The following is a 57316-nucleotide window of genomic DNA, read 5'->3' on the forward strand; positions in this document are numbered from 1 at the left end:
CGAAGTGCAGGCGCAGTCGGATAACGTCGAGATCACCGCGCAAAAGACGCTGAAGCTGTTGTCCGCGAACGATCAGATTGAAGCTTCCGCGAAACAGGAAGTGTTGTTGACCTCGGGCGGTGCGTACATTCGCATCCGCGAGGGCAACATCGAAATTCACGCGCCCGGCAATATCGATATCAAGGGTGCGCAGCATACCTTCAATGGCCCGACGAGCCTGAACCGTACGTACAACATGGAAGGCAAGAAGGCGGACATGCGCCTGCGTTATGTCGACGCGGACGGCAACGTGCCGCAAGGCGAACCGATCAAGCTGATGTCCGAAGACGGCACGTTGCATCACGTCGTGCTCGATGGCGAAGGCAAGGGCGAGCTGAACGGCATCGATTTCGGAAAGTTCGTCGCGGACCAGCTCAAACGCAGCGGAGAATGACAATGGGCAACCGTCCCATGATTCAACATACGGCCTGCATCGACTTGCCGGGCGAACCTGTCGAATGCTGGGCCGAAACGGATATCACCGTACTGTTGCGCAAGCATCGCGATGTGATCTTCGACATTCACGTCAACAAGGGCGCGACGTATACGGTCGAAGCGACTGAAGACTGGCTCTATGACGTAGCCAAAAAGAAGCGCGTGCAGCAGGGGCAGTTCACGGACGGTGAGCGCTATCACATCTGGATCAGCCGCGCGTTCAAGGGGGAACTGCTGCTCAAGCAGAACGGCAAGGTACTGCAGCGCTATTCGATGCTGCAGTTCGGTTTGACGGGCAGCAATCCTGATCCGAAGGCGAAGCCCGATCCGATCATCATTGCGCTGGGTATCAATCAGGCGAGCAAACCGCCATTCGCATCTGCGCCCACCAGCCAGCCGCAAGTGCCGTCGCTTCTGTCGTATCCACAGCCGGCGCTTCCCGATTATCTGCGCGCGCCGAAGCCGTTCGATCCGTTGGCGGCGCAGCAGCAATGGATGTGTCCCGTGCCGATCAAACTGGCAGCAGGCACGGAGCAGCAGCCGACGCAGGAAGCCCATGTCGCGGAGGTCGACAAGCGTTCGTTTCCTCAGGAAGTGCTCGATGCGGTCGCCGCGGGCGGCGGCGACGAGACCGCGCTCGACACGAACAAGATCGCAACACGCAACTGGCTCATCGGTCAACTCGCAGGCGCAACAGCTTTTCTCAGCGACAACAAGGAATGGATCAAGGAACTGTTCCTGGAGAGATTCAGGCTGATGAAGATAGTTCACAAGAACGTGGGCGAGCGCTGGTATGTCGTGTTCACCGGCAATCCGCGCGTGCGCAAGCTGGTGACGGCGGCGCGCTATGGCGTGAAGCATGAGAAGGTGCTGACCATCGCGGGGGGCGCGGGCACGGTGGAATCGGGCGCAGCTGCTGCGTGGGAAAGCTCGAAGGGTGCATTCAGGAAGGCCGGGTTGATCGCGCTGATCTTTACCGTTTCGCTCGATGTCGCGGAATGGCTGCATGATTACGAGCAGATTGGGCCAGACGGCAAACGGAAGAAAGACTTCGCTGATCTGCTTGCCAAGATCGGAATGGATCTTGCGAAGGCGGGTTTGAGTGCGGCAATCGCATCGGCTCTCGTAGGCACGCTGGTGGCGGCGGCCGCGGGAGCCACACTCCCCGTTGCGTTTATCGTGGTCGGCACGATCGGTGCGGCTATCGCCATCGGCTACGGCCTCGACGCGATCGACAAGCGTGTCCATGCGACCGAGCATGTCTCATCGTGGTTTCGTTCAGTTGGTGAATCGATGAAGAAGGCGGCGGAATATCTCGCGAAGTCAATGCCGAAGGATTACGATTCCTATCCGCTCATGTATATGCCGTAATGAATTTTCTATGACCCGTCCCTGCACTGAATGTCGCATATGCAATCGACCATGAGACTCCGACGGGAGCAGCCCGACCACGTGCTGACCACGGCGAAAAAAGTTGCCCTGTTGTCACCGGTATCAATTCTGGTCGCAACAGTCTTTGCGTATTTTGTATACGCGGGCGAACTGGCCGCATCCAGCTGGACATGGAAGATCGGCTTGCTAGTGATGTTGCTATGCATCTGCGGACCGCTCGCCGTATCGTTCACGAATCGCGGCACCAACTCGTTGAAGGCGTTCGGCGTCGTCACGATGTTTGGCCTCTTCGTCGCCTACTTCTTCTTCGGCATTTTCGGCTATTTCTACTATTTCGTATTCGCGCCAATGCCTGCGTATATACGATGGCCAGGCCTGCTAGGCGGAATCGCATTGACGGCCTGCTGGATGTTGCTTGCACGCAAGAGTGTGCTGCACACCATCGCCAGGACACGGTTCGTCGCGCAGGCGTTCGTCGACAATGGCGACGAAATCGTCTACGACGTTCAGCGTGGGATGAAGGCGTATGAGCGCTTCAACAAGGAGCGCTCGCCGTTCCCCAGGATCTTCATGTATCTGTCCATCGGGATTGCCCCGTTCTACCTGATACTGAGCAGGCTGTTATCGGAGAACTTCGGCGCAAACGGCGTGCTGCTTTTCGTCGCGATACTGGGGATGCCTGTATCTCTGTGGTTTGCAGGCGTGCTCGTGCGGACCTGGCTCGTCATGATCGCCTTGCCGGCGAAGATGACGAAAGAGCAGGGCAAGGCGGTCGTGGTGTCGGACTAGACAACTCATCGGCTCGACGGCATGGAAATCGCCATCGAACGGGTCATCGAAGAATCAGTCGTCTCTGCACGAATGTCGCTTACGCAATCAACCATGAGACTCGGACGGGAGCAGCCCGACCATGTGCTGGCCACGGCGAAAAAAGTAGCCCGATTGTCACCAATACCCATGCTTGCCGCAACGGTATGTGCCTACGTTATCTACGTAGATGAACTGGCCGCATCCAGCTGGACATGGAAGATCGGCTTGCTAGTGATGTTGCTATGCATCTGCGGACCGCTCGCCGTATCGTTCACGAATCGCGGCACCAACTCGTTGAAGGCGTTCGGCGTCGTCACGATGTTTGGCCTCTTCGTCGCCTACTTCTTCTTCGGCATTTTCGGCTATTTCTACTATTTCGTATTCGCGCCAATGCCTGCGTATATACGATGGCCAGGCCTGCTAGGCGGAATCGCATTGACGGCCTGCTGGATGTTGCTTGCACGCAAGAGTGTGCTGCACACCATCGCCAGGACACGGTTCGTCGCGCAGGCGTTCGTCGACAATGGCGACGAAATCGTCTACGACGTTCAGCGTGGGATGAAGGCGTATGAGCGCTTCAACAAGGAGCGCTCGCCGTTCCCCAGGATCTTCATGTATCTGTCCATCGGGATTGCCCCGTTCTACCTGATACTGAGCAGGCTGTTATCGGAGAACTTCGGCGCAAACGGCGTGCTGCTTTTCGTCGCGATACTGGGGATGCCTGTATCTCTGTGGTTTGCAGGCGTGCTCGTGCGGACCTGGCTCGTCATGATCGCCTTACCGGCGAAGATGACGAAAGAGCAGGGCAAGGGGGTCGTGGTGTCGGACTAGACGGGTTACGGTTCTACGACATTGAAATCGCCATCGAACTGATCGAGCGTCTCGAGCAGCGCGCGGAACAGCGCCACATCGCCTTCCAGCAGAATCTCGCGCGCCGCGACAGCATCCTTGAAGCCCGTCTCCCCACAGAGAATGCGGTTCAGCGTCTGCCTCGACATCGAAACGTGCAGATGGGCGCCTTCGCCGCGCACAGACGACGACCACGTCAACGCGCCGTGTTGCAGGTTCAGCGTGAACTGCCGGTGAATGTCGGTGAACCGCCAGTCGATCTGCATCTTCAGATGCTGCGCCTTCAACCCATCGACCCGTACCGCGAGGTAGTCGAAGAACATTTCTTCCGTGATCGCGCACACCATGTCACGGCTGCGGTTGCTGAATTGCGTCGAAGCATCGCGGCCCTCGCGCAACTCGCGCGCGCCGAGCAGGAACGCGTTACGCCACGTCGCCGATTCCGCCTGATAGCCCATCTGCTCCAGCGCAGCCGCGCCGAGTTCGCGCGCCTCGCGCAGGCGCGGTTGAGCGAACACGAGATGATTCATCACTTGTGCGACCCACCGGTACTCGCCCTTTTCGAAGTCCACGCGGGCGCGCTCGAGGATCGCACCGGCGCCGCCCATGTACTCGACGTAGTGGGGCGCCGAGGCTTCTGGCGGTAGCGCATGCAGGTTACTCGGATTGCCGTCGTACCAGCTCAGATAGTGCTGGTACACCGCCTTCACGTTGTGCGATACGGTGCCGTAGTAGCCGCGCGTATGCCACATGTCGAGCAACGCATCGGGCAGCCGGATCTGCTCCGCGATCTCGGCGGCATTCAGCCCGTGATTCATGAGCCGTACGGTCTGGTCGTGCAGGAACTTGTAGAGATCACGTTGCGCCGCCAGGTAGCCGACGATCCGCTCCTTGCCCCACGTCGGCCAGTTGTGCTGCGCGAACACGACTTCGGCGTCGTGTCCGTAGCGATCGAGCGATTCGCCGAGGTAGCGCGACCACAGTTGTGCATTACGAACCTGCGCGCCGCGCAGCGGACACAGATTGTGCAGCGAGCGCGTCCCGTTCTCCGCGAGATTGAGCGCGCGCTCCTGCGGAAAGTAGAAATGCATCTCGGCGGGCGCTTCGCTTTCGGGCGTCAGCTGGAACACGATCTCGACGCCGTCGATCACATGCGTCTCCGACGCCGCCTTGATCAGTTGCGTGGGCGCGATCAGCGTGATCGTCCCGCGCGGAATGGTTTTGCCCATGCCTGCGTCGATCTGGCAACAGGCGTTGCGCGCGAGCGTGTGGCCGAACTGGAACTGCGCGCGGCGCGCCATGGCCGTGCCCGCCATCACGTTTTCCGACACCGCTTCTTCCATGAAGCCCACTGGCGCGATGATCGCTGTCTTGCCTGCGATCACATCCTGCTCGGTGACGACGCCACGCACACCGCCGAAATGATCGGCGTGACTGTGGCTGTAGATCACGGCGACAACGGGGCGCTTCGGGCGATGCGCAAAATACAGATCGAGCGCGGCGGCTGCCGTCTCCTTGCAGGTCAGCGGATCGATCACGATCAGCCCGCTGTCGCTTTCGATAAACGTGATGTTCGAGACGTCGAAGCCTCGCACCTGGTAGATGCGCTCCGTCACCCTGAACAGCCCATGCAGCATGTTCAGCCGCGCGTGACGCCATAGCGCGGGGTGAGCCGTCGCGGGCGCGCGTTGTTCTTCGAGAAAGCGGTAGTCTGCGAGGCTCCAGACCAGTTGATCGTACGTGCCGCGAATCTCCGCGTCGGGAATCGTGCCGATGAAGCCGCGCCGCGCGTCGGCTTCTTCGAGGGGATCGTCCGGCGGCAGTTCGCGCAGCGCACGCTCTTGCGCGGATACGGTGGCCGCGGAAGCGGGCAATGATGGATAAGGTGTCGGGTGTGGCATTGAATGCTCCTGTTGGACAGGTCGCGCCCGCGGCATCAGCAGTCGCGGACGCTGAATCCAGATGGTGGGTCTTTCGAATCAGCGCGCGGCGGCGCGAATCATGTCCGCCGCCTTTTCACCGATCATCATCGCGGGCGCATTCGTATTGCCGCCGATCAGCGTAGGCATGATCGAGCAATCGACGACGCGCAGCCGCTCGACGCCTCTCACCCGCAGTTCGCTATCGACGACCGCGAGCGGGTCATTGGCGGCCCCCATCCGGCAGGTGCCGACCGGGTGGTACAGACAATCGGCGTGACTGCGCACGAAGGCGCGCAGGCTTTCCTCGCTCGCGAAGCTTTCGCTTTTCATCTCGCGTCCGCCGAGGTCTTTCATGGCCGGCTGGTTCATCACGTCGCGCATGATCCGAATCCCGGCGATCAACGTTTCCATGTCGCGCGGCGCGCTCATCAGACGCGTATCGATCAGCGGCGCTTCGCGCATGTCGGGCGACCGGAGACGCACGACACCGCGGCTCTCGGGGCGCAGCACGCAGATATGCCCAGAATAGCCATGCCCCAGCTTGCGCCGGCTGCCCATGTTGCGATTGCCGATCAGCGCGACCGTGAAGACGAGATTCAGGTCGGGGCGATCGAGCTCAGGCCGGCTCTTCACGAACGCGCCTGCTTCGACGAAGTTCGATGTCAGCATGCCGGCACGCTGGCGCCGGTAGCGGCGGATTTCCTTCAACAGCCGCAAGCCGCCGCGCAGCGTGGCGCCGAACAGATCGGTGCTGTCGAGTTGCGTGTTGATGACGATGTCGAGATGATCCTGCAAGTTCTCGCCGACGCCGGGCAGATCGTGACGTACGTCGATGCCCATTTCCCGCAGATGTTTCGCCGGTCCGATCCCCGAAGCGAGCAGCAGTTGCGGCGAATTGAACACGCCGCCGCTCACGATCACCTCGCGCCGGGCGCGCAAGGTCTGTTCGACGCCGTCGCGCGAGACCACCACGCCGACCGCGCGCCGTCCTTCGAACACGAGGCGCAGCGCCTGCGTTCCCGTCAGCACATGCAGGTTATGGCGGCCGCCGTTATAGCGCCCATCGACGGTCTTGCCGCGATGCAGGTACGCACGCGCGGCGTTCCAGCGCTCGCCGTTGTGCTGGGTCACCTGGTAGTAGCCGAAGCCTTCCTGTTCGGCGCCGTTGAAGTCGTCGTTCAGCGCGTGGCCCGCCTGCTGCGCGGCTTGCAGGAAGTACCGGCAAAACGGATTGGGCGAACGGAGATCGTTCACGTACAGGGGGCCGTCCGTCCCGTGCCACGGGTTGGCCGTGCCGGCAAAACGCGTATTGTTTTCGCTGCGCCTGAAGTAGGGCAGGACGTCGTCATAGCTCCATCCCGTGCAGCCCTGCTCGGCCCAGTCGTCGTAATCCTTGCGATGGCCCCGGATATACACCATGCCGTTGAGCGACGACGAGCCGCCTAGCACGCGTCCACGCGGCTGATAGCTGCGGCGGCCGTCGAGTGCCGGCTGCGGCTCGGTGTAGTAGCCGTAGTTGTAAGGCCCCGGCTTGACGACGGTTTTCGCGAGGCCCACGGGTGTCCAGATCAGGTAGTGGTCGTCGGGGCCGCCGTTTTCGAGCACGGCGACGCTGACGGTGGGATCGTCGGACAGACGTCCTGCCACGGCGCAACCGGCGGAGCCGGCGCCGATCACGAGATAGTCGTATTCGCCTGAAAGAGGCGGGGAGGCGGACCGGGTCATCGATGGGTTCCTTTTTGTTGTGCGGCAGGCGTGGGCGCCGTTGCTGTCTCCAGGCGGTATGGGGTACGACAATAGAGGGCGCATCGGAAGGGCGGGACTACCCGAATCGGGTAGGGGTGAGACGGGAGACGCGTTGTCGCCGGATCGGCTTGCTCGCGGTCAAGCCAACGCCTGCAAAATCGTCCAATACTTTCGACAGGACTTTCCCTAGCATCTCTCCAAGGTCGGTCCAACAGGAGAAGGGAATTGTCTTTGCAAGCAGAAGCACAGCCGTCGGTCGATACGGAAGCCGCACGCAAGCCCGAGCGCTGCGTCATCGTCGTGGACGCAGCGCTGGCGCCGGGCAAGGCATCGAACGCGGCAGCCGTCGTCGCGTTCACGCTGGGGCAGCGCCACAGCCATCTCGTCGGCGCGCCATTGCGGGAGAGCGACGGCACCGCGCATCCCGGTCTGATCCCCATCGGCATTCCCGTGCTCAAGGCCACTGCGCAGCAATTGAGCGAGCTTCGGCAGAAATCCCTGCCGCACTGCGACGTAGTGGATTTTCCCGTGCAAGGGCAAGCCACCACCGACTACGACGCCTTCCTCGACGCCGTCAACGCGCTTTCCGGCCCTTCGTTGCAATACCTCGCAATCGGCCTCGTCGGACCGAGGAACAGGATCGGCAAACTGGTCGGCGGCTTCGCGCTGTTCGCATGATGATCGCCAACCTCACATCGGAGCTGGACGGGCAGCTGTGGTCCATCGGTATCGACCGCCCGGACAAGCGCAACGCGCTCAACGGCACGATGTTCGATGCGCTCGCGAACGCGCTGCGGCTTGCGCAGGGCGACGTGCGTGTCCATTGCGTGCTGCTGCACGGCACCGACGATTGCTTCTGCGCGGGTCACGACACAGCGGCGTTCGGCGCACTGTGGCCGCAGTCCGCCGACGGCGCGGTCGCGCGCTGCATCAAGGCGTTTGCGGAGCAACCCAAGCCGCTCGTCGCCGCTGTGAACGGTGCGGCAGTGGGCTTCGGCGCGACGATGCTGTTGCATGCCGACTGGGTCGTGGCCGGCGAAAGCGCGATGTTCCGCTTTCCGTTCGCCGACCTCGGCATCGTCCCCGAGGCGGGCGCCACGGCCTTGCTGGCTCGCCGGGTCGGCGATCTGGTGGCGCGCGACTGGTTGATGAGCGGCCGGCCGGTCGGCGCGGCAGAAGCCTTGCAACGCGGCTTCGTTTCGCGCGTGGTGCGTGACGCCGAGGTCCGCGAAGCGGCTGTCGAGTACGCATTGCGCCTCGCTTCGAAGCCGCCGAGCGCGCTTCAGGCCACGCGGCGCCTGTTGCGCGAAGGCGCCACGCTGTCGGCCGCGCAGGCGATCGACGGCGAGCTTGCATATCTCAACGCGTATATCCCGGCTGTTTCATGGAGGTCGATTCCTCATGCGTAGCGTTCATATCGTCCATGCTCACCCGGAACCGCGCTCCTTCTGCACGGCAATGGCACATGACGCGCGACGCGTGCTGACGGCGCGCGGCGACAACGTGAGCTTATCCGATCTGTACGCGCTGGACTTCGATCCCGTCGTCCGCGCGAGCGATTTCACCCGACGCGCCGATCCGGACTACCTCGTCTACGCGTTAGAGCAGCGCCATGCGCTCGAACACGATACCGTTGCGCCCGACATCAGGCGCGAAGTCGATGCGCTGATGGCCAGCGACATCCTGATGCTGGTGTTCCCGCTCTACTGGTTCTCGGTCCCGGCGCTCGTCAAGGGCTGGATCGACCGCTGCTTCCTGTCGGGTGCGCTGTATGGCGGCAAGCGCATCTACGGGCGAGGCGGCATGGTGGGCAAACGGGCCGTGATCGGCGTCACGCTGGGCGGACGGGAGCACATGTTCGGCGCGCAAGGCATACACGGCGAACTCGCGCGCGGCATGCTGCGTCACCTGCTGCAGGGCACGCTCGGCTATGTCGGCTACGAGGTGCTCGGACCGTTCTTCGCCTGGCATGTCCCTTACTGTTCGTCGGCCGAGCGGGCGCAGACGCTCGCGCGCTGGAGCGATTTCGTCGAACGGCTCGACGCGCAGCCGTGCATGACCATGCCGCGGCTGGAGGACTATGATGATATTTTTTGTCCGCTTCCCTAGGCCGCATCACAATGAAAGCCACATTGCCGACCCCTTCCGTCAAGCTCTGGCGCGCGCCCGACGTCATGGATGCCGTCATGCTCAAGGGTCAGTTCGTCGGCCACCGGTATCCGCCGCACACGCATGACACCCATTGCCTTGCCGTGATCACGGGCGGAACGCTCGCGGTCGAGGTCCGGCAGGAGCGGCGCCTGTGCCATCGCGGCGACGTGATCGTCATCGATGCGGACGTGGTGCATGCGGGCGTAGCCGCAGGCGACGGCCACTGGAAGATGCGCGTCGAACACGTGCAGCCTGCAGCGCTTGCTGCTTATTGCGAGCGGCTCGGCATCGCGCGAAGCGAACGGTTCGAGGTGACGAGTCCGTTCATCGTCGACCCCGAGGTGTCGCGTTACCTCTACGGCGTGAACTGGTGTTCCGAAGTGGACGACGATCCGTTCAAGCGCAGCGAGGCGCTTGCGTGTGCTGTCGTCGGACTGCGTGCGCGGCACGCGGCACGCGCGGCCGGTCTGCCCGTGGTGCGCAGGGAGCCCGAACTGGTTCGCGCCGTCAAGAGCCGTCTGTGCGACGACCTTCACGCACGCGTGACGCTGTCGACGCTTGCCTGCGAGTTCGGCGTGACGCCGTTCGTGCTGCTGCGTGCATTCGAACGCGAAGCCGGGCTGAGCCCGCATGCGTTCCAGCAGCAGGAACGCGTGCGCCACGCCTTGCCGATGCTGCGGTCCGGCAGACCCATCGCGGAAGTCGGCGCGCGAACCGGCTTTGCCGATCAGTCGCACTTCACGCGTGTGTTCAAGCAGCAAACGGGCGTGACACCGAAGGTCTATCAGGCCGCGTTTTCATGATAGGGGGAGCCCGGATGTGAGCGGGCCGGGCGGACGCATGCCCCGTCGCGATCAGCGCGTCATAGCCGATCGACACGCTCAACGCTCTCGTCGGCTGCATGCCGATGCTGGGGGCGGCCGGTCGAGAGCGACTGGCCACTTTCTTGATGGTCAGTCGCGCACGGCGACGATGGCCTCGATTTCGACCGTGATGTTGTTCGGCAGCGAACCCACGCCGACAGCCGAACGCGAGTGACGGCCGGCATCGCCGAATACCTCGACGAACAGGTCCGAGCAACCGTTTATCACGCGGGGATGCTCGGCAAATTCGGAGGTCGCGTTGACCATGCCCAGCAGTTTGACGACGCGCCGCACACGCTGCAGATCGCCGAGTTCCGCATGCAATACGGCGAGCAGGTTCAGACCGACGAGTTGCGCGTGCCGATAGGCTTCATCGGCCGTGACCGTCGCGCCGACTTTGCCTGTCAGCAGTTGGCCGGTTTCGTCGAGCGGCCCCTGGCCGGACAGAAACAGCAGGCCGCCCTCGCGTGTGCAGTGCATGAAGTTGCCGATGGGCGTCGGCACAGTGGGAAGCGTCAGGCCGCGCGCGCGCAGCCGCTCATAACAATTCATCGGCAAGTCGAAAAGCGAAAGAGTTCTCAGGGAAATTCAATGCGCCGCAAGGCGCTCTGCTGTCAGCGACAGCGGCAGGATCAGCGCCAGCCAAGGCGGGTTTCGATGCGAGCCGCGACGCTCTGCACGGCCTGCGCGTAACGCTCGGTGCCTTGCTCCGCTTTCGCCTCGGGCATCACGATCGAAATGGTGAAGACGCATGCGCCCGAACGGTTCATCACGGGTGCGGCCAGACACGCCACGGATGCATCCGACTCGCCGATCTGGATCGACAGCCGCTCATCGAGCGCTTGCCGTGCGTTGCGCGCGAGCACGTCGGGGCGCGTCTCGGCGCGGCCGGTAGGCGACGGCTGCGCGTATTGCCTGAAAAACGCGGTGCACTCGGCGGCGGGCAAATGTCCCGCCAGCAGTCGCCCGGACGCGGTCCAGTTCACCGGCACGCGGCTGCCCACGCGCGAGGTCACGCGGAAATGGCCGGGGCCTTCGGCCATCTGCAGCACGACCATCATGCCTTCTTCGAGCCCGCACACCTGCACGGTCTCTTCGACTTCCGCCGACAGCCGCTGCATTTCCTCGTTGGCCACTGCGAGGTAGTCGAGCGAGCCTGCATACGTGAGCCCATAACCATAGAGCCGCGAGCCGAGCCAGATCGCACCGTCGGCCGAGCGCGACAACAGGTTCTTGTCGACCATGTCGTTGATGATCGAGTAGACCGTCGACAGCGGCGCGTTCAGGACATGCGCGATCTCATACGCGGTGGCCGGTTTGCCGGCCTCCTGAAGCGCATCGAGAATCTGCACCGCGCGATCGAGTGCGCTGGTGCGCGTGCGAGGCGCGGCGGCTTCGGCAGCGGGGCTCGCATCGACGCGGGCGGGCGTCTGAGCAGCCGCGGTGGAACGGGGCGGTCGTGCCATGTAGTCCTCGGATAGGGATGTTTTTGTCCAGTTGACGCCAGGACATTGTATGTTAGACTCATCCACAATTACAACATATATTCCTTAATTAAGGAATGACGCTTTCGGAGGCGCTGGAATGGACATCCGCTCTCGATCAGGCTTACGCCCCGTCATCAACGTCTCGGGCACGATGACGGGCCTGGGCGCGTCCAGCGTCGGCGCAGCCGTGATCGACAGCGTCGCGGAGATCCTGCCGCAGTTCGTCGAAATCGACGACCTGCAGCGCAAGGCCTCGGCCGCGATCGCGCGGGCGTGCGGCAGCGAAAGCGGGTACGTGACGGCGTCGTGCTCGGCGGCCATCACGTTGAGCATCGCCGCCGCCATGACGGGCGACGACCTCGGCCTGATCGAACGTTTGCCGGACACCACGGGCCTGCGCAACGAAGTCGTCGTGCAGACAGGCCACCTCGTCAATTATGGCGCACCCGTCGACCAGGCGATCCGGCTCGCGGGCGCACGCGTCGTGCCCGTCGGCGCGGCGACGGAAGCGCATGGCTATCAACTGGCATCGGCAATCGGCGAGCGCACTGCGGCCGCATTGTATGTCGTCTCGCATCACACCGTGCAATACGGCATGATCCCGCTCGAAGCATTCATCGAAGTCGCGCACGCGAAGGGCGTGCCCGTGATCGTCGATGCCGCGTCCGAATACGACCTCACGCGCTTCATCGCGGCGGGCGCCGACCTTGCGCTGTATTCGGCGCACAAGTTTCTGGGCGGGCTGACGGCGGGCATCGTCGCGGGCTCGAAGGCGCTGGTGCGCGCCGCGTATTTCCAGAACGGCGGCATTGGGCGCGGGATGAAGGTCGGCAAGGAAGGTATCGTCGGCGCCATCGCGGCGCTGGAGCAATGGCGCACGCGCGATCACGCTGCCATGCGCGCAACGGAGCGCAGCTACCTGACGCTGTGGCGGGAAACGCTGAACCGTCAGACGGGCGTATGGGCGGAAATCGAGGCCGACCCGACAGGCAATCCGCTCGACCGTCTGAAGCTTCATATCGATCCGAATCAGGCCCGCATCACCGCCTGGGATCTCGCCGACGCGCTGGCGCATCCGCAAGGCGACGACGCCCCCGTGATCGTGCGCGACCACGAAGCCGAACTGCATTTCTTTTACCTCGATCCATGCAACCTGCACGCGGGCGAAGAGCAGGTGGTGCTCGCGCGGATCGTGGCCGAGCTCGAGCGGGCGCTGGCGTCGCCCGAACCGCTTGTCACGCCGTTTCACAAACGCGACGCGCGCCGGATTGCGGCGCGTCGCGCATGGCCGGATTGAACGAGACAGATAAACCGGCTGCACTGAACTGATTCACTGCCAGCTTCAACGGTCAGATTGGCCGATGCATCTTGTTCAAGGTGCTGCTTCGTCACGTCTGTTTAGGATGCCTTAAGTCATTGGATCAGCCATCAATCCATTGGCTTTTATTTCAACCAGAGGAAACCACGATGTATAACAAGATTGCCCGCTCAGCCATTGCCGTCGCTGTTGCCGGACTCGGCATGCAAGCCGCCTACGCGCAAAGCAGCGTCACGCTGTATGGCATCGTCGATGCCGGCTTTACATACACGAACAACCAGAAGGGCGAGCACAACATCCAGGCGACGCAGGGCAACGTACAGGGCTCGCGCTGGGGCCTGCTCGGCAGCGAGGACCTGGGCGGCGGCAACAAGGTGCTGTTCCGCCTCGAAAACGGCTTCAGCCTGGAGACGGGCGCGTTGGGCCAGGGCGGCCGCCTGTTCGGCCGCAGCGCATGGGTCGCGCTGCAAAACAGCAAGGCAGGCACGATTACGCTCGGCCGCCAGTACAACAGCGTGCAGGACTATCTGTCGAACCTGCAGGCCAACGGCGTCGGCGCGTTGAGCCAGTATGGCAACGCGGTCTACGACAACGACGACCTGAACAACACGTACCGCACCAGCAACGCAGTGAAGTACACGACGCCGACGATCGCCGGCTTCACCGCGAATGCCATGTACGCGTTCTCGAACACGGCGGGCGACTTCGCCAACAACCGCGCATGGAGCGTCGGCGCCGACTACGTGAACGGCCCGTTGCGCCTCGACGCCGCGTACTCGCTCACCAACCAGCCGGCGACCAGTACAACGGGCGCCGCACCGTCTGACAACTACTACAGCACGAGCACCTCGATCATCAGCAACGTGAAGCGCAACCAGGTATGGGGTGCGGGCGGTGCATACACGATCGGTCCGGCGACGCTCGCGCTGCTGTACACGAATTCGCACTTCGACATCATCGCGGGCGGCAGCCTGCACTTCCAGAACTACGAAGCGATGCTCAAGTACCAGGCGACGCCCGCAACGCTCGTCACGCTCGGCTACATCTACACGCTGCAGAACAGCACGGCGGCGTCGGCGAAAAACGCGCACTACAACCAGGTCGCACTGGGCGGCGAGTACTTCCTGTCGAAGACGACCGACCTGTACCTGAACGGCATCTATCAGCGCGCGTCGGGCGCAAATGCGTGGATTGAAGGCATTTCGAATCCGTCGAGCAATCAAGGCCAGTTCGTCACCGTGGCAGGCATCCGCCACAAGTTCTAACGCCCGGCATGGCAACAGGCATGAAAGCGCGTCATCGCAGCGCGCCGTGTGCTGTTGCCGATCACCTTTATCAGGAGCAAACATGGCGACCGTCACCGGCAGTCTGCTACTCGTCTACGCATTGATCGCGATCGTCGCACTCGTCGTGCTGATCGCACGCTTCAAACTGAATCCGTTCATCACGCTGATGGTGGTGTCGGTCGCGCTCGCGCTGGCCGTCGGCATGCCGATGACGTCGATTCTCAAGTCGTTCGAAACAGGCGTCGGCGGCACGCTCGGCCATATCGCGATCGTGGTCGGGCTCGGCACGATGCTCGGCAAGATGATGGCCGAGTCGGGCGGCGCCGAGCGTATCGCGCGCACGCTGATCGACCTGTTCGGACCGAAGAACGTGCACTGGGCGATGATGTGCATCGCGTTCCTGGTCGGCCTGCCCGTGTTCTTCGAAGTGGGCTTCGTGCTGCTGATCCCGATTGCGTTCAACGTTGCGCAGCGCACAGGCACCTCGATGATCCGCGTCGGCATTCCGATGGTCGCGGGTCTGTCCGTCGTGCACGGGCTGATTCCGCCGCACCCGGCCGCGCTGCTGGCCGTCACCGCGTATGGCGCGGATATCGGTCACACGATCTTCTACGCGCTGATCGTCGGCATTCCGACTGCGGCCATTGCCGGTCCGCTGTTTTCAAAGCTGATTGCGCGCGTCGTGGTACTGGACGGCGTGAATCCGATGGCGCAACAGTTCATCGAGCAGGATGCGAGGCGCGCCAACCAGGCCTTGCCGGGGTTCGGCATCACGCTGTTGACGGTGCTGTTGCCGGTCTTGCTGATGCTGGTCGGCAGCTGGGCGGACCTGATCGTGCCCGCGAAGACCACGGCCAACGACGTGCTGCATCTGATTGGCCATCCCGACATGGCGCTGCTGCTTGCCGTGCTGCTGAGCTTCTACACGTTCGGCACGACACGCGGCTTCGGGCGCGAGCAAATCCTGAAGTTCACCAACGAGTGTCTCGCGCCGACCGCGAGCATCACGCTGGTGGTGGGCGCGGGTGCGGGCTTCGGGCGCATTCTGATCGACAGCGGCGCGTCGAAGGCGATCGTCGATGTCGCGACGGGCGCGCATGTGCCGCTGCTGATCCTCGCATGGCTGGTGGCGGCGCTGATTCGCGTTGCAACGGGTTCGGCGACGGTCGCGATGGCGACGGCAGCGGGCATCATCGCGCCGATCGCGGCAGCGGCCGCATCGACGGCGACGGGCGTGCGCCCCGAACTGCTGGTGCTGGCAACGGGCGCGGGCTCGCTGATCCTGTCGCACGTCAACGACGGAGGCTTCTGGCTCGTGAAGGAGTACTTCGGCATGAGCGTGCCGCAGACCTTCAAGACGTGGACGGTTTGCGAAACGATCATCTCCGTCACGGCATTGTTACTGACGCTGGGTGTCGCGGCTGTGGTGTGAGATTTGCCGGGTGACGGCCGTCATCCCGACTCGATGACCTGCCGAGGCTGGCGAGCGCCGCTTGCCAGCCCGGAATCGACATTCGACGCATCGAGCGAACTTTCATAGACGCTCCGTGCGCTTCGCGCCGCGGGCCGCAGCAGCGACGCCTCGTCGCTGGCGATGGCAAAAAAACGCGGATACATTTCGACACCCCTGAGAAATATGGGAGACAAGTTCCGTTCATCTAATGGCATCGGGCGCCGCGATTTTGTCGAACATGTCGAACCCCGCCGATTCACGCGCGGGCGCAAGGAATAGTCGACGCGGCCAGGTGTTATCGGTAGATAGCGTTCCTCGATGGTTTGGCACATCAGGCGCGCATTCACCGACGGTGTCAAAAGTGAGAGGGCTAAATGAAAGTTGCAGTGATGGGCGCAGGCGCAGTGGGCTGTTTCTACGGCGGCATGCTTGCCAGAGCCGGGCATGAAGTGACGTTGATCGGCAGGCAGAATCATGTTTCAGCCATCGTGCGAACGGGACTGCGCCTCGAGTCGCGCGCTTTCGACGAATTCATCGACGTACGGGCATGCACGGATGCTTCGGGTGTGGCGGGCGCAGACACGATCCTGCTTTGCGTCAAGTCGCCCGATACGCAAGCCGCGGTGGAGGCGATGAAGCCCTACCTTTCGGCGTCTGCCGTTATCGTCACGCTACAAAACGGCGTCGATAACGCTGAACGGGTCCGCGCCCTGGTCGAGTGCGAAGTATTGGCTGCCGTCGTCTACGTCGGAAGCGAGATGGGCGGACCGGGCCACGTGCGACATCACGGACGCGGCGAACTGATCATCGAGCCGGGCAGTTCCGGCGAGCGTCTCGCTCGCGCCCTGAATGACGCGGAGATATCGACTTCCATATCCGCGAACGTACGCGGCGCGCTCTGGGAAAAGCTCGTTTTGAACTGCGCGTACAACGCGATTTCGGCACTCGTTCAATTGCCTTTCGGCGAGCTTTGTCAGCGAGGCGGGATAGCGGTGAACCAGGCAATGCGCGATATCGTCGCGGAATGCCTTGCGGTTGCCGGCGCGGACGGCGTGAACATCTCCAGGGACGTGGACGCGACGGTAGCAAGAATCATGGCGACAATTCCGGCGGGCCAGTATTCATCGACGGCACATGACGTCGCGACACACCGGCCCAGCGAAATCGACCATCTGAATGGGCATATCGTGGGCCGCGGCGCGGCGCTCGGCATCGCCACGCCCGTCAATCATCTTTTGATGATGATGGTTCGGGTTCTCGACAAGCAGCGGGCCGACCAACATTCGGTGAAAGCGGCGCCGGCGGATGGGGTGCTGATCTGAAGCCCGCATTTTCCGGCCGCCACCCGATGCCGCGCAGCGACACGCGGCCGTCACCGCCTCACACCGCGTTTTCACGCTCCAGTCGCTGATCGTCAGCGCCCCGATGCGTGGTCTGCTGTTCTTTCAGATACCGCGCGAGCTCGCCGTTCGTCACGAAGCTCGCGGCTGAGGAGGCCGCGAGAATGTCACTGGCTTCTTGCGGTTTCGCGATCCCGAAGCCCTGCACGTAGTCGACGCCCAGTTCCTCCAGCGCGCGCAGGGTCTGGAAGTCTTCGACCCACTCCGCGATGCTGCGCATGCCCAGATTGCGCGCGAGCGTAATGATCGCCTCGACGATCGCGATATCGGCGGGATGGTTGCACATCGTGCGTACGAACTCGCCGTCGATCTTCAATGCATCGGCCGACAGTTTCTTCAGGTAACGCAACGAGGTCTGCCCCGCGCCGAAATCGTCGATGGCGATCTTTGCACCCATGTCGTGCACGCGCGCGATGAAGCGTTCCGTATGTTCGAGATCGTGCAGCGCGACGCTTTCGGTAATTTCGATGCACAGGTAATGGACGATGTCCGCATGACGCGAGAACAGCGCGAACAACTCGTCGAGGAAATGTTCGTCGTTGAGCGAACCGCCGCTCAGGTTCACGCACACGAAGCGCGTGGTGGAGAGCGACGCGCGGTTCTCGCTGAGCCATGCGAGCGTCGTCGTGAGCACCCACCGGTCGATCTCCACGATCGTGCCCGAGTCTTCGGCGGCGGCGATCAGTTTCGCGGCCGTCGCCACTGCGCCGTCCGGCGTGCGCATGCGCAGCAGTATCTCGAAGTCCAGCGCTTCGGTTGGCGTATGCATCGACATGATCGGTTGCATCACGAGGAACAGCCCGTCGGGCAGGCGGCTTTGTCCCAGCGCCTCGATCAGGTTGATTTCGGCGGCGCGCTCCTCGAAGGCGGGCGCGCCCTTGCGCAGCGCCACGAGCCGCGCATTGCCGCCGCGTTTCGCGGCGCGGCACGCACGGTCCGCATAGGCGAGGGCGTCCAGCGCGCGTTCGCCTTGCGAGCACTCGACGACACCGATCGATCCCCGCACCTGGAACGCTCGCGTGTCGACATGAAACGGCGCGGCGTTCAACGCCGTGACGAGTTCGCGGCAACGCACGATGGCGTCGTCGATCGGCATGTTCGCGAGCACGCACACGAACTCGTCGCCGCCAATGCGCCCGATGGGGATATGGGCGCCGAGACGCTCGACGAGGCGCGCCGCGACATGCCGCAGGATTTCGTCGCCCGTTCCGTGGCCGAACAGGTCGTTGAACACCTTGAAGCGGTCGAGATCGAGATATGCGAGTGCCCATGGGGCGCTTTCGCCGCATTGCCGGTCGATGGCATGCTCGACGCCGCGACGGTTCAGGAGACCCGTCAGCGGGTCGTGTTCGGCGAGGAAGTGCAGCCGCTCGACCGCTTTCGAGCGGTCCGTCACGTCCTCGAGCGAGCCTTCGATAAAGCCGTTCGCGCGAATCGCCCGCAAGGAGTAGCGCCGCGAGTCCGTCTTCGTGCCCGCTGCGCCGTCGATTTCGATCGACGCCGAGTCGTCGCGTCCCAGCAATTCGCCAAGGGCGTGCTCGGCGCCCGGCGCGAAATAGTCGCCCCAGCGGCGCGTGCCGTCCTGTTCGTCATTCAGACCGAGCATGGCGTGCAGCGCCGGATTGGCGCGGACGAAGCAGCTTGCTCCGTTCAGCGTGAAGAGGCCGATCGGCGTGACGTCATAGGTGTTGCGCAGTTCGACCTGCATCTGGCGGCGGCGCTCGCGTTCTTCGCGCATCCGTTCCGCAATCGCGAACGCACACAGCATGCTCGACGACAGCGCCGTCACGACGGGGCTATGCGTGCCCGCCAGCGCTTTCACGCCGAACGCGGCGGCGAGCACTTCCGACAGCGTCGCGACCAGCACGATGGCCATCGACGCGACATACCAGAGCACCGTGCGCGAGCGCGCCTTGAAGAACAACTGCACGAGGAAGTAGGTCAGCACCAGGATGCAGAAACTGGCCGTCGCCCACAGCACGGGAATGAAGTGCCTGTAACTCAGCAGGAACGCAGCGGCCATCAGCACGCAGCCGCCGTACCGCACGGCCTGCAGGCTCCAGCGCAGACCGATCGCTTTCAGTTCGCGCCGAAACAGTTCCACGAACAGTGTCGTGGTCAGCACGTAGTAGGCCGCGAACGTGAACTCCCGCAAAAACTCGATATGGTCAGGCGGGACGATCCGGCCCAGCCATTCGGTGTCGAAGCCCATCGCGTTGGCGCTCAACCGCAGATTGCCGACGAGCCAGGCGGCAAAAATGACGTACGTCCATTCGCGATTGATGATGGCCGTCACGAACACGAAGATGGCGAGCGTCAGCAGGCCGCCCGTGATCAGCGCTGCGCTCTGGTAAAAGTCGAGCGTCGTTTCCTCGAGCTTGTCGAGGCTCGACGCCGAGGCGCTGATATAGGCGGGCCCCGAAAACGTGCCCCGGCACAGTATCTGTGCATCGGGCGTGTGCCCGTCGAGCTTCAGCGCAAAGCCGGCCTTGTTGTCGCGCATCGCGCCGCTCGTGCCGTGGCGGTCGCCTGCGCCGAGCAGCGTGGGGACGGGGCCCGCGCGCCAGCAGGAAATCGTTTGCGCGTGCCGCGACGGAAGATCGACGAAAGTGGCGTCGTCGCCCCCCATGGCGGGCGCGGTGAACATGAACCAGAACGGCGTTTCCGCCAGATGGGTACTGAAACGGGCGGTGTGCGGGCCGCTGCGCAGGCGTTCGACAGCGGCAGCGGGCGACAGCGTCGCCGACGGATCAGCGATCACGGAGAAGCTCAGCGGAACCGTCCCCGTCGTATCGAATTGGCGCGGCGCCCAGAGCAAGACGGCAACAGTGCCAAGCGCAATGACAAATGGCGCCACGTATACAGAGAAGCGCAGGAAAGCCCAGCCGGTCAGTCGGTCCCGAAACGCCCACTTAACGCTTGTCATCTGCTGCGGTTCCCCAGTGACTTCATTCCCGATTTCATTGCAATGCTCCAGCGGTCGGCAGCGAAAACACGATTGCGCCGACGTCCCCCCTTTTGTGGTCCGCCCGAATGACTTCGGGCGGACACCTTGCTCTACCTGCCTTACGCTTCGCTCAACGACCTCAGGTATTCCGGGGCGCTGTCCGGCACGCTGCCGCGCTCGATGCCGGGGCCGGCTTCGCCGCGCAGCGCTGCGACACTGACGTCGATGTCGACGTGATCCGTTTCGAAAAAGAACCCGAAGAACGGATGGTTGACCTTCGCCCAGCGCTGGCGGACCAGTGCAACCGGCTTTGCCATGACCCGATGCGGCAACCCGCCGACGTGTGACATCGGCAGGAATTCATTCTGGCCGTACACATCTTCGAAGAGCATCGCCTCGTATTCCCGATCGAGCGGCGAACGAGCGGTAATTAACATCCAGTCGACCGCGTTCTGCGCGCAAAACATGTAATACGCCTTGCACAGCGCCACCTTCACCATCCGCCCGATCGCGCCGCGCGCGACGCCGAGCCGGGTTGCCTCGGCGAGGCGCGCCTGGCTCAGCCAGTCCGGCAGATGGACCGATTGTTCGACGGCGAGCGGAGCGAAGGCGTTCGTCTGGACCCGCATGGTGCCGAGCGGGCCGCCGTCCAGCCGCGATTGCGCGAGTAGCACGACCGTGCCGGGCGCGCCATCCAGCGCTTCGACGCTCATGGTCTCGGCGAATTCCGGCAAATGCCGCCGATACGCCGCGCGGCGCATCTCGACGGCCATGTCGAGTTCCATGCGGTTACTTACCACCCTTATCGTAAACGGCAGCCTTTCCGTTTTCTTTACCGTGCCCGAACTAAAGCCCTCTTCGAGCAACGTATAACCCGTATTTTGCTTCAAAACGACTGAATCGATGCGGTCCATATCAACCCCGTAGGTGAGTGAGAAAAAAGGTCGCCGCGTTCAAAACGGAGAACCGCGCCGAACGCGACAAACTAGAGTCTCATGAACGCAGATGCGGGTCATATGCACCGTCAAATCAATTCAGATAGCGCGGTTAGCGCCATTGCCGGCAAAACCTTCGAATATAGGCAGTCGCGCGCCGCATCGAAAATGAGCGTTTCATCGAAGCTACGCACGGTATCGATGAACAAGGTGTGCGAATTGGTTGGTTGTATTGCGCCACGCCACGATGATTTGATGACGGTCACTTTCCACTCTCGACAACGGAGATCGTCATGAGCACAGTGCTGGAGCAGCCGCAATCGCACGTCGATGGCCACCAGGAATTGCGGGTGCGCCGCTACAAGCCGTTGATCGGCGCAGTCATCGAGAACGTCGATCTGTCGAAGCCGCTCTCCGACGATAACCGTCAGGCATTGCGTCAGGCGCTTGTCGATCACGGTGTGATCTTTTTTCGTGAACAGACGCTGACGCCCGAGCAGCACGTGGCGCTCGCGCGCATCTTCGGCAATCCGATCCGCAAGAACATCTATTTGCCTGCCGTGGCGGGGTTTCCGGAAATCGAAGTCATTGCTCATAGCGACAAGACGCGCTCGGGCGGCACGGACAACTGGCATGTCGACGTGTCGTGGCAAGCCTCAACCGCCCAAGGCCACCGTGCTCCATGCACAGGAAATTCCCGAAGGGGGCGGCGGCGACACGATCTGGTCCTCGTCGGCGGCGGTCTACGATTTGCTGGACCCCGATCTGGCCCGCTACTTCGAAAAGCTGAGGGCGGTGAACACGTTCATCGCATCGCCGAAAAAGAGCGCGTTGTCGGAACTGCTGAGCGGCTATGACGTTCCAGAGGGCACGCAGGAAGACAGCGTCGAAGCAGGGCTGGCGCGCGTGCGCGACGCCGCGCAGAAATACCCGCCCATCGAAGTGCCCGTCATCAAGACGCACCCGGAAAACGGCCGCAAGCTCGTGTTCGTCAACGAAGGCCATACGAGCCATGTGCTGGGCGTCTCGAAGACGGCAAGCCAGAGCCTGCTCAATTACCTTTACGACCTGATCAAGACGCCCGAAGTGCAGGCGCGTTTCGAATGGCGCGCGGGCGATGTCGCGATCTGGGACAACCGGCAGGTGCAGCACTACGCCGCGCGCGACTATGGATCGGCGCGGCGGCGCATTCACCGCATCACGCTGGAACACGATGGCGTGTTCTGAGCACGCCTGAACGCGATACGTCACGCAACGCTCTTCTCGCACTTTTCACTACGGAACCTGTTCAATGAAGCGTCGTGTCTTTCACATGGGACGCCGCGTCGCGGCGCTCCTTGGCGCGAGCCTGATCGCAGCTGTTTCTGAAAGTCGTGCTGCCCGCTTCTGTACCCGCCGTGTTCACGGGTATCCGCGTGGCGGGCGCGTATTCGATCCTGGTGCTGATTGCGGCAGAAATGGTTGGGGCGAAGGCCGGACTCGGCTACCTCGTGAACTACTCGCAATTCACCTTCGAAATTCCGAAGATGTATGCGGGCATCGTCACGCTCGCGGTGCTGGGACTCGCGTTCAATCAGGCCGTGGTGGTTGCGGAGCGGCGGCTCACGGCCTGGCGGGGCGAAGACTGACACATAGCGGTATTACTGGCGACACGCAGCGAACGCTTCAGTCTCTCGCGCATGCGCCGAGCGAACGGGGCCGTGTGGCGTCGCAGAGCGCGATTGCTGCCAATGGATAAAGACGATTACGTACCGGACGTTTCGCGGCGCCATTCCCAAAGCACATCTCCTCATAAGCATTTCCGGATTCGATAGTAGGCCTGGCTCGCCGGTACTGATCCAATATGCGATTACCCTGGGGATGCGCCTGCATCGCGCGGGGTGTGACCATACGCACGCGTGCGCCGCGTACATGCCGAAGGAGCATTCATGAGTCTGGATATCTTCTGGTTTCTGCCGACCTCGGGCGATACCCGCTATCTCGGCAAATCCGATTTCGGCCGGCCGCCGACCAACGAATACATGCGTCAGATCGCCGTCACGGCGGAAGATCTGGGCTATGACGGCCTGTTGATTCCCACGGGCAGCAGTTGCCAGGACCCCTGGGTCACGGCGGCAAGCCTGATTCCCGTCACACAGCGCATCAAGCTGCTGGTCGCGCTGCGTACGTCGATCAGCGGCCCGACGGCGGCCGCACGTCAGGCGGCGACGCTCGATCAGGCCTTGCACGGGCGTCTGCTGCTCAACGTCGTGCCGGGCGGCGATGCGACCGAACTCGCCGCCGACGGCGTGTTCTACACCCACGACGAACGCTACGCGGCCGCCGACGAGTTTCTCGGTGTCTGGCGCGATCTGCTCGCGGGCGAGACGGTGGACTTCAAGGGCAAATACGTTCACGTCGAGCAGGCGCGCAACTTTCATCCGCCCGCGCAGCAGCCGCATCCGCCGCTGTACTTCGGCGGTTCTTCGCCGGCCGCGCACGAGCTCGCCGCCAAACACGTCGATGCGTATCTGACCTGGGGCGAGCCGCCCGCCGCGGTTGCCGAAAAGTTCGCCGATGTCCAGCGGCGCGCGGCGGCCTATGGCCGCAAGCTTCGACTCGGTGTCCGGCTGCATGTGATCGTGCGCGAAACCAATGACGAAGCATGGGCCGAAGCGGACCGCCTGATCAGCAAGCTCGATGACGAGGACATCCGCCGCGCCCAGGAAAACTACGCGCGGATGGACTCGGTGGGGCAGCGCCGCATGGCCGAGTTGCACGGCGGACGCCGCGACAAGCTGGAGATCAGTCCCAACCTGTGGGCGGGCGTCGGCCTCGTGCGCGGCGGCGCAGGCACGGCCCTCGTGGGCGACGCGCAGACCGTCGCGGCGCGGCTTCAGGAATACGTCGATGCGGGCGCCGATAGCTTCGTGCTGTCGGGCTATCCGCATCTCGAAGAGTCGATCCGTTTTGCGGAACTGGTGTTCCCGCTGTTGCCCGGCAAGAAGCCGGTGACGTTGCGCGATCAGGTGCTCACGGGCGGCGCCTTCGACGTGCGGGCCGGCAAGGTTTAACGGGAAGGTTGCCCGGCCATCGGCAGCATGCCGGCGACGCCGATCCACGCACCGTCTCGCGTTGAATCCGTCGAACGCCATAGCGACTCGCTGCTTCGAAGCTTGTTCTTGTACGCCACATGGCCGACGTGCTACGGCATGCCGTTTTTCTCTGATTCATGTCGACGCAGCGTGCGTCTGAAACGCCTGTGCCTGGAGCGTCAGGGAATCAGTCCGTGCGTTCGATACGCCCGCAGCGTTTCATCGAAAACCCGAATGTCGGAGCGGCCGCGCGCAATCAGCTGCGCCCCTTCGATTGCCGCGAAGATCGCCATCGCGCGGGCCTTGTTTGCTTTCTTGTCCTTTCGCCCGGCGTCGAGCGAAAGCAGGCGAGTCAGCCATTCGACGTTGATATCCATGAATCGCTGCACCTCGACCTTGACCTCCTCGGGAAGATCGTGATGCTCGGCAGCCATGATGCCGCTCAGGCACATACGGTTGTCGTTTTCGAGGGCGGCTCGAAACACCTTGATGTAGTGGTCGAAAGTCGCGCGCTCGCTCCTGTGCTCCTCTAACAATCCGTCCAGAAAGGCGACCGCGTCGTCGCTGTACTGCCGCGCGAGCGCCGCGCCGAGGTCGCCCTTGGTCGGGTAGTGATGGTGAACGGCGGGGCCCTTGATGCCGACTTCGTTCGCCACCTCGCGAATGCTGAGCGCGTTGTATCCGTGCGCCTGCACCATGCGGCGCGCAACCGCAAGGATGCGGCTTTTCGTGTCGGGAGTATCCATGCGCGCAATCATAGCAGATTGCTTACCAACTGATCGGTAAGCTTACTTATCGATAAGTAAGTCTTGACACGATACCTCGATCCTCTCTACGATTCGTTCGCACTTACTTAGCGGTTGGTAAGTTAACTTCGATCAAGGATCAGGTATGAAAATCTATGACATCCCCGGGTTTCCGAACCCATTGCGCATTCGCATCGTGCTGGCGGAGAAGCAGCTCGCTTCTCAGGTCGAGTTCATCAAGGTCGATCTGCCTGCGGCGGAACACAAACAGGCCGCGTTTTTGAAGATCAATCCGACAGGTACGGTGCCGGTGCTCGAACTCGACGATGGCACGCGAATCGCCGAATGTACGGCGATTACCGAGTATCTCGACAATCTGGACGGCAACCCGATCCTCACGGGCAAGACAGCACGCGACAAAGGCGTGATTCACATGATGCAAAAGCGCGCGGAGTCGGAGCTTATCGACCCCGTCGGCATTTACTTTCATCATGCGACAGATGGGTTGGGCGATGCGCTGCGCGAATTCAAGCAACCGCAGTGGACGGCTCGCGCCGAGTGGGGGACGCTTCAGGGCGAAAGGGCCGTCGCGGGCATGCGCTATTTCGATAGCGTGCTTGAAGCCCAGCCTTATGTCGCGGGCGATGCGTTTTCGATGGCGGACATCACCGTCTGGGCCGGGCTACTGTTTGCGCACTTCGCGAAGATCGAGGTGCCGGCCGATTGCAACGCGCTTCGTGCCTGGAAAGTCAAGGTCGATGGGCGGGCGTCGGTTGTGAATCCGGCGTAGAAGCCGATCAGGTTTTTCCGCAATCCTCGCTGAGGGTCGTCAGGACGTCGGCGTACCATGCACAGTTCAAGCCAAGGCTTTCGTCGACGTGCAGGTCACGCGTTCCCATGTCGAATGCGGTCGAATGAACGCCGAGAAGCCCCCAGGAGAGGTCATCGCGCTGTGCGCCCGTTCGATTCGATGAGCGGCGGATCACCACGGGTGCACCACTGGTCCCTCGATGGGTCCGTGCGTCGGTTATGAAACATCCCTTACCCTGGAAACGCAGGCCGAAGGTGGAAGCGACCACGCCGTGCCTGACGACCGGTAAGTGATGCAACGAGTCGTGAAAACTCAGGGGAAAACCGACGATCAGTACCGATGCGCCGATCGGGACGGAATCTCCAGACGTCACAATGTGTTCGGGACCGAAAGCACGGAAGACGGCGCCGCGGGGTAGTTGTGCGCGCGGAATTTCCAGAAGAGCGACGTCGATCTCGCCGCCCGTATCGGCTGCCTGACGCCACAGACTCATCCCCTCGACGTAAAGAGGCAAGGAAATCCACGCTGACGCGCCCAGATTGCTGGGGTCAACATGCATTTCCATCTCAAGGCGATCGGGAAAATGCTGACTGGGCGTGTCAGCCATCACGTGGCGGCTCGTTACCAGGAAGAGGCGATCTCCCCGCGCGAAAAGGAATCCACTTGCGCCGGTAAGTCGGCGCGTTCGCACAAAGGTTCGGACCTGGACGACGCTAAGCAACAAAGAGTCTGCCTGGACGTCCGACTGCACCTGTCGCTCTGGAACGGGCGCGCTGGATGCCAGCGTTCCTGCAGAGAGCAACTCATGTAGCGCATCTTGCTGCGGTCCTCGATACCCGTTGCCGGTCGTGTTGAGAAACGCGTCGACGGAAACATCAGATACAGCTCCGCCCGACGGGGCGTTGGCCACGTGTCGGACGAACGGCGCCTGCTGTTCTCCAGAGCACAGCAGCCAACGATCACCGTTAGGGCTACGGTAGATGAGAGTGGTATTCATTGTGCTCGATATAGGGCTACCGCCCAGTTAGTAGCGTGGTCCATCTGGCGACGGGTATAAAGATGACGAGCCAATCATCACTCGCGCGTGCTGGAAGGATGTCGGTACGACCGAAAAATGCGCGTGGTGGATGGTGAGGGGCGTGGCTTCAACGGGAATTGCTGATCCCAGTGTACGTTCGTCTGCGCGCTAAAAGGATGTCACGCCTGCAATAGGTGATCTTCGCTTATTTCAGCGCATCTTCCAGGTGATGTCACTCGCACCAGTTTCTCTGGCTTGACGCACGCACGTTACGGAAGCGTAATCGAGTGCTTGTCACCGGGCATGCAACGGAGCAGTCAGTTGAGGTGCAGCGGTAAGCGTTCGAGAAAGCGGATTTGATGCCGTGATCGGGTCGCAGGGCTACACGCCGGCTAACGCATCTCCAATAGGCACGTCTCCTCCGACAAAACCAATTACCTTGTTCACCAGGCGCGCCTTGAGCGCATCGAGAAGGACTTCGGCCACATCTTCACGCGCCACCGGGTCGCCCGCAGAGTCGACATCCGACACGACCTGGATGGTTCCGACCCCCGGCTCCATTGTGAGCGTGCCGGGGCGTAGCACAAGGTAATCCAGCCCGCTAGCAATCACGTAGTCGTCCGATTCGCGTTTCATTTGCGCGTAGTGTTGCAGTGCTTGCGGCGAGCGTTCCGGCGCGTACGCAAGCAATGCACTGACAACGACAAAAAGGCCCGCGCCGCTTTGCTTTGCGTAATCGACCGACTTGATGATCGAGTCGCGGTCGATCAGGCGTTCGTGCTCCGCGCCCTCGGTTTCAGCCGAGCCGGCGGCATAAATGACAGTATGGATACCGTTGAATACATGCGAGAAATCGCCAGACAGGTCGGCAATGAGCGGTCGCACGCCGAACCGCTCGAAAGCATCGCTTTTTGCCGCGTTGCGTATCAACGGACGGAACGGGATGGCGGAGGCATGCAATTTTTCGGCTACTAGCCGACCCGTTCTCCCGCTTGCGCCAATCAATAGAGTGCTCATGACATTTCTCCTGGAAGGATGCGTGCGTTGTAGCGTGTTTTCACAGTCTAGTATCAGAACGCGAAAGTCTTCTGTATCCATCAGCTTGGGGCAAGTCGCAACGGCGGGCGCAACCGCTACTCTTCGTCACCGGGTTTCTCTGGTTGCCGTCGGCGCAGTCTTCTGTGTAGTGCCAAACGTCGACAGTACAGTTTGCTAACGGTCATCTCTTCCCGGCTCGTGCGTAGTTATTTCGAGATTCTGCTCACTCGCGACCGCACGCGAGGCCTCGACTGGACGGCATCGTGGGCACGTGGCGCGGTGTTACCGCGAAGACCTTCCTTCTAACCGATTCAGTAATTCAGGTGGCTCGCGATGAAGCAAGATTTCGACACGTTTTGACAGAAACTGGAAAAGTGCCGCCCCTTCACCCTCGACTTAATCCCGTCGCTCGGAGGGGACGGTGCAAATAGCGATCAACGAATCGGTTAGCGCTCGGACTTCCCGATTTGGGAACTGGCGATGAACAAGCTGATGAGTCTGGACGGTCTGGTCGCCGGACGTCATTTTGACCGTGACGCGATGACTTTTTGTATGCGCTGGTATCTGGGCTACAAGCTCGGCCTGCGCGAGCTCGTCAAGTTGATGGCTGAACGAGGGATGCCGCTGCGCCCGCCGTATGAAATACCGTCCTGTCTGCTTGATAAGGTATCCTGCTTATACGGAATCTCTCAGCCGGTTTACCTATTTGCACCAGAAGCCTGCGAGCCATCTGCATATGTAGCACTGCCGCTGTTGGCTTAGAGCGAAAGGAAGTCGGCGAACTGAAGGAGTCGCGCGCAGTGTTCTGACTGCAGACGGGCGGCGCGCTTGCAGTGCCATGTATTCCATAATCATATAGATGAGCCATTATTCTTCATTGTAAAGGCATGGCGATCGCCGCTAGCATGGAGACTCCTGACTGCCCCTCAAGCATAAACCCGACAGGCTGATGGCGTCCGTGCGCGGCGTCGCCGCGCTGGACCAACGCGGAAGGGCCGAACCAACCAATCCATGATACGCAGCGTCGTCGAAGGCGCAGCGAGCGTGCGGAGGAGACTCGAACGTGAAAATGACCTTTCGCTGGTATGGCGACACCGACCCCGTGCCGCTCGCTTACATCCGTCAGATTCCGGGGATGGTCGGAGTCGTCTCAGCGATCTATGACGTGCCTGTGGGCGAGGTCTGGCCGATCGACAGGATCCTGTCGCTGAAAGAGAAGATAGAGGCTCACGGCCTGACGCTGGAGGTGATCGAAAGCGTGCCGGTGCACGAGGACATCAAGCTCGGCAAACCGACGCGCGACACGCTCATCGCCAACTACGGCCAGACACTACGTACCCTCGGCGCCTGCGGTGTGAAGGTGGTTTGCTACAACTTCATGCCGGTTTTCGACTGGACCCGCACCTCGCTGGAAATGCCCCTGCCTGATGGATCGACGACGCTCGCGTTCGACACGCAAGCGATCCGCGAACTCGACGTCAGCGACGGTATCCAGCTGCCCGGCTGGGACGCGAGCTATCGGCCCGAGCAATTGAAAGCCCTGTTGCACGACTACGAAGCGCTTGACGAAGCCGGTCTTTGGGCCAACCTCGACTACTTCCTGCGCGCGATCATTCCAGTCGCCAAAGAAGCAGGCGTCAAAATGGCGATCCACCCCGACGATCCACCGCGGCCGATTTTCGGGCTGCCGCGCATCGTGAAGAATCGCGCGGACCTGCAGCGCGTGCTCGCTATCGTCGACGATCCGGCCAACGGCCTGACGCTGTGTTCGGGGTCGCTGGGCGCGGACCTGCAGAACGATATTCCGGCACTGGTACGCGAGTTCGGCGCGCGTGGCCGGATTCATTTTGCGCACCTGCGTAACGTGAAAGCCGATGCGTCGGGCGATTTTCATGAGACCTCGCATCGCTCGGCCGACGGCTCGCTCGACATGGCGGAGATCGTCAAAGCCTATTTCGAAACCGGCTTTGAAGGCTATGCACGGCCGGACCATGGGCGAATGATCTGGGGCGAAACGGGCCGCGCGGGCTATGGGCTGTTCGACAGAGCGCTCGGTGCGGTGTATCTGAACGGCATCTGGGAAGGTCTCGCAAAACATCCGGCCGATCATGCGGCTGAGTAATGCAGCCCTGGCATCGCTCGCGACGCGCGCTGCTGGCGAAGTCGTCGTTCCCGCCTACGATCGCGCGAGCCTTGCACCAGGCATCGTCCATCTGGGCCTCGGGGCGTTTCATCGCGCGCACCAGGCCGTGTACACGGAGCACGCGTTGCGCGCTGGCGATCACCGCTGGGGCATCGTCGGCGTGTCGTTGCGAAGGGCGGACACGTCGGAGGCGCTTACTCCGCAGGATCTCCTGTATGCCTTGGATGTGCGCGACGGCGCCGCTGATTCGTTCCAGGTGATCGGTGCGCTGATCGCCTCGCTGGTCGCGCCGCAGTCGCCCGCCGCCGTGCTCGATGCGATGACCGATCCGCGCTGCCATATCGTCAGCTTGACGATCACCGAGAAGGGCTATTGCCGCAATCCGGCCAACGGCGCGTTGCAGTTCGATCATCCCGACATTGCCCATGATCTGCGCGAGGCCGCCGCGCCGCGTAGCGCGATCGGCTTCGTCGTACGCGCGCTGGCGCTGCGCCGCGCGGCAGGTCTGGGCCCGTTCACCGTGCTGTCGTGCGACAACCTGCCGTCCAACGGCGACACCATGCGCGCGTTGACGCTGGCGTTCGCGCGCCAAACGGATGCCGTGCTGGCCGACTGGATCGAGCAAGAGGGCGCATTTCCCAACACGATGGTGGACCGGATTGTGCCACTCACCACCGACGCCGATCGCGCGCGCGTCGCGAAGCAACTCGGCGCCGACGACGCCTGGCCGGTGATGACCGAGCCGTTCTCGCAATGGGTGATCGAGGACCGCTTCGCAGGACCGCGGCCGGCGTGGGAGGGCGCAGGCGCGATGCTCGTGCGTGACGCGCGTCCCTACGAGCAGGCTAAATTGCGGATGTTGAATGGTGCGCATTCGGCGCTCGCGTACCTCGGGTCGCTGATTGGCTATGGCACGGTCGATCAGGCGATCGGCGCGCCTGCGGTGCTGAATTTTGTCGAAAGCATGTTGCGCGACGAGGTGGAGCCGACGCTGTCGCGACCCGCTTTGGCCAGCTATCGCGCTGAACTGTTCACGCGTTTTCGCAACACCGCGCTCGATCACCGCTTGCAGCAGATCGCGACCGACGGCTCGCAGAAGTTGCCGCAACGCTGGTTGGAAAGCGTGCGCGCCAACCTGAAAAGGGGCGCGCCGACCGAACGTCTTGCCTTTGCGCTGGCCGGCTGGATCGCGTACCTCAGCGGTCAGGACGAGACAGGGCGCAATTACGCGATCGCGGATCCCCTCGCCGACACACTGACGGAAGCGGTCCGCGCGACCTTGCACGCGGATGCCGTTGATGCGGTACGAACACTGTTCGAAATCGAGTCGATTTTCGGATGCGATCTGCGTGCACATACGCGATTTGTCTCGCAAGTCGCACGCCATCTGGAAGCGATTCGCAAACAAGGCGTCGTCAAAGCGATGGGCGCTTTGGTCGCTTGAGGCCATCCACGTGTCAGCCGCGACCGCCCAGTTCTGCCGCTTGGCAAACCTGAATAATTGGAGGAAGACATGAGCGACCTGCTCGTCAAACCGTCGACGCATGCCGAAGACGGCCAGATCATCCACGTCACGCCAGCGAGCGCCGGCTGGAAATACGTCGGCTTCGACGTTTTCGACCTTAAGGTCGGCGCCACGGTCACGCGGGAGACGGGTGATCGCGAAGTCGTAGTCGTACTCGTTAAGGGCCACGCGATGGTCGGTTGCGAAGGGCTCGCGAGTCGCGCGATCGGCGCACGGATGACGCCGTTCGATGGCGCGCCGTGGTCCATGTATGTGCCGCCGCACACGCGCTACACGATCGTGGCGACAGACGACGTCGAACTCGGCATCTGCTCAGCGCCCGCGAAGGGCGGTCTGCCGCCGCGCTTCATTGCACCTGAGGAGGTCAAGCAGGAAACCCGCGGCGCGGGCGCCAACCTGCGTCACGTACGCCACATCCTGCCGGAAACCGAGCCGGCGGAGGGCTTGCTGGTCGTGGAATCGGTGACGCCCGCAGGCAACTGGTCGAGCTACCCGCCGCATCGGCACGATACCGACCATGGCGAACAGCAGACCTATCTCGAGGAAACCTATTACCACCGCGTCTCGCCGCCGCAGGGCTTCGCGATTCAGCGCGTCTACACCGACGACCGCACTCTCGACGAAACGCTCGCGGCGTACGACAAGCACGTCGTGCTGGTGCCGCGCGGCTATCACCCGGTTGCCGCGGCGCACGGCTACGACCTCTACTATTTGAATGTGATGGCGGGTCCGCGCCGCGCCTGGCACGTACACAACGAACCGGCGCATGAGTGGTTGCTACAGCCCGGCGCAAGCGTTGCGGTGGACGGCGCACGCTGAGTCCGGGCGCGGCATGTCAGTCGCTGTCGGCGTCGGGGCCTTGGGTGTCGAATCCGGCGGCCTCGCGCAGCGCTTGCAGCATCGCCCGCGCGCCCGGTGAGAGCCTGTCGCCGCGCCGTGTGACGATGCCGGCCGGTCCGAGCTTCAGATGGAGTTCGAACGGTAGCGGTTCGAGCGCGCCGGCAATGCAATACGGCCGCACCGGCTCGCGCGCAAGCGGCGCGATCATATCGCTCATCTGCAGCAGACTCGTGATGACAGGCAGGGACGAGCTCTCGACCACATCCGTCGGCAACGCGAGCTGCCGTTCGAGAAAAAGTTGCGTGAACTGATTGCGCATCACGTTGCCTTTGGGTGGCAGGATCCACGTTTGCGGCGCCAGTTCGTTCCAGCTCAGACTCTTGCGCTTGCCGAGCGGATGGCCAGCGCGTGCGAATAGCCCGTGCTGTGCTTCCGCCAGCGGGGCGTAGTGCAGTTCCGCGAGATCGTCTGGATTGCGGATTCGCGCGACGATCATATCCAGCTTGCCTTCCTGCAAACGCTGCACCAGCACCTCGCTGAACTCCATCTCGATGCTGATGCGAATCTGCGGAAAGCGCTTCTTGAGTAGCGCGACGGCCTTCGGCACGAGGTTGGTGGCGGCCGTGACCTCGGTGCCGATCATCGCCTGCCCGGTCAAGCCGGCTTTGAGCGCGGATACTTCGTCGTACGCGTGCCGCAACTCCGCCAGCACGCTGCGCGCATGGCGGATCAGCACCTCGCCGTACCAGTTGGGCTCGACACCGCGCGGATGCCGTTCGAACAACGGCACACCCATCGTCTCTTCCAGTTCCCGCAGCAACTTGGTCGCCGCTGGCTGGGTCATGTGCGCGGCGTCTGCCGCGCGCAATACCGAGCGATGAGTGTCGAGATGAACGATCAGGGCCAATTGGCGTGTCTTCAGACGCGTGGGGTCGAAGCGGCCCGTCGCGATGGCAGCCGTGCCGTCGTCAGGATGCATTGCCGAGGTCAAGATGTCGTCTCCATGTATTCCGTATTGATATAGATTTTTCGTTATTTTTCATTATAAAAGCATATCTATCGATTCTACTATGCAGAGGACGTCCTGCATTCCAAGGCGACCGGTTTCCCATCATGGGCATCGAGAACGGGCTGCATCCAGCATCCGAGCATGCAGCCGCACAGGAGACGAAAAGGCAATGAACATCCGTACCGCAAACATCCCGCCGGAAGGCATCACTACCGACGAGTTCCTCGGTCGCGTCGCCAAGGTCCGCAGCGCACTCGACAAGGCGGGCCTGGTCGGCCTGCTTGCTTTCGGCGATTGCTGGCGTGGCGCGAACATCAGCTACTTCACCGAGTTCCGTCCGCTCGACGGCGTATCAGACATTGCCAACGCGATCCTGCTGCTGTCCGTGGATGGCGACCCCGTGCTGTTCGTGTCGGATCAATGCTTCGACTACGCGACGAGCGTGACCGCCTTCGAGGTGCGTAGCCTGCGTGAAGTCACGCAACAGGTGCAGGCGTTTTCCGCGCGGCACGGCAGCGGTACGGTCGGCCTCGCCGGCGCCGCCTATATTCCCGCGGATTTGCTGCAGCGCCTGAATGCCGGTCTCGGCAAACTGAAGCTCGAGCCCACGATGGTGCTGGCCGAAATCAAGGCGATCAAGAGCGACGCCGAAGTGGCGCTGATGCGCAAAGCGGCCGCCTTGACCGATTCGGCGATGGCCGCGATTCGCGACGCGCTCGCCGACGGCCGCCCCTACACCGAGCGTGAACTCGCTCTCATCGCGGACCGCGCGATGCTCGCGGGAGGAGCGGAGCGGACCGCGTTCGATTCGATGGTGCAATCCGGTCCGCGCTCCGCGTATAACCTGGCGCGTCCCACCGACCGTATCCTGCAGCCGGGCGACCTGATCATGACCGACATCGGCGCCCGTTATCGTGGCTACGTCGCCGATGGCGGACGCGGTTTCACTTACGGTCCGGCGAGTCCCGAGAAGACGGCGATCGTCGCGGCAGCGGCGCGCGCAGTCGAAGCGGGGCTTGCCGCCGCGCGTCCCGGCATGGCGGCCATGGAACTGAACGCGGTGATCCAGCAGGCGCTGGTGAAGTCGAACTACGAGCAATACTCGAGCGAAGCGCGCGGCCATGGCACCGGTCACGGCACCGGCATGGACCCCGAAGAAGAAGCACCCTGGATCGGGCCGGGCAACAGGACCGTGCTGCAGGAAAACATGGTCTTCACCCTGAAGGCGACGATCACGGTGCCGAACGTCGGCGGTTTGCGCACGGAACGGATCGTGCGGTTGACCTCGGGCGGCGTCGAAACGCTCGACCAGTTCCCGATGGAACTGCACTGGTGAGCGCAGCGAATTAACCGTAACGTGCCGCCGAATCTGCGCCGCCCGCACCCAGCAGTTCAAGACATAGATTCCCAGAGAAGGGAGGAGACATGAATACATCGCCTGTATCGTCCGGCAACGCGCCTGTTATCAGCCGGTCGGCCGTCAACCGTGTGCTGGTCGCTTCGGTGGTCGGGACCGCCATCGAGTGGTACGACTTTTTTCTCTATGCCACCGCTTCCGCGCTGGTTTTCGCCAAGCTGTTTTTCCCCTCGTTCGATCCCGTGGTCGGCACCATCGCGGCGTTCGGCAGTTTTGCGGTCGGCTATCTCGCGCGGCCTTTCGGCGCCGTGTTTTTCGGGCACTTTGGCGATCGTATCGGACGTAAGGCGACGCTCGTCGCGACGCTGACGATCATGGGCGTCAGCACCTTCGTGATCGGCCTGCTGCCCACCTACGCCTCGATTGGCGTGTGGGCGCCGATTCTGCTGGTGGCGATGCGCTTCATGCAAGGGCTCGGCGTCGGCGGCGAATGGGGCGGCGCGGTGCTGATGGTGGTGGAAACGGCGCCCGCCAGGAAGCGGGGCTTTTTCGGCGCGTTTCCGCAATTGGGCGTGCCGCTCGGGCTGATGCTCTCGACCGCGGTGTTCAAAGCCGTGTCGAGTATGCCGTCGGACGCGTTCTTTTCATGGGGCTGGCGCCTGCCGTTCCTGCTGAGCGTCGCGCTGATCGCGATCGGCCTGTTCATCCGCCTGCGCGTCATGGAGTCACCGGTATTCGAACAGATCAAGGCGAGCAGGCAGGTCGTGAAGGCGCCGCTGATCGAATTGCTGCGCCGGCATCCGAAAGACCTCGTGCTGACGATCGGCACGCGCTTCGCGGTCGACATCACCTTCAACGTCATCAACGTGTTCGTGCTGGTGTATGGAACGACGCGGCTCGGCTTGTCGCGTGGGCTACTGCTGAACGCCATCATTGTGGGCTGCGCGTTTGCGCTGATCACGCTGCCGCTGTTCGGCAAACTGTCGGACGTGATCGGACGCCGGACCGTGTTCATGCTCGGCGCGGTGTTCGTCGCGATTTATGGATTCGCCTTCTTTCCGTTGCTCGAGACACGCAATCCGACCTTGATTTTCGTGGCGTACGCCTGCGGTATCGCGTTGAGCCAGGCATCGGTGTACGGCGTGCAATCGACGTGGTTCGCGGAACTGTTCGGTACGCGGGTGCGCTATACGGGGGCGTCGCTGCCGTATCAGATCGCCGGCATCATCACGTCAGGACCGACACCATTGATCGCCACCTATCTTTTCGCTACGTATGGCCAGACGCTGCCTATTTCGATCTATATCGCGGCAACGGGGGTGCTGAGTCTTGTGTGTGCGTTTTTCCTCGCGGAGACTTTCAGGCGGGATCTGTCCGCAGAGCCGGAAGATGAAGCGGCCGCAGCGCTGGGCGCGCGTGCTTCCGCGCACTCGCCGCATCCTTTGACGCGCTGAGCGCAAATCGATCCGGTTGCCATGCCGCGCTTGACCTGGCCGATCGGCCAGCCAAGGCCAAGCGCGGATCGGATACCAGCGCCACGGAAACGGCCCACCATGGCAGCACTGCGGTCGAGGGGGTGGTAGCGACAATGGCCGAGATCGATCAAAGTTCTGCGCGCATCGGCGACATAATCGCGATCATCGAAGGCATTGCGTTTCAGACCAATATCCTTGCCCTCAATGCGGCTGTCGAAGCCGCGCGTGCAGGTGAGCAGGGGCGCGGATTCGCGGTGGTGGCCTCCGAAGTGCGAACGCTGGCGCAGCGCTCGTCGTCGGCGGCCAAGGAAATCAAGGAACTGATCGAGACGTCGAGCGAAAAAGTGCAGGCCGGAGGCGCGCTGGTGAACCAGGCAGGCGGCCGCATGCAGGCAATCCTCACCAGTGTGAAGCGCGTGGCCGATATCATGGGCGAGATATCGGCCGCTTCTTCCGAGCAAAGCTCAGGTATTGAACAGGTCGCTCTCGCGGTAGCGCAGATGGATACGGCGACTCAACAGAATGCCACACTGGTCGAGCAGGCGGCGGCAGCGGCGCAGTTGCTCGAGCAACAGGCGGGGCAGTTGAAGGAAACGGTCGCGGTGTTTCGCCTCTAGCAGGCTGTTGAAATACCTCTCGCGCACGTCATCCGCACGGGAGGGGTAAGCGTTGACACGAAGCATCGGACAACACTGAGGCTGAAGCGATGCGCGGAGTGGACGGCCATACCGGGTCGATGTTCACGATGTCCAGACGGGATGACTTCGTTTCGGCCAATCACCCGTTGCGACCGGTTCGGCTGAGATTGAGCGATTATCCGTCAGCACGTAATTGACCAGCATCGTTGAAGAGAATGCCCAAACACTCGAGCGCAACCAGGTTCGAGCGAGTCTCGTCACGCCAGGCACCGCGAACTGCTCCCGCAGAGGCCGTCCATCTCAGCGACGGGCTCAAGGCCCGTCGCTTGAGGCAGATACAGGTGCGCCTGTGCTAGTGGTGTGCGTATAGCGGCAGGAATGGGTCTTTTGCTCGCGGTGAGCCTTCGCTCGATGGTCTCGGTTCACCGCCCGCCGCGACGGGTTGAGGACATTGTGGGATGTCAGTGCGGGGTGTCGCAAGACTCAGCATCTTTGCGAAGTCGTCCGCAGCGCTCACACGCGCGGTCAAATTGAGCTCCCCGTTGAGACCGAGCAGCTTGTCCGTCGTCTTCAGAATCGACGTGTGGTCATACTGCGAATGGTCAATGGTCCCGGCCGGAACGAAGGGGGAGACCACAATAGCAGGTACACGTACACCCAGCCTGTCAAAGCCGAAGTTGTGTGTCTTCAGGTGACCGTTCTCGGCCGAGCCGGGCGGTTCGGCAATGGGAGGTGTCACATGGTCAAAGAAGCCGCCGTGCTCATCAAAGACGATTAGCAGCACGCTGTTGGGCCAGAGGCTCGACTTGCTGATAGCGTCGTACACCTGCTTCACCAGCGCTTCTCCGCTGCGGACATCTCCGGCGGGATGCATCGAGTTGCCGTTGCGGAAGTCGTTCTTCGCATCGTACGTCGGTTCGATGTAGATGAATTTCTCGGTCAATGCGTTATTGGCGAGCCGAGACATGAGCGTATCCATCCCGACGAACCGGTTAAGGAGGTTTTGCATCCCGTGGATGCCGCGCGCCTGCGCGACGTCGCCCTGCACGATAAGCCAGTCCGACGCCTGTAGCTTTGAGAAAACCGTGCCATTCGGAAACGTGAAGAGTGGCGCGTTGAAGAAGATGGCTTCCACCACCTGCGCGTCGCTTGGCGAGTGGTCGAGTCCAGACGAGGTTCCGGCCACCGCAAAAAACCGATTTGGCCACGTCGGGCCCGGCATCGAGGCAAACCAGTTGTCGCACACCCCGAACTGGCTGGCCAGGAAATTCAGGACCGGAAGCTGGTCAGGTGTGAACGCGTTGAAGGCATCCCGCACTATGTCCGAATGGTCCTCATAAGTCGCGGCAAAGCCTGTCGTTGAAGTGTCCGTTGCAAAGGGCGGATAGCCAGTGACGCCGCACACGAAAGAGTCATTCCGCACCGTATCTCCGCTGGCGACCTGCAGCCCACACAGCTGAACGCAGGCGTCTGTGAATTCGTGACCGGGGTCGAAGCCGAGGGCGTACGGAGCTCCCTTACCCAAAGTGTACGAAGTCCCGGTTCTTCCGAAGTTGACGATGGGAGTGGAGGGCAGTCCGTTGGCGGTTGTTGCCTCGCCCGTCGGTGTTTTGCCTGTCAGGTTGGACCACCCGAACACACTGTCATAAGAACGGTTCTCAAGCATGAGAACGAAAACGTGCTGTATTGCCGCCATGTCTGACCTCGGAATGTTATTGCCCTGCGCCTTCCAGGTCGGCGCGCAGCCGACCTGGAATGGAACCCAGGCCGTTTTTGTTCAATTCGACTTCGCCCCAATTATTCTTGAGCTTGGCCGACTGAAACTTGTATATTTATATGTGGATTACGCGAAAACGCAATGAGGAATAGGCTCGATGCGGCGTGGTCCCGGTCAAAGTGGAAATGGCGTGCGGAGGCGTTCCAGCTCTGTGATGCGCAACGATCAAGTGCGTCGCCGTGAGTCGCGCGACGTGTTGTGTTACATGTGCGTAAAACCCGATCGCGCTTTGGCCGTCCGAATTGCTTCATCGAAAGACGAGGCGGTTGCCACATGGCGATGGTTCACCGTGACAAGCCATTGTTTGTCCCGCAGGCACCAGCGGATTTTTCCACTCTCCATCAATGCGGAGAACCATCGCCATACAGAGGCGTCCTCGGCGTTGGCGCATGCGGCGGCCAGTGTGCGAGCCTCGCGAAGGCGATGCATATCGATTGTTTGTGAAGCGAGTTTCATTGCGGGTGCCTAACGGGTCGCATGCGACAGGATCTGGTCGATGACAAGCTGGTTTCCAAGCGAGTTTTCCAGAGTGAATGCGATCGAATCACTGCGTTCAAGCAGGACAGAGCCGAAATTCTCGACCATCAACTGATACTGATCCACACCGCCGAAATCGAACGTTTCGACAACGCCGCTGGCATCGGTACGCAGTCTGATTTTCGCGTCGGCATAAACGCCCGCATTGAATGGCGCGTCCAGGGAAAGCCAGCCTTTGGAACCATGGAACACCATGTGTTGGCGCCGCGCAAGCTGCGTTCCGCAGTAGAAGTTCAGTCGAAAGCCCGGAAAGTCCAACGCGCAGATTGCAAGCTTGTCGGTGCCATAGCGCGGGTCGATGGTAATGTCGGCACGCACCGAGAGCGGTTCAAGGCCGGTTGCGATACGTGTTGTCACGACTGGGTAGACACCAATGTCTCGCACGCCACCGCCGCCAAGCGCGAGGTCGTTCTTGAGGGCTGCGGGGTCGTCGTTGAAATACGTGAACGAGCCTTCCACGAGTTCGAGATTGCCGAGCGAACCGTCCGCGATCCGATCGCGCACGAACGCCCATTGCGGATGATGCGCCACCATGAACGCTTCGGCGCAGACGAGTCCGGTCGCATCGCGAAGCGCGATGAGTTCCTGAACCTGAGCGGCGTTCATCGCGATTGGCTTCTCGCACAGCACGTGCTTGCCCGCGAGAAGTGCCTTTTTGCACCACTCGAAGTGACTGGCCGTCGGCAACGGGATATACACGGCATCGACTTCTTTGCTCGCAATGACTTCCTCGTAATTCACGCACGAGGCAGCTATGCCGTGCTTCGCCGCGAACGCTGCGGCACGCGCGCCATCGCGGGCAGCTACGCAGACTGCGCGGCCGTTGCTCGATCGCTCGATTGCGGGCACGACGAAATTGTCGGCGATTCTGGCGGCACCGAGCACGCCCCAGCGGATCATGTCCCTCATGGCTGTCTCCTCCCGTAATTGGTCAGGTTCATTAACACACCGTCTGAAGCCGCTCCGCGCAGACGCGAAGTACCTCATCCGCGTCCCGACGCCACCAGTTCTCTTTCGAAAATATCTCGACCTCGACCAACCCATCGTATCCATTGTGTTCGACGCCTTCACGCAGTGCCGATAGGTCGACGACGCCGTCGCCCATCATGCCGCGGTCGAGCAGCAGGTCGCGCGTTTCGCGCAGCCAGTCGCATACATGGAACGCGAGAATCCGCTCGCTGCGGCCAGCCGCCGCGAGCGACGCCTGCAACGCGGGGTCCCACCAGCAGTGGTAAGCGTCGACAGCCACCCCGAGAAAGCCAGAGCGTTCGGGATCGAGCGCGTCGCATATGTCGAGTGCCTGCGCGAGCGTGTTGAGCACTGCCCGGTCTGCCGCATACATAGGATGGAGCGGTTCGAGCGCGAGCGGGACATTGAACTCGCGTGCCGTTTCCAGCAACTCCTCGATGCCATCGGAGGCCTGCGCGCGCGCTCCGCTCAAATCGCGGCTCCCTTCAGGCAAGCCGCCGATCACCATCACGAAGCACCGTGCGCCGAGCGTTGCAGCATCGCGCAGGGCAGACTTGTTGTCATCGATGTTCGCTTTGAACTGCGCTCGCGTCGCAGCCGGCAAGTATGTCGAACGGCAATAGCCGGTGACGGTCAGATCGAGCGCCTTGATCTGCTTCGCGATCCCGGCAACGTTCGCTTTCTCCACTTCATGACGCCATGGCGCAATGCCGCCGAATCCCGCGCTGGCGATCCGGTCAATCGTGCGGCTGAGCGATTCGCGGTGCCCGAGCGTTGCGGTGTTGATGGAGCAGAGGTCGAGTCTTCCTTTCAGGTTTCTCATGATTGTCCAGATTGATATCGAAGACGAGCAGTCCATGAACGCCGCCTTCCAGTGCTTCGATGAGCCGCGCAACGATCGCGCGATGAGTCGGATGCGCGAGGTAGTTAAAACACTCGTCGCGGCTTTCGAAATCCATCATGAAGCCATCGGCAAGGTTCAGACCGTATCCTTCTGGCGAGATGTTTGGTCCGCATTGAAAGTTCGTAAATGCGATCTCAGGTATTTCCACAAGCCGCCTGATCTGCTCGAAGAAGGCGAGGCGACTGTGCGCCGCCACTTCACTGCGGAATCGGCATAGCACGATGTGTCGCACGGGCCCGTTTGAGTGGGTCATGGTCAGTCTCTACAGCCAAGCGATGCCATGACCGCGTGCGCACGCGCGACGGCGTCTTCAGGATCGCGGAGCAGGCCAGCCTGGTCCGCGAGGCGGAATACGTCCGCGAGATAGGCGGGTGGGCGCATGCCATGGTGACCGCCGAGCATGAAGAAGTGATCCTGAAATCCATTCAGATACGCGAGGAAGACGACGCCTGTTTTGTAGTACTGCGTCGGCGCCCGGAAGATGTGGCGCGACAGCGGCACTGTCGGTGCGAGCACCGCGTTGAACGTGTCGAGATCGTTGCCAGCGAGCGCGGCCAGGGCTTGCGATGCGGCGGGAGCGATCGCGTCGAAGATGCCGAGCAGCGCATGCGAATATCCCGCGTCGTCGCCGGCGATCAGGCTGGGGTAATTGAAATCGTCGCCCGTGTACATCTTGACTGCGGGCGGCAATTGCCGGCGAAAGGAGATCTCCTTGGTGTCGTCGAGCAACGATATCTTGATGCCGTCGACGCGATCGACGCTGTCGCCGATCACACCAAGGCAGACCTGCGCCGCGCTCTCGTAATCCGACGCTCCCCAGTAGCCAGCAAGTTCAGGATCGAACATCTCGCCGAGCCAATGAAGAATCACCGGCTCGTCGCACATGGCCAGCACTTCGCGATAGACACGCCGATAGTCGTCCGGGGAGCGGGCCACGCGGGCCAGTGCGCGGCTCGCCATCAGGATGACGCGTCCGCCGACGCGTTGAATGGCTTCGAGCTGCTCTGCGTATGCGCGGATCACCTCGTCGCAGTTCGTAATCGAATTCGGTGCAACGTGATCCGTGCCGCAGCCGGACGCGATCAACGCGCCGGGGATATCGCGCGTGCCTTCAATTGTGCGGGTGATCAGCTCAAGCGCGGCGTGCCAGGGCAGACCCATGCCGCGTTGTGCAGTATCCATCGCTTCAGCAATGCCGAGCCCTTGCTTGAGCAGGTAGCGGCGATATTCGAGTGTGCGTTCCCAATCGATTGCAGGCGCTTCATTGAGTTCGCCGGCGCGGAGTGGATCGGCCACCACGTGGGCGGCCGAATAGGCAATGCGGTTGAACGGCCGGGCAGGTGCGCGAACATCGAGCGGCGTGCCTTGCAGGCGGTAGGTATCCATCGTGCCGGACGCGGTCGGCAGTTTGAGTGTCAGGTTCATATGCGTGTCAGTATTTGGTCACGAGCAGGCCGCCGTCGACACGGATAGCCTGTCCAACGCTATAGGGCAGTCCGCCCGTCGCCAGCGTGCGCACAGTGGTCGCAACCTCCTGAGGCACGCCCCAGCGCTTGATGGCCGTGAGGCCTTGCTCTATCTGCACGTCGTAGCGTGCGCGGGAGGGGGCGGTCATCTCCGTTTCGATCAGACCGGGCTGAACTTCATAGACGCTCACGCCGTGCTCGGCGAGCCGCAATGAAAACAGCGTGGTCGCCATCGACAGACCCGCCTTCGACACGCAGTATTCGCTGCGCAATGGCGAGGCCGCGACCGCATTCGACGACGTGATCGTGATGACGCTCGGATGCGGCGCGATACTGGGCCGGGAGCGCGCGAGGAAGTGCTTCGCGAACGCCTGGGTGAGGAAGAACGTGCCGCGCGTGTTCACGGCGATGCAACGGTCGAAGCTCTCAGGCGATACATCGAGCAGGTCGCCTCTCGACATCACCGATACGCCCGCGTTGTTCACGAGGCAATCGATCGAACCGCCGAGCCGTGCTTCGATATCGACCAGCGTGGATGGGTGCGAGTCGATATCGGCAAGATCGGATACGACGGCAATCGCACGGGCGCCTGTCTGTTCGACTTCGGCAACGGCCTGATCCAGTTCGTCGGAGGCAACAGCGTCAGTGAGCGCAAGGTCGAACCCTGCGCGGCCGAGCTCGATTGCAATCGCCCGCCCGATGCCGCGTCGACTGCCCGTGACGAGTGCAACAGGACGGTCGCTCATACCGATGCTCCATTGGCAATCAGATCGCGGGCGATGATCGTGCGCTGGATCTGGTTCGTGCCTTCGTAGATCTGCGTGATCTTCGCGTCGCGATAGAGCCGTTCGACTTCGTAGCCGCGAATGTAGCCACTGCCGCCAAAGATCTGCACTGCGTTGGCGCTGTGCTTGACAGCCGTGTCGCCCGCGAAGCACTTGGCCATCGAGCAGGCGATGCTTGCGCGGTCGCCCGTCTCAAGGCGTTCAGCCGCGTCGTGCACGAGCAGCCGTGCGGCCCGAATATCCTTCGCCATATCGGCGAGCATCCACTGGACACCCTGAAACTCGGCGATGTGACTGCCGAACTGCTTGCGCGTCTGCGCATACTCCAGCGCCGCTTCGAGACCGGCCTGCGCGATGCCGACAGCCAGCGCGGCGATGCCGACGCGGCCCTTGTCGAGCACGCTCATCATGATGTGAAAGCCGCGGCCTTCCTGTCCGAGCAGGGCGTCGTGCGGGAGTTTGACGCGGTCGAAATGCAGTTCGCCGACTTGCGACGCACGCTGCCCCATCTTGTGTTCTTTAGGACCTTTCGATACACCCGCCAGATGGCAATCGACGATGAAGATGCTCATGCCGCGCTTGCCGGCCGCCGGATCGGTGCGGGCGAGCACGAACGCCAGGTCCGCAACCGGCGCGTTGTGAATCCAGAGCTTGGCGCCGCTGAGTTCCCATCCGTCGGCAGTGCGCGTCGCGGTGGTGCGGATGCCCGACACGTCGGTACCGGCGTCCGATTCGGTAATGCAGTAAGCCGGCCGGAGCGCAGCGCGCAACAAGGGCTCCATGAACTTCGCGCGCTGTTCGTCGGTGCCGTGAATGCTCAGGAGCGTGCCGACCAGTTCGAGCAGGCCGCACTGGTCAGCAACCGACGCGTAACCGCGCGACAGCTCTTCCATCACAAGCGCGTAAGCGGTGACGTCGAGCCCGGCGCCGCCAAATTCCTCGGGCACTGTAATGCCGAACAGGCCGAGTTCACCCATCTGCCTGTAAATCTCCGCGGGGAATCGCTCCTCACGGTCCAGTTCCTCGGCTAGTGGGCGTATCACTTCCTGCGAAAAGCGTCGTGTCATGTCGCGGATCTGCTCATGCGTTTCTGAGAGCTTCATGTCGTCTCCATCTGTAATCGTCATACCTGATTGTTGCGATGCAGCGGGTCAGTGCAGGTAAACCCGAGCGCCGCGCAATAGCCCTTGAAATCAGATGTTTCGTGTGCCAACATTGGCAACAAGTAACCATCTGGTGGGTTATTTAAGACCAACGAAACGCCGCTGTCAACGGGTTTTGCGGCCGATCTGAAAGGAGGGAGCAGTGAGCAAGTGGAAGGAGGCTGCTGATGCGGTCGAGCAGATTTTCGACGGCGCGACGATCGCGCTGGCGGGTTCGGGAGGCGGTCTGCTAGAAGCGGACGCCGTGCTTGCGAAGCTCGAGCAGCGTTTCCTCGAGACCGGGCATCCGCGCGATCTGACGGTCGTGCATGCGCTGGGTATCGGCGACGCGCGGGGCAGTGGCCTGGGACGCTTTGCTCATGCAGGCATGGTCAAGCGTGTGATCGGTGGGCACTGGAGTTGGGCGCCATCGATGCAGAAGCTCGCGAAGGAAAACGCTTTCGAGGCGTACAGCTTTCCGGCTGGCGCGATCTCTACGCTGCTGCGGGAAATCGGCGCGGGGCGCCCTGGCCTCGTCACGCATGTGGGCCTGCGCACCTTCATCGATCCGCGTATTGATGGCGGGAAGATCAACGAGCGCGCGACTGAAGACATGGTCGAACTGATTACGCTCGATGGACGCGAGTACCTGCGTTACAAGCCGTTCAAGGTCGATTTCGCCATCGTGCGCGGCTCCTCGGCGGACGGGAGTGGCAACGTCACGCTGCGCCGCGAACCGGCCGACCTGGACGTCTATGCGGCAGCGCTCGCGGCCCACAACTGCGGCGGTCGCGTCATCGTGCAGGTGAAAGAGCGTGAGCCCGAAGGATATGTGCCCGCGCGCCTCGTTCGTATTCCCGGCATCCTCGTTGATGCGCTCGTCGAAACCCCCGAGCAGGTGCAATGCGTGGTGTCGGACTACGATCCGGCGCTCAGCGGCGAAGCGCTATGTCCAATCGGCGCGGGCTTCTACGAAGTGCCAACAGGCATCCGCCGCATCATCGCTGCGCGGGCGGCGAAGGAATTGCGCGCCGGGCAGTCGGCGAACTTCGGCTTCGGCATTCCAGGCGGCATCCCCGCCTTGCTGGCGGAACACGGGCGGCTCGGCACGTTCTGGGGATCGGTCGAACAGGGCATCCACAACGGCGCGATGCTCGACGGCCCGATGTTCGGCACGGCACGCAATGCGGACGCGATCCTGTCGAGCGTCGACCAGTTCGATTTCTACAGCGGCGGCGGCGTCGACGTCTCTTTCCTTGGCATGGGCGAAATGGACGGCGAGGGCAACATCAATGTGTCCAAGCTGGGTTCGACGGTCGTGGGTCCTGGCGGCTTTATCGATATCACGCAGGGCGCGCGCAAGATCGTGTTTTGCGGAAGCTTTGAAGCGAAGGGACTAGCGGTCGAACAGGCGGGCGCGCGTCTGAACATCGTGTCGCCGGGCAGCGTGCCCAAACTGGTCGATCGCGTGCAGCACATCACGTTCAGCGGCGAGCAGGCGCGCCTTAGCAATCAGGAAGTGCTGTATGTGACGGAGCGTGCGGTGTTTCGCCTGGAGGCAGACGGCGTGCGTCTGATCGAGGTTGCGGAAGGGGTCGATGTCGAGCGCGACGTGCTGGCGCGCATGGCTTTCCGGCCGCTCGTCGATGAAGCATTGCTCGTGCGTTCGACGCAGAACGTGTTTCCGACACATGCAAAGGTGGCGTGATGTCAGGGCGCGCGAAGGGCAACTGCGGACTCCGCGCGCTCGGGCTTTCACGGGCGCACGATTCGCAGAATGGTCTCGATGTTGAACTCGAGACGGCTTTTCAGCGCCGCCTTGTCCATGAAGTCGATGTCGAAGATCACACCGCTTGTGAAGCGGTTCGTCAGGTAGTAGTAGCCGATAGCGGCCATCGTGATGTGCAGTTGTCGTGCGTCGACACCCGACCGGAACACGCCCGCTTCGACGCCGCGATCGAGGATGCGCTGCAACATGGAGATAAACCCCTGGTGCAGATCGTGAAACCGCTGAGACTTCTTGACGTGGCGTGCTTTATGAAGATTTTCGCTGTTCACGAGCGTCATGAACTCGGGGTTTCGCAGGTAGTAGTTCCAGGTATGCGTGGTAAGGGCAACGAGCGCGTCTTCCGGCGAAAGATGGTCGAGGTTGAGTTTCAGTTCGGCGGAACGGATGTCGGCGTAGGCATCTTCGAGTACCGCGACGAAGAGTTCCTCCTTGCTGCCGAAGTAGTGATAGATCATCCGCTTGTTGGCTTTGGAGCGCGTTGCAATGGCTTCGACGCGCGCACCGGCCAGGCCGAGCTTCGCGAATTCTTTCTTCGCGGCTTCGAGAATGTTGGCCCGGGTAACCTCCGGGTCGCGCTGCCGGGGCTGGCGCGTAACAACCGTTTCTGCGGGCTTCGATGCGCGTCGTTGGGGCGTGGTGGCAGCGGTCATATGGGTCGTAACGAAGTAGGGTGGGAGCGCCCTTACAGGGGCCTAATGACGGTGACTATAAACCAAAAAGCGAGTTGTCAGGAAGTAACTGGATGGTGCAGAATTGGGCCAACAACATCACGCTTCAGGCCAGCGGCATGGCGACGGCACTGCCCTCGACGCATCATGGTTTCGAGCGGCGCCGTAAAGAATTGCACATATTGGAGGCAGGAATGAAGGATCTGGGTGAACTGGCAGCCTCGCTGCGCTTACCGTCCGAACTGGTGCGTACGCCGATGTTCATCGACGGCAAGAACTATTCGGGCGCAGATAACGAGTGGGTAACGCGTAAGAGCCCCGGGCATGGCGTGCCGGTGACGGCCACGACGCGGGCGTCGAAGCGGGACCTGGACGTTGCCGTCACCGCCGCGCGTCGCGCATTCGACGACGGCCGCTGGTCGCGGCTGTCGGGCGAGGCGCGTGCAGCGGTGCTGCTGAAAGCGGCGCAACTGATTCGCGACAACGTAGAGACGCTGGCGTATCTCGAGACGCTCGAAAGCGGCAAGCCCATCGGCCAGTCACGCGGCGAAGTCACTGCGGCGGCGGGGATCTGGGAATATGCGGCGGGGCTTGCCCGCGTCGTGCATGGCGACTCGCACGATACGCTCGGCCCCGACATGTTCGGTCTGGTGGTGCGGCAACCGGTCGGCGTGGTGGGCATCGTTACGCCGTGGAATTTCCCTTTCTTCATTCTTTCGGAACGTCTGCCGTTTGCGTTGGCTGCGGGATGCACGGTGGTCGTCAAGCCGGCGGAACTGACGTCGACCACGACGCTCAAGCTCGCCGCGCTGCTCACCGAGGCCGGCTTGCCCGATGGCGTGGTCAACGTGGTGACGGGGCTCGGTTCGGTGGTCGGCCAGGCGCTCGCGGAACACATGGACGTCGACATGATTTCGTTCACCGGCTCGACGCCCGTGGGCCGCTCGGTGCTCACGGCCGCTGGCGGCAACATGAAAAAGGTCGGGCTGGAACTGGGCGGCAAGAATCCGCAGATCGTGTTCGCCGACGCCGATCTCGACGACGCTGCCGATGCCATCGCCTTCGGTATCGCGTTCAACGCGGGTCAGTGCTGCGTGTCGGGCAGCCGGCTCGTTGTTCACCGTTCGGTTGAGCAGGAACTCGTCGAGCGCGTGAAGGCTGTACTAGGAAAGGTGCGTGTCGGCGATCCGCTCGACGCGTCCAACCACGTCGGCGCCATCGTCGAAGCGCGGCAGTTCGACAAGATTCGCGGCTTCATCGACGCCGGCAAGCGCGATGGTGCGCAACTCGTCTGCGGCGGCACTTCTAGCAACGAAGGCGAGCGCTACTTCATCCAGCCGACGATGTTCCGCAACGTGCAACCTGGCAGCGCGCTCGCCCAGGAAGAGATTTTCGGGCCGGTGCTCTCGGTTACCGCCTTCGATACCTTCGAGCAGGCCATCCAGTTGGCGAATGGCGTGCCGTACGGCCTCGCGGCAAGCATCTGGACTCGCGACCTGCAAGGCGCGTTCAAGAGCTTGCGCGAGGTGCAGGCCGGGCGCATCTGGATCAACTGCACGATCACGGGCGGTCCTGAACTGCCTATCGGCGGTGTCAAGCAATCGGGCATCGGTCGCGAGACAGGTCGCTATGGTGTCGAGGAATACACGGAGCTCAAGTCCGTGCATGTGCAACTCGGCAACCGGCCACGCTGGATCGCGTAAGGCCATTTTTTTACGAAAGCGGTCACAGAGAGCCGCGCAAAGGTTGGGCCACGCGGAACTGCGCGGCCGCAGAACGCAGAATCGGAGACAGCAATGTATGACTATGTGATCGTGGGTGGCGGCCCGGCAGGCTGCGCGCTGGCAGCACGTCTGAGTGAAGACGCAAGCAACCGGGTACTGTTGCTCGAGGCCGGCCCCGCTGATACGAATCCCTACATCCATATGCCCGTCGGCTTCTTCAAGATGACGGGTGGTCCGTTGACATGGGGCTATCGCACCGCGGCGGCGGCGGAGACACAACGCCGCCAGATTCCGTTCGCGCAGGGCCGCGTGCTCGGTGGCGGCAGCTCGATCAATGCGATGGTCTATACGCGCGGCCAGCCATCCGATTACGACGCATGGGAGCGCGACGGCTGCACGGGTTGGGGCTTTCGCGACGGCGTGCTGCCGTATCTGCGCCGGATGGAAGACAACGAGCGCCTGTGCAACGAGTATCACGGTGTCGGCGGTCCGCTCGGCGTGTCCGACCTCATCACCGTCAATGAACTCACCAAGGCTTTCGTCCGCGCCGGTCAGGAAGCCGGCCTGCCGTACAACAGCGATTTCAACGGCGCGCAACAGGAAGGCGTCGGCGTGTATCAGGTCACGCAGCGCAATGGGCGGCGTTGCAGTGCCGCAGTGGGCTATCTGCGGGACGCGCGTGCCCGCAGCAACCTGACGGTAAAGACGAATTGCCTGGTGTCGCGCATCGTGATCGAGAATGGCCGCGCGGTAGGCGTCGAATTCGCTGAGCAGCACTCGCGGACGAACGTCGTCGTTGCGCGGGCCGAGCGCGAAGTGATCGTGACGGCGGGCGCGATCGGTTCTCCCAAGTTACTGATGCTCTCCGGCATTGGCCGACCCGCCGATCTGGAGCGCGCGGGCGTCAAGCCGTTGCATTCGCTCAAGGGCGTTGGTGAGAACCTGCAGGATCATTTCGACATCGATATCGTGTACGAGCTCAACGGCCACTACAGCCTCGACAAGTACGCGAAGAAGCACATGATGCTGCTCGCCGGCCTCGAATACAAAATCTTCAACAAGGGCCCGGTCACGTCGAACATCGCCGAGGGCGGGGCGTTCTGGTATTCCGACAGCAGCGTGCCGACGCCCGATCTGCAGTTCCACTTCCTGCCTGGAGCCGGCGTCGAGGCCGGCGTGCCGCCTGTTCCGTCAGGTTCGGGTTGCACGCTCAATTCATATTTCCTGCGCCCACGAAGCCGCGGCAGCGTAACGCTGCACAGCGCGGACCCCGCCGATGCGCCCGTCATCGATCCCGCTTATATCCGCGATCCCTATGACCTGAAGGTCGCTGTGGAGGGCATTCGTCAAAGCCGCGAAATCATGACGCAGAACGCACTGCGCAAGTTCATCAAAAGCGAGCACTTCCCTGGCGGCGCAGTGCGCACGCAGGCGCAATACGAAGAGTACGCGCAGCAGTACGGGCGCACCGGATATCACCCGGTCGGTACCTGCAAGATGGGTGTGGACGATATGTCCGTGGTCGATCCGCAGTTGCGGGTTCACGGCATCGAAGGTCTGCGCGTCGCGGATTCATCCGTTATGCCACGCATCGTCAGTTCGAACACCAATGCGCCGACACTGATGATCGCAGAGAAAGCGTCGGACCTGATTCGCGGGCGCGCAGCGGCCCAGGCACCGGCGGCAGGCGAGTTGGCCAACCATTCCGGACGGGCAGCGCCCGTCGCCGCCGCGACACTGGCGTAGGGTCGGGCCGCGCGGCCTGAGAGAGAGTTCTGGTATCGAACTCCATAACAATGAGTAACTATCTATATATTTATTGGAAGGAGACATCATGTCCAAACACGATCAACACCCGGCTCTTTCACGCCGTGACTTCATCAGGCTCGGCGCAGGGGCGGCCTTTGCGATGGTCGGTAGCAGCGTTTCAGGGCTGTCGCTCGGCGCGGGGCAGACCACCTTGGCCTGCTCGTTCCGGTCGCTGACCAACCCGTATCACGCGGCCTTCAACAAGGGCGCGCAGAGCTTCGCGGCAAGCGTCGGCTTGCCGTATGTGCCGCTCACGACTGAAGGGAGTTCCGAGAAAGGCATCGCCGATATTCGCGCGCTGCTGCAACGGACGGGCGGCAATCTCGTGCTCAACGTCGATCCGAATGATTCCGCCGACGCGCGCGTGATCGTCGAGGCCTGCTCGAAAGCGGGCGCGTTCGTCACGACTATCTGGAACAAGCCGAAGGATCTGCATCCGTGGGACGCGAACCCGAACTATGTAGCCCATCTTTCCTATGACGGTGTTGCGTACGGCGAAGAAACCGCCACGCAACTGTTCAAGCAGATGGGCGGCAAGGGAGGCGTCGTCGCGCTCGGTGGCATCTTCAGCAACGTGCCGGCAATCGAACGTAAAGCCGGGCTCGACGCAGCACTGAAAAAATTTCCTGGCATTCAGTTGCTCGACTTCCAGGTGGCCGACTGGAACTCACAAAAGGCGTTTCCGATCATGCAGGCGTGGATGACGCGCTTCAACTCGAAGATCAAAGGCGTATGGGCCGCGAACGACGACATGGCGCTCGGCGCGATCGAGGCACTGCGCGCCGAAGGTCTCGCAGGCCAGATGCCCGTGACGGGCATGGACGGCACGCCGCCCGGCCTGAGCGCGATCAAGGCCGGCGAACTGGTCGCTTCCGTCGACTGGGACCCGTACTGGCTCGGTGGCATCGGCCTGGCAATGGGTCTACAGGCGAAGGAGAAAAAGGTCGACGTAGCAGCGTTGCCCAAGGACCGGCGCGAGTCCTATTGCAAGGCAACGTTCGTGACCAAAGCTAACGTGCAGGATGTGCTGAAGCGCGCGGCTGCGCCAGGCGGCGATTGGAACAATCTCTATGCCCGCGTCGCGGGTCCAGTGGTGTATCGATGAACAAGCTGACCTTGGCGCCCACCCGGCAGGCCGTGCCCACAAAAACAACCGGGACCCCGATCGTATCGAAGCAGGCACTCGTGCGACGATTGGCACCGCTGCTGGTGCTGGTGGCGCTCGGTCTTTGCATCGGCGCGCTGAACCGCGACTTCTTCGATCCGATGAATCTGTCGCGGATTGCGATAGGTGCTGCGATTCCTCTCACCATCGCACTCGGTGCCGCGTTCGTCATTCAGCTCGGCAGCATCGATCTGTCAGCCGAAGGCATCGTCGCGGTCGCTGCGATTGCGGTCTCGATGCTGGTCGAGAACTCGTATAACGACAACCATTTCGGGCTGTGGGTGCTGGCCGTGGCGATTGCCGCAGGTACCGCGCTGGGTCTTGCCAATGGCGTGCTGCACGTGTTCCTGCGCATTCCGTCGTTCATCACAACATTGGCGATCGGCTTCGTTGCAACGGGGATCGGTACGGCGTGGCTGTCGGGGAACACGATCCGTGTGAGCGATCCTTCGCTGCGCGCCATTTCGATTACGCGCTATCTGGGTCTGCCTCTGTCGGTCTGGATCGCGATATCGATGCTTGGGGTCGCGTGGTTCGTCTACAAACACACGCTGCTCGGCCGGCACACGCTCGCAATCGGCGGCGGGGAGGATCTCGCTCGTCTGAGCGGGGTGCGGGTATCGCGCGTGCGCATCGTGGTGTTCGCGCTGGCGGGTGCGTTCTATGGCGTGGCGGGCATCCTCGCCGTTGCGCAATACGGGCAGGGACATGCACGCATTGCCGATGGTCAGTTGTTCGTTGCGATTACCGCGATCGTGGTGGGCGGTACGTCGCTCGCAGGCGGCAACGGCAGTCCGATGAACACGTTGATCGGCACGCTGATCGTAATTGTGCTCGGCAACGGCATGGTGCTGCTCGGTGTGCCTCCCTACGTGCAACAGGGCATCCAGGGTGTATTGATCATCGCAGCCGTGACCCTCGCGCTCAATCGCTCGCGCCGGCGCATCGTCAAATGAGCGTGAGGAGAACAGACATGCTTTCACTGAAGAACGTCACCAAGCGCTTTCCGGGTGTGCTCGCCCTGGACGACGTATCGATCGAAGTCCGGCCGAATGAAATCGTCGGTCTGATCGGCGAGAACGGCGCAGGAAAATCCACGCTGATGAAACTCCTGACGGGCGCATACCGTCAGGACACGGGCGAGATCGAGCTTGGCGGCAAGCCGCTCGTGATCCGCAATCCGCGCGACGCGACGTCCAAGGGCATCGCGATGGTCTATCAGGAGCAATCGATCCTGCCGAATCTGACCGTTGCCGAGAACCTGTTCCTCGGTCGCGAAGAAGACTTCGTCACCTTCGGCCGGATGAACTGGGCAAAGCTCAAGCGGGCAGCGAAGAAGGAACTCGCTACGGTGCGTCTGGACGTGGATCCGCTGACGCTGTGCGAGGACCTGTCGTTCGGCCAGCGACAGATGGTTGAACTCGCGCGAGCCTTGTCGCTTGCGAGCCGCACGGGCGGCACGCCGATCATCCTGCTCGACGAGCCGACTTCCGTGCTCGAGGCGGGGGAGATCGACATCCTGTTCGGACTCGTGCGTGAATTGAAGTCGCGCGCGTCGTTCGTGTTCGTGTCGCACCGGCTCGATGAACTGCTGTCGCTCAGCGACCGCGTGTATGTGATGAAGGATGGGAAGGTGGTGTCGGAGATGTCGTCGGGCAATGCATCGGTGACGAAGCTCCACGAACTGATGGTCGGCCGGTCCCTGCACAGCGAGTACTACCGCGAAAACCTGCAAAAGCCTTGCCGCGCGGAGGTCGCACTGTCGGTGCGCCACGCGTCGCTGGGTCACGTGCTCAACGACGTTTCCTTCGATGTCCACTGCGGCGAAGTGTTCGGTGTCGCGGGCGTGGTCGGGTCCGGGCGCGAAGAACTGTGCCGGATCATTGCGGGCCTGGAAAAGCTCGACGCGGGGGAGGTGATGGTGGGTACGACCCGTCTGAAGCCGCAGGCCAATCATGCCGTCGCGCTTGGCATCGGGTACGTTCCGCGTGAGCGGAAGGTCGAAGGGCTCGTCACCCAGATGAGCGTTGCGCAAAACCTCACGCTGCCGCGTCTGGGCGCCGTCAGCCGCGGCGGCGTGGTTCGCAAGGCAAGCGAGCGCGCGCTTGCCAACGAATGGATACAGCGGCTGCACATCAAGACGCCAGGGCCTGATGCATCCTGCCGCAACCTGTCGGGCGGCAACCAGCAGAAGGTGGTGCTCGCGAAATGGCGTTTCGCAGGCAGCCGGATTCTCGTGCTCGATCATCCGACGCGCGGCCTCGATGTCGGTGCAAAGGAAGAGGTCTATCAACTCATCCGCGAACTGACAGCAGAGGGTGTCGCTGTCGTGCTAACGGGCGATACGCTCGAAGAGATTCTTGGGCTCAGCCATCGCGTGATGGTCATGCGAGACGGCCGCGCTGAAAAGGTCCTGCCGTGCGAGGTTGGGCGTAAGCCCTCGCAGGTCGAAATTGTCGAACACATGGTCTGAGGTCAACATGCCACAACTGAACGCACCACTCGCGGCGAAGCTGCGCGACAACGCGCCCTTTCTCGCACTCATCGTGCTGTACGTGTTGATTGAAATCGCGCAGCCGAGCTTTCTGGCACCTTCGACGCAACTCGGCTTGCTCGCCGACAGTTCGACACTGTTCATCATGGCGGCCGGCACGACCTTTGTCGTCTTGCTCGGTAGCATCGACCTGTCGCTGCAGTCCGTGGCGTCTCTCGCGAGCGTGATCGTGGCGATGCTGCTGCCGCGTTACGGAGCGATGGCTGCCGTCGTCGCACTCGCTGCGTCGTTTGGCATTGGTCTGCTTAGCGGGGTGATCCAGACCATGCTGCGCATTCCGTCCTTCATCGCGACGCTTGCGGTGGGCGGGATTGCGTCGGCGGCTGCGTTGACGCTTTCCGGTACACGCTCCATCGCGATCAGCGACGAGATGCGCAACGCCTCGCTCGGTTGGACCACGGGTACTTCGTTCGGCGTGCCGCACGAAATCCTGCTCGGCATCGCAGTGTTTGCGTTCTGTCTGTTTCTGCATCGATCGACGGTATTCGGCCGCCACGCTGACGCGATCGGTGCCGGCGAACCGGCGGCGATCGCCTCGGGTGTGCGCGTGTGGGTGACCAAATGCCTGGTGTTCGGCACGTCGTCTTTCTTTGCGGGGTTTGCGGGTGTCGTTATGGCCGGTCGACTGGGCAGCGGTTCGCCAACGCTGGCAGATCAGTTCCTGCTTCCCGCCATTGCCGCGGTGATCGTCGGCGGAACGGCGCTGACGGGTGGCGCGGGCGGCATCGGCAGGACGCTGGTGGGCGCGCTCCTCGTGTCGGTCGCGCGTGTGGGCATGACGTTCGTCGGCATTAGCGTGTTCGCGCAGCAGATCGTGTTCGGACTGATCCTGATCGTCGCGGTGACGGTGGCGTTCGATCGTTCGAAGGTGCTGGTCATCAAGTGAGATTCGACCCGGCCCGTTGCGCGCCGGCTTTTGTTGAAGGAAGAGGTTGCACATGAAAATTCTGGTCACGGTCAAAAGAGTGGTCGACTACAACGTCAAGGTTCGCGTGAAGTCGGATGGAAGCGGCGTCGATATCGCGAACGTGAAGATGTCGATGAATCCGTTCGACGAGATTGCCGTTGAGGAAGCGGTTCGCCTGAAGGAAGCGGGCGTGGCGACGGAAGTCGTTGCGGTGTCGTGCGGCGTGACGCAGTGTCAGGAGACGCTGCGCACCGCGTTGGCCATTGGAGCGGATCGCGGGATTCTCGTTGAGTCGACGGAAGAATTGCAGCCACTCGCGGTCGCGAAGATTCTCAAGGCGCTCGTCGATAAGGAGCAGCCGCAACTGGTGATTCTCGGCAAGCAGGCCATCGACGACGATTCGAATCAGACCGGTCAGATGCTGGCCGCTTTGGCTGGCTGGCCGCAGGCGACGTTTGCCTCGAAGGTCGTGGTGGCGGACGGCAAGGCTACCGTGTCGCGTGAAGTCGATGGCGGCGCGGAAACGCTCTCGCTCAAGCTGCCCGCAGTCATCACGACCGATCTGCGTCTGAACGAGCCGCGCTACGTCACGCTGCCGAACATCATGAAGGCGAAGAAGAAGCCTCTGGAGACACTGAAGCCGGCCGATCTCGGTGTCGGTGTCGCACCGCGCCTGAAGACGGTGAAAGTCGCGGAGCCGCCGAAGCGTTCCGCAGGCGTAATGGTGCCGGACGTGAAGGCGCTGGTCGAGAAACTCAGGAACGAAGCCAAAGTCCTGTAAGGACAACGCAGGAGACGGATGAAATGACGATTCTGGTAATTGCAGAACACGACAACGTATCGATCAAGGCCGCAACGCTGAACACGGTTGCTGCTGCTTCGAAGATCGGCGGTGATGTTCACGTGCTGGTTGCGGGTTCGAATGCGCAGGGCGCGGCCGACGGCGCCGCGAAGATCGCGGGTGTTTCCAAAGTGCTGCTCGCCGACGCGCCGCAACTCGCCGAAGGACTGGCTGAGAACATCGAAGGCACGGTGCTGAATATCGCGCGGGACTATTCGCATGTCCTGGCGCCCGCTACCGCATACGGCAAGAACATCGCGCCGCGCATTGCGGCGCATCTCGACGTCGCGCAGATCAGCGACATCACGGCTGTGAATAGCACCGATACATTCGAGCGCCCGATCTACGCTGGCAACGCGATCGCGACGGTGCAATCGGGCGACCCCGTCAAGGTCATCACCGTGCGCACGACGGGCTTCGACCCCGTGGCGGCCGAAGGCGGCAGCGCATCGATCGAGAAAATCGAAGCCGCCGCGGACGCGGGAATATCCGCGTTCGTGAACCGCGAATTGACGAAGCTGGACCGGCCGGAACTGACATCGGCTTCGGTGATCGTGTCGGGTGGCCGTGGACTGGGAAACGGTGAGAATTACACGAAGGTGCTCGAGCCCCTGGCGGACAAACTCGGTGCGGCATTGGGCGCGTCGCGTGCAGCCGTAGATGCGGGCTTCGTTCCGAATGACTATCAGGTCGGCCAGACGGGCAAGATCGTCGCGCCGCAGTTGTACATAGCCGTCGGCATCTCCGGCGCGATCCAGCATCTGGCCGGCATGAAAGACAGCAAGGTGATCGTCGCGATCAACAAGGATCCGGAAGCGCCGATCTTCAGCATCGCAGACTATGGTCTGGCTCAGGATCTGTTCGAAGCCGTTCCAGAGTTGACGACGCTTATCTGAAGTAGCCTCATTGAGGACGTACTGATGCGTAAAAGCCGAATCGCGATCGTTGGCGCCGGTCTTGCCGCGACGCCTCATGCGCTTGCACTGAACGAACTGAACGACGAAGTGGAGGTGGTGGGCGTAGTCGGTCGATCGGCGGAACGGCTGGAGCGCTTCACCGGCACGTATGGCTTTCCGGTTGCCAGATCGTTCGACGCCGTATTGGGGGACCCGCGCGTCGATGCCGTTCTGGTGCTGACGCCGCCGCACACGCATCTCGAACTCGTCGAGCGGGCCGCTGCTGCGCGCAAGCATGTATTGCTTGAAAAGCCGCTAGACATATCGATGCCTCGCGCAGAACGCGCGGTCCAGGTGTGCCGCGACGCCGGCGTGCGACTCGGCGTGGTCTTCCAGAATCGCTTTCGTCCTGCTGTCGAGCGGCTTGCGACGCTCGCGAAGAGCGGCGCACTGGGCGCGATCGCCTATGCCGGCGTCGATCTGCGCTGGTGGCGGCCCCAGTCCTACTACGACGAGCCCGGCCGTGGGACCTATGCGCGCGATGGAGGCGGCGTGCTGATGACGCAGGCCATTCACTCGCTCGACATTCTGATGTGGCTGGCGGGAGACGTATCAACGGTAGTCGGTGCAACGGCAACAACCGCTTTGCATTCGATGGAAGCAGAAGACTTCGCGA

Annotated in this window: 51 protein-coding genes and 3 pseudogenes (1 of these 54 cut by a window edge); 34 read left to right on the forward strand and 20 right to left on the reverse strand. The window is 62.3% G+C overall.

The genetic code is table 11. The annotated features are described in order from the left end of the window. The 4 genes from KFO72_RS02215 to KFO72_RS02230 form a co-directional block, all read left to right on the forward strand. Positions 1–433, forward strand: a 433-nt coding sequence (locus KFO72_RS02215) for a DUF2345 domain-containing protein (protein ID WP_225031286.1), incomplete at its 5' end; no start/stop codon positions are given. A 2-nt stretch (positions 434–435) separates the two neighbouring features. Continuing rightward, positions 436–1845 (forward strand): hypothetical protein, encoded by a 1410-nt coding sequence (locus KFO72_RS02220; RefSeq protein ID WP_225031287.1) that lies wholly within the window; start codon positions 436–438, stop codon positions 1843–1845. Between the two features lie 51 nt (positions 1846–1896). Beyond that, a complete protein-coding gene (locus KFO72_RS02225; RefSeq protein WP_225031288.1) occupies positions 1897–2655 on the forward strand; it encodes a hypothetical protein in 759 nt (252 codons plus the stop codon). 21 nt (positions 2656–2676) lie between these two features. Beyond that, on the forward strand, positions 2677–3507 hold the full coding sequence (locus KFO72_RS02230) for a hypothetical protein (protein ID WP_225031289.1): 831 nt from the start codon (positions 2677–2679) through the stop codon (positions 3505–3507). A gap of 5 nt (positions 3508–3512) precedes the next feature. Here KFO72_RS02230 and KFO72_RS02235 read toward each other — a convergent pair whose 3' ends face one another. Together KFO72_RS02235 and KFO72_RS02240 are read right to left on the reverse strand one after the other, a co-directional pair. Further along, a complete protein-coding gene (locus KFO72_RS02235; protein ID WP_225031290.1) occupies positions 3513–5426 on the reverse strand; it encodes an alkyl/aryl-sulfatase in 1914 nt (637 codons plus the stop codon). Positions 5427–5504: 78 nt separating this feature from the next. Beyond that, the gene (locus KFO72_RS02240) at positions 5505–7172 is read right to left on the reverse strand and encodes a GMC family oxidoreductase (RefSeq protein ID WP_060607856.1); all 1668 of its coding nucleotides are present in this window, start codon (positions 7170–7172) and stop codon (positions 5505–5507) included. A 246-nt stretch (positions 7173–7418) separates the two neighbouring features. Here KFO72_RS02240 and KFO72_RS02245 point away from each other — a divergent pair, with 246 nt between their 5' ends. The 4 genes from KFO72_RS02245 to KFO72_RS02260 are packed head-to-tail and all read left to right on the forward strand — an operon-like array spanning position 7419 to position 10147. After that, positions 7419–7871: a DUF2000 domain-containing protein gene (locus KFO72_RS02245; RefSeq protein WP_054932072.1), complete on the forward strand. Its 453-nt coding sequence runs from the start codon at positions 7419–7421 to the stop codon at positions 7869–7871. After that, positions 7868–8602, forward strand: coding sequence for an enoyl-CoA hydratase-related protein (locus KFO72_RS02250; RefSeq protein WP_225031291.1), 735 nt, complete (start codon positions 7868–7870; stop codon positions 8600–8602). The genes KFO72_RS02245 and KFO72_RS02250 overlap by 4 nt, the downstream gene beginning before the upstream one ends. Further along, positions 8595–9302 (forward strand): NAD(P)H-dependent oxidoreductase, encoded by a 708-nt coding sequence (locus tag KFO72_RS02255; protein WP_225031292.1) that lies wholly within the window; start codon positions 8595–8597, stop codon positions 9300–9302. Before KFO72_RS02250 ends, KFO72_RS02255 begins: the two co-directional genes overlap by 8 nt. Positions 9303–9313: 11 nt before the next feature. Continuing rightward, the gene (locus tag KFO72_RS02260; RefSeq protein ID WP_060607863.1) at positions 9314–10147 is read left to right on the forward strand and encodes a helix-turn-helix transcriptional regulator; all 834 of its coding nucleotides are present in this window, start codon (positions 9314–9316) and stop codon (positions 10145–10147) included. A 150-nt stretch (positions 10148–10297) separates the two neighbouring features. Here KFO72_RS02260 and KFO72_RS02265 read toward each other — a convergent pair whose 3' ends face one another. Beyond that, positions 10298–10759 carry a RidA family protein gene (locus KFO72_RS02265; RefSeq protein ID WP_054932076.1) on the reverse strand — a complete coding sequence of 154 codons (462 nt, stop codon included), beginning with the start codon at positions 10757–10759 and terminating at the stop codon, positions 10298–10300. An 80-nt stretch (positions 10760–10839) separates the two neighbouring features. Next, entirely contained in the window at positions 10840–11673 is an 834-nt protein-coding gene (locus KFO72_RS02270; protein ID WP_060607866.1) for an IclR family transcriptional regulator, read from the reverse strand. Between the two features lie 118 nt (positions 11674–11791). On the opposite strand from KFO72_RS02270, the gene KFO72_RS02275 reads away from it, so the two are divergent. The 4 genes from KFO72_RS02275 (at position 11792) to KFO72_RS02290 (ending at position 17073) form a co-directional block, all read left to right on the forward strand. Beyond that, positions 11792–12991, forward strand: coding sequence for an aminotransferase class V-fold PLP-dependent enzyme (locus KFO72_RS02275; protein WP_054932078.1), 1200 nt, complete (start codon positions 11792–11794; stop codon positions 12989–12991). A gap of 170 nt (positions 12992–13161) precedes the next feature. Then, positions 13162–14277, forward strand: a complete 1116-nt coding sequence (locus tag KFO72_RS02280; protein ID WP_225031293.1) for a porin — start codon at positions 13162–13164, stop codon at positions 14275–14277. An 82-nt stretch (positions 14278–14359) separates the two neighbouring features. Continuing rightward, a complete protein-coding gene (locus tag KFO72_RS02285) occupies positions 14360–15730 on the forward strand; it encodes a gluconate:H+ symporter (protein ID WP_054932080.1) in 1371 nt (456 codons plus the stop codon). Positions 15731–16125: 395 nt separating this feature from the next. Next, positions 16126–17073: a ketopantoate reductase family protein gene (locus KFO72_RS02290; RefSeq protein WP_225031294.1), complete on the forward strand. Its 948-nt coding sequence runs from the start codon at positions 16126–16128 to the stop codon at positions 17071–17073. Positions 17074–17131: 58 nt separating this feature from the next. Here the strand turns inward: KFO72_RS02290 and KFO72_RS02295 are convergent, their stop codons facing one another. The 3 genes from KFO72_RS02295 to KFO72_RS02305 form a co-directional block, all read right to left on the reverse strand. Further along, positions 17132–20077 (reverse strand): EAL domain-containing protein, encoded by a 2946-nt coding sequence (locus KFO72_RS02295; RefSeq protein ID WP_263627252.1) that lies wholly within the window; start codon positions 20075–20077, stop codon positions 17132–17134. A 140-nt stretch (positions 20078–20217) separates the two neighbouring features. Beyond that, the gene (locus tag KFO72_RS02300; protein ID WP_060607880.1) at positions 20218–21012 is read right to left on the reverse strand and encodes an N-acyl amino acid synthase FeeM domain-containing protein; all 795 of its coding nucleotides are present in this window, start codon (positions 21010–21012) and stop codon (positions 20218–20220) included. Positions 21013–21122: 110 nt separating this feature from the next. Further along, entirely contained in the window at positions 21123–21299 is a 177-nt protein-coding gene (locus tag KFO72_RS02305; protein WP_176053494.1) for a hypothetical protein, read from the reverse strand. Between the two features lie 27 nt (positions 21300–21326). On the opposite strand from KFO72_RS02305, the pseudogene KFO72_RS41945 reads away from it, so the two are divergent. From KFO72_RS41945 to ssuD, 4 genes and pseudogenes are all read left to right on the forward strand, one after another. Then, positions 21327–21626 (forward strand): annotated as a pseudogene (locus tag KFO72_RS41945) (TauD/TfdA dioxygenase family protein); the annotation flags it as partial. A 40-nt stretch (positions 21627–21666) separates the two neighbouring features. Continuing rightward, positions 21667–22260, forward strand: a complete 594-nt coding sequence (locus KFO72_RS41950) for a TauD/TfdA dioxygenase family protein (protein WP_263627253.1) — start codon at positions 21667–21669, stop codon at positions 22258–22260. A 128-nt stretch (positions 22261–22388) separates the two neighbouring features. Next, a pseudogene (locus KFO72_RS02315) lies at positions 22389–22661 on the forward strand (ABC transporter permease); the annotation flags it as partial. Between the two features lie 300 nt (positions 22662–22961). Next, positions 22962–24086 (forward strand): FMNH2-dependent alkanesulfonate monooxygenase, encoded by a 1125-nt coding sequence (ssuD, locus tag KFO72_RS02320; protein ID WP_060610395.1) that lies wholly within the window; start codon positions 22962–22964, stop codon positions 24084–24086. A gap of 200 nt (positions 24087–24286) precedes the next feature. Here ssuD and KFO72_RS02325 read toward each other — a convergent pair whose 3' ends face one another. Beyond that, a complete protein-coding gene (locus KFO72_RS02325) occupies positions 24287–24865 on the reverse strand; it encodes a TetR/AcrR family transcriptional regulator (protein ID WP_054932084.1) in 579 nt (192 codons plus the stop codon). Between the two features lie 133 nt (positions 24866–24998). On the opposite strand from KFO72_RS02325, the gene KFO72_RS02330 reads away from it, so the two are divergent. Beyond that, positions 24999–25643, forward strand: a complete 645-nt coding sequence (locus KFO72_RS02330) for a glutathione S-transferase family protein (RefSeq protein WP_225031296.1) — start codon at positions 24999–25001, stop codon at positions 25641–25643. Between the two features lie 7 nt (positions 25644–25650). Here the strand turns inward: KFO72_RS02330 and KFO72_RS02335 are convergent, their stop codons facing one another. Beyond that, entirely contained in the window at positions 25651–26661 is a 1011-nt protein-coding gene (locus tag KFO72_RS02335) for a trypsin-like peptidase domain-containing protein (RefSeq protein WP_225031297.1), read from the reverse strand. Between the two features lie 402 nt (positions 26662–27063). Then, positions 27064–27699 (reverse strand): SDR family oxidoreductase, encoded by a 636-nt coding sequence (locus KFO72_RS02340; protein ID WP_225031298.1) that lies wholly within the window; start codon positions 27697–27699, stop codon positions 27064–27066. A 501-nt stretch (positions 27700–28200) separates the two neighbouring features. Here KFO72_RS02340 and KFO72_RS02345 point away from each other — a divergent pair. The 4 genes from KFO72_RS02345 (at position 28201) to iolB (ending at position 32207) form a co-directional block, all read left to right on the forward strand. Next, positions 28201–28482: a hypothetical protein gene (locus KFO72_RS02345; RefSeq protein WP_225031299.1), complete on the forward strand. Its 282-nt coding sequence runs from the start codon at positions 28201–28203 to the stop codon at positions 28480–28482. Between the two features lie 301 nt (positions 28483–28783). Then, positions 28784–29842 (forward strand): mannonate dehydratase, encoded by a 1059-nt coding sequence (uxuA, locus tag KFO72_RS02350; RefSeq protein WP_225031300.1) that lies wholly within the window; start codon positions 28784–28786, stop codon positions 29840–29842. Then, complete coding sequence (locus KFO72_RS02355; RefSeq protein WP_225031301.1) at positions 29829–31307, forward strand: mannitol dehydrogenase family protein; 1479 nt, start codon at positions 29829–29831, stop codon at positions 31305–31307. The genes uxuA and KFO72_RS02355 overlap by 14 nt, the downstream gene beginning before the upstream one ends. 69 nt (positions 31308–31376) lie before the next feature. Then, on the forward strand, positions 31377–32207 hold the full coding sequence (iolB, locus tag KFO72_RS02360) for a 5-deoxy-glucuronate isomerase (RefSeq protein ID WP_225031302.1): 831 nt from the start codon (positions 31377–31379) through the stop codon (positions 32205–32207). Positions 32208–32223: 16 nt separating this feature from the next. Here iolB and KFO72_RS02365 read toward each other — a convergent pair whose 3' ends face one another. Further along, the gene (locus tag KFO72_RS02365; RefSeq protein WP_060607907.1) at positions 32224–33219 is read right to left on the reverse strand and encodes a LysR substrate-binding domain-containing protein; all 996 of its coding nucleotides are present in this window, start codon (positions 33217–33219) and stop codon (positions 32224–32226) included. 187 nt (positions 33220–33406) lie between these two features. On the opposite strand from KFO72_RS02365, the gene KFO72_RS02370 reads away from it, so the two are divergent. From KFO72_RS02370 to KFO72_RS02380, 3 genes and pseudogenes are all read left to right on the forward strand, one after another. Further along, entirely contained in the window at positions 33407–34573 is a 1167-nt protein-coding gene (locus KFO72_RS02370) for a M24 family metallopeptidase (RefSeq protein WP_176053487.1), read from the forward strand. 89 nt (positions 34574–34662) lie between these two features. Next, positions 34663–36048: an MFS transporter gene (locus KFO72_RS02375; protein ID WP_176053486.1), complete on the forward strand. Its 1386-nt coding sequence runs from the start codon at positions 34663–34665 to the stop codon at positions 36046–36048. Positions 36049–36125: 77 nt separating this feature from the next. Then, positions 36126–36686, forward strand: a pseudogene (locus KFO72_RS02380) (methyl-accepting chemotaxis protein); the annotation flags it as partial. A gap of 373 nt (positions 36687–37059) precedes the next feature. Here the strand turns inward: KFO72_RS02380 and KFO72_RS02385 are convergent. From KFO72_RS02385 to KFO72_RS02420, 8 genes are all read right to left on the reverse strand, one after another. Further along, a complete protein-coding gene (locus KFO72_RS02385; RefSeq protein ID WP_225031303.1) occupies positions 37060–38403 on the reverse strand; it encodes an alkaline phosphatase family protein in 1344 nt (447 codons plus the stop codon). A gap of 282 nt (positions 38404–38685) precedes the next feature. Next, positions 38686–38940, reverse strand: coding sequence for a hypothetical protein (locus KFO72_RS02390; RefSeq protein ID WP_225031304.1), 255 nt, complete (start codon positions 38938–38940; stop codon positions 38686–38688). Positions 38941–38949: 9 nt separating this feature from the next. Then, entirely contained in the window at positions 38950–40008 is a 1059-nt protein-coding gene (locus KFO72_RS02395) for a Gfo/Idh/MocA family protein (protein WP_225031305.1), read from the reverse strand. Further along, positions 39962–40813: a sugar phosphate isomerase/epimerase family protein gene (locus KFO72_RS02400; protein ID WP_225031306.1), complete on the reverse strand. Its 852-nt coding sequence runs from the start codon at positions 40811–40813 to the stop codon at positions 39962–39964. The genes KFO72_RS02395 and KFO72_RS02400 overlap by 47 nt, the downstream gene beginning before the upstream one ends. Then, positions 40728–41147 carry a Dabb family protein gene (locus tag KFO72_RS42395; RefSeq protein WP_082433897.1) on the reverse strand — a complete coding sequence of 140 codons (420 nt, stop codon included), beginning with the start codon at positions 41145–41147 and terminating at the stop codon, positions 40728–40730. The genes KFO72_RS02400 and KFO72_RS42395 overlap by 86 nt, the downstream gene beginning before the upstream one ends. A 2-nt stretch (positions 41148–41149) precedes the next feature. Next, positions 41150–42319, reverse strand: coding sequence for a dihydrodipicolinate synthase family protein (locus KFO72_RS02410; protein WP_225031307.1), 1170 nt, complete (start codon positions 42317–42319; stop codon positions 41150–41152). Positions 42320–42326: 7 nt separating this feature from the next. Next, positions 42327–43106: a 3-ketoacyl-ACP reductase gene (locus KFO72_RS02415; RefSeq protein ID WP_062917924.1), complete on the reverse strand. Its 780-nt coding sequence runs from the start codon at positions 43104–43106 to the stop codon at positions 42327–42329. After that, the gene (locus KFO72_RS02420; protein ID WP_062917925.1) at positions 43103–44248 is read right to left on the reverse strand and encodes an acyl-CoA dehydrogenase family protein; all 1146 of its coding nucleotides are present in this window, start codon (positions 44246–44248) and stop codon (positions 43103–43105) included. Before KFO72_RS02420 ends, KFO72_RS02415 begins: the two co-directional genes overlap by 4 nt. A gap of 202 nt (positions 44249–44450) precedes the next feature. On the opposite strand from KFO72_RS02420, the gene KFO72_RS02425 reads away from it, so the two are divergent. Continuing rightward, entirely contained in the window at positions 44451–45995 is a 1545-nt protein-coding gene (locus tag KFO72_RS02425) for an acyl CoA:acetate/3-ketoacid CoA transferase (RefSeq protein ID WP_062917926.1), read from the forward strand. Between the two features lie 47 nt (positions 45996–46042). On the opposite strand, the gene KFO72_RS02430 is transcribed toward KFO72_RS02425, so the two are convergent. Further along, positions 46043–46726 (reverse strand): TetR/AcrR family transcriptional regulator, encoded by a 684-nt coding sequence (locus KFO72_RS02430; RefSeq protein ID WP_054932102.1) that lies wholly within the window; start codon positions 46724–46726, stop codon positions 46043–46045. A 92-nt stretch (positions 46727–46818) separates the two neighbouring features. Here KFO72_RS02430 and KFO72_RS02435 point away from each other — a divergent pair, with 92 nt between their 5' ends. The 9 genes from KFO72_RS02435 to KFO72_RS02475 form a co-directional block, all read left to right on the forward strand. Further along, positions 46819–48447 (forward strand): aldehyde dehydrogenase family protein, encoded by a 1629-nt coding sequence (locus KFO72_RS02435; protein WP_225031308.1) that lies wholly within the window; start codon positions 46819–46821, stop codon positions 48445–48447. Positions 48448–48540: 93 nt separating this feature from the next. Continuing rightward, positions 48541–50214, forward strand: a complete 1674-nt coding sequence (locus KFO72_RS02440) for a GMC family oxidoreductase (RefSeq protein WP_062917927.1) — start codon at positions 48541–48543, stop codon at positions 50212–50214. An 88-nt stretch (positions 50215–50302) separates the two neighbouring features. Then, positions 50303–51382: a sugar ABC transporter substrate-binding protein gene (locus tag KFO72_RS02445; RefSeq protein WP_062917928.1), complete on the forward strand. Its 1080-nt coding sequence runs from the start codon at positions 50303–50305 to the stop codon at positions 51380–51382. Between the two features lie 80 nt (positions 51383–51462). Further along, a complete protein-coding gene (locus KFO72_RS02450) occupies positions 51463–52398 on the forward strand; it encodes an ABC transporter permease (RefSeq protein ID WP_224099297.1) in 936 nt (311 codons plus the stop codon). A gap of 17 nt (positions 52399–52415) precedes the next feature. Further along, the gene (locus KFO72_RS02455; RefSeq protein WP_054932105.1) at positions 52416–53915 is read left to right on the forward strand and encodes a sugar ABC transporter ATP-binding protein; all 1500 of its coding nucleotides are present in this window, start codon (positions 52416–52418) and stop codon (positions 53913–53915) included. Positions 53916–53922: 7 nt separating this feature from the next. Then, positions 53923–54882, forward strand: coding sequence for an ABC transporter permease (locus KFO72_RS02460; protein WP_225031309.1), 960 nt, complete (start codon positions 53923–53925; stop codon positions 54880–54882). A gap of 52 nt (positions 54883–54934) precedes the next feature. Continuing rightward, positions 54935–55684 (forward strand): electron transfer flavoprotein subunit beta/FixA family protein, encoded by a 750-nt coding sequence (locus KFO72_RS02465; protein WP_054932107.1) that lies wholly within the window; start codon positions 54935–54937, stop codon positions 55682–55684. A gap of 23 nt (positions 55685–55707) precedes the next feature. After that, positions 55708–56640 carry an electron transfer flavoprotein subunit alpha/FixB family protein gene (locus tag KFO72_RS02470; RefSeq protein WP_225031310.1) on the forward strand — a complete coding sequence of 311 codons (933 nt, stop codon included), beginning with the start codon at positions 55708–55710 and terminating at the stop codon, positions 56638–56640. A 24-nt stretch (positions 56641–56664) separates the two neighbouring features. Beyond that, on the forward strand, positions 56665–57316 hold the 5' portion of the coding sequence (locus KFO72_RS02475; protein WP_060607953.1) for a Gfo/Idh/MocA family protein. 356 nt of this gene lie beyond the right edge of the window; only the first 652 of its 1008 coding nucleotides appear in the window; the start codon lies at positions 56665–56667; its stop codon lies beyond the right edge, outside the window.

The organism is Paraburkholderia sp. XV, assembly GCF_020177535.1.
Lineage (GTDB): Bacteria > Pseudomonadota > Gammaproteobacteria > Burkholderiales > Burkholderiaceae > Paraburkholderia > Paraburkholderia caribensis.

Excerpts from the sequence above, each read along its gene's own strand:
- KFO72_RS02220 (WP_225031287.1), top strand. The coding sequence starts at position 436 with ATGGGCAACCGTCCCATGATTCAACATACGGCCTGCATCGACTTGCCG.
- KFO72_RS02225 (WP_225031288.1), top strand. The coding sequence starts at position 1,897 with ATGAGACTCCGACGGGAGCAGCCCGACCACGTGCTGACCACGGCGAAA.
- KFO72_RS02230 (WP_225031289.1), top strand. The coding sequence starts at position 2,677 with ATGGAAATCGCCATCGAACGGGTCATCGAAGAATCAGTCGTCTCTGCA.
- KFO72_RS02235 (WP_225031290.1), bottom strand. The coding sequence starts at position 5,426 with ATGCCACACCCGACACCTTATCCATCATTGCCCGCTTCCGCGGCCACC.
- KFO72_RS02240 (WP_060607856.1), bottom strand. The coding sequence starts at position 7,172 with ATGACCCGGTCCGCCTCCCCGCCTCTTTCAGGCGAATACGACTATCTC.
- KFO72_RS02250 (WP_225031291.1), top strand. The coding sequence starts at position 7,868 with ATGATGATCGCCAACCTCACATCGGAGCTGGACGGGCAGCTGTGGTCC.
- KFO72_RS02255 (WP_225031292.1), top strand. The coding sequence starts at position 8,595 with ATGCGTAGCGTTCATATCGTCCATGCTCACCCGGAACCGCGCTCCTTC.
- KFO72_RS02260 (WP_060607863.1), top strand. The coding sequence starts at position 9,314 with ATGAAAGCCACATTGCCGACCCCTTCCGTCAAGCTCTGGCGCGCGCCC.
- KFO72_RS02265 (WP_054932076.1), bottom strand. The coding sequence starts at position 10,759 with ATGAATTGTTATGAGCGGCTGCGCGCGCGCGGCCTGACGCTTCCCACT.
- KFO72_RS02270 (WP_060607866.1), bottom strand. The coding sequence starts at position 11,673 with ATGGCACGACCGCCCCGTTCCACCGCGGCTGCTCAGACGCCCGCCCGC.
- KFO72_RS02275 (WP_054932078.1), top strand. The coding sequence starts at position 11,792 with ATGGACATCCGCTCTCGATCAGGCTTACGCCCCGTCATCAACGTCTCG.
- KFO72_RS02280 (WP_225031293.1), top strand. The coding sequence starts at position 13,162 with ATGTATAACAAGATTGCCCGCTCAGCCATTGCCGTCGCTGTTGCCGGA.
- KFO72_RS02285 (WP_054932080.1), top strand. The coding sequence starts at position 14,360 with ATGGCGACCGTCACCGGCAGTCTGCTACTCGTCTACGCATTGATCGCG.
- KFO72_RS02290 (WP_225031294.1), top strand. The coding sequence starts at position 16,126 with ATGAAAGTTGCAGTGATGGGCGCAGGCGCAGTGGGCTGTTTCTACGGC.
- KFO72_RS02295 (WP_263627252.1), bottom strand. The coding sequence starts at position 20,077 with ATGACAAGCGTTAAGTGGGCGTTTCGGGACCGACTGACCGGCTGGGCT.
- KFO72_RS02300 (WP_060607880.1), bottom strand. The coding sequence starts at position 21,012 with ATGGACCGCATCGATTCAGTCGTTTTGAAGCAAAATACGGGTTATACG.
- KFO72_RS41950 (WP_263627253.1), top strand. The coding sequence starts at position 21,667 with ATGTCGACGTGTCGTGGCAAGCCTCAACCGCCCAAGGCCACCGTGCTC.
- ssuD (WP_060610395.1), top strand. The coding sequence starts at position 22,962 with ATGAGTCTGGATATCTTCTGGTTTCTGCCGACCTCGGGCGATACCCGC.
- KFO72_RS02325 (WP_054932084.1), bottom strand. The coding sequence starts at position 24,865 with ATGATTGCGCGCATGGATACTCCCGACACGAAAAGCCGCATCCTTGCG.
- KFO72_RS02330 (WP_225031296.1), top strand. The coding sequence starts at position 24,999 with ATGAAAATCTATGACATCCCCGGGTTTCCGAACCCATTGCGCATTCGC.
- KFO72_RS02335 (WP_225031297.1), bottom strand. The coding sequence starts at position 26,661 with ATGAATACCACTCTCATCTACCGTAGCCCTAACGGTGATCGTTGGCTG.
- KFO72_RS02340 (WP_225031298.1), bottom strand. The coding sequence starts at position 27,699 with ATGAGCACTCTATTGATTGGCGCAAGCGGGAGAACGGGTCGGCTAGTA.
- KFO72_RS02345 (WP_225031299.1), top strand. The coding sequence starts at position 28,201 with ATGAACAAGCTGATGAGTCTGGACGGTCTGGTCGCCGGACGTCATTTT.
- KFO72_RS02355 (WP_225031301.1), top strand. The coding sequence starts at position 29,829 with ATGCGGCTGAGTAATGCAGCCCTGGCATCGCTCGCGACGCGCGCTGCT.
- iolB (WP_225031302.1), top strand. The coding sequence starts at position 31,377 with ATGAGCGACCTGCTCGTCAAACCGTCGACGCATGCCGAAGACGGCCAG.
- KFO72_RS02370 (WP_176053487.1), top strand. The coding sequence starts at position 33,407 with ATGAACATCCGTACCGCAAACATCCCGCCGGAAGGCATCACTACCGAC.
- KFO72_RS02375 (WP_176053486.1), top strand. The coding sequence starts at position 34,663 with ATGAATACATCGCCTGTATCGTCCGGCAACGCGCCTGTTATCAGCCGG.
- KFO72_RS02385 (WP_225031303.1), bottom strand. The coding sequence starts at position 38,403 with ATGGCGGCAATACAGCACGTTTTCGTTCTCATGCTTGAGAACCGTTCT.
- KFO72_RS02390 (WP_225031304.1), bottom strand. The coding sequence starts at position 38,940 with ATGAAACTCGCTTCACAAACAATCGATATGCATCGCCTTCGCGAGGCT.
- KFO72_RS02395 (WP_225031305.1), bottom strand. The coding sequence starts at position 40,008 with ATGAGGTACTTCGCGTCTGCGCGGAGCGGCTTCAGACGGTGTGTTAAT.
- KFO72_RS02400 (WP_225031306.1), bottom strand. The coding sequence starts at position 40,813 with ATGAGAAACCTGAAAGGAAGACTCGACCTCTGCTCCATCAACACCGCA.
- KFO72_RS42395 (WP_082433897.1), bottom strand. The coding sequence starts at position 41,147 with ATGACCCACTCAAACGGGCCCGTGCGACACATCGTGCTATGCCGATTC.
- KFO72_RS02410 (WP_225031307.1), bottom strand. The coding sequence starts at position 42,319 with ATGAACCTGACACTCAAACTGCCGACCGCGTCCGGCACGATGGATACC.
- KFO72_RS02415 (WP_062917924.1), bottom strand. The coding sequence starts at position 43,106 with ATGAGCGACCGTCCTGTTGCACTCGTCACGGGCAGTCGACGCGGCATC.
- KFO72_RS02420 (WP_062917925.1), bottom strand. The coding sequence starts at position 44,248 with ATGAAGCTCTCAGAAACGCATGAGCAGATCCGCGACATGACACGACGC.
- KFO72_RS02430 (WP_054932102.1), bottom strand. The coding sequence starts at position 46,726 with ATGACCGCTGCCACCACGCCCCAACGACGCGCATCGAAGCCCGCAGAA.
- KFO72_RS02435 (WP_225031308.1), top strand. The coding sequence starts at position 46,819 with ATGGTGCAGAATTGGGCCAACAACATCACGCTTCAGGCCAGCGGCATG.
- KFO72_RS02440 (WP_062917927.1), top strand. The coding sequence starts at position 48,541 with ATGTATGACTATGTGATCGTGGGTGGCGGCCCGGCAGGCTGCGCGCTG.
- KFO72_RS02445 (WP_062917928.1), top strand. The coding sequence starts at position 50,303 with ATGTCCAAACACGATCAACACCCGGCTCTTTCACGCCGTGACTTCATC.
- KFO72_RS02455 (WP_054932105.1), top strand. The coding sequence starts at position 52,416 with ATGCTTTCACTGAAGAACGTCACCAAGCGCTTTCCGGGTGTGCTCGCC.
- KFO72_RS02460 (WP_225031309.1), top strand. The coding sequence starts at position 53,923 with ATGCCACAACTGAACGCACCACTCGCGGCGAAGCTGCGCGACAACGCG.
- KFO72_RS02465 (WP_054932107.1), top strand. The coding sequence starts at position 54,935 with ATGAAAATTCTGGTCACGGTCAAAAGAGTGGTCGACTACAACGTCAAG.
- KFO72_RS02470 (WP_225031310.1), top strand. The coding sequence starts at position 55,708 with ATGACGATTCTGGTAATTGCAGAACACGACAACGTATCGATCAAGGCC.